A 57,671-nucleotide genomic window follows, 5' to 3' on the forward strand; every position below is an offset into this window, starting at 1 on the left:
AAAGATGTAATGCATTAGCGTGCGAAGATTTTCATGCAGTGTGAAGAAGCAAAACTGTTGAATTGTTGAATTGTTGATTTGTTGAATGGTTTGATGTTCCATCCCAGAGAATCGGGATTTCCACTTCGTTCCAACCGGCTGTAGCTGCCAGACAATTAATAAAATTTCCCACACCTGCTTTCCCCCTCTCCCAGATTTTTATTTTGGGACAGAGGGATCGAGGGGGTGAGGGCAATTATTGTTTAATTTAAAACATTCATTGTGCCCTTTGTGAGTCCTCTGTGCTCTCTGTGGTTGCTTAAATCCCTGCGAAAATGTTTTTAGTGGTGGCTGTATTGGCTTGGATTTACTGCTTTAAAAAAATTCGTATGATTTTATTTATGTTAATTTTTTCTAATGGAATGCGCACTTATGAACAATAAGAGGGCCCTGAAAAAATTTGAGTCTTTTCGGCTTGATCAATAAATTGAACAAAAAACGGAAGGAACATATTGTGGAGCAAAAATTTGAAAACATTGAACGGCCGCGCGTTGAGGCCATGGAAGAAATTTTAGGTCAGCCTTTTAAAGTACTGGACGATGGTTTTGTGCGCGTTGTGGATTACATGGGCAGCGACGCTTCGATTGTACAGGCTGCGCGCGTTTCTTACGGCAAAGGCACCAAAAAACGGCATCAGGATCGGGGACTCATCCGCTATTTAATGCGTCATCAGCACACCACGCCATTTGAGATGTGCGAAATAAAGCTGCATGTCCGGGTTCCTATGGATACCTGGCGTCAATGGATCCGACACAGAACGGCCAATGTCAATGAATATTCTACGCGCTACTCCATTGCCATTGACGCCGCTTACCAAACGGCCCCTGAAAATTGGCGCCTGCAGGCCATTGTTAATCGCCAGGGAAGCGAGGGCTTTCTGGATGCGGAAAGAGGAAAAGAATTAAGCCAAAAAGAGAGAGAACTGCACGAGCTGAGTCGTAAAATCTATGAAGAACGTTTGCAATTGGGCGTGGCCCGCGAGCAGGCCAGAAAAGATTTACCGCTTTGCACCTACACCGAAGCCTATTGGAAAATCGATTTACATAATTTACTGCACTTTTTACATTTACGCATGGATGAACACGCCCAATATGAAATCCGCCAATACGCCCGCACTATTGGCGAGCAAATTGTGCAACGCTGGGTCCCTTTAACCTGGGAAGCCTTTCTGGATTATGTGGTACAGGCCACCACGTTTTCAAATCTGGAAAAACAGATCTTAAAAGCCCTGTTCAACAACAACAAAGAAGAAGCGCTTTTTCTGGCTAAAGAATTTGGCTGGCTTGTTTACAAAAACGGCCAGCTGACCGGACACATAGAGCGACTGGAATTTGAAGAAAAACTTAAAGAACTGGGCGTTGTTCCTCCCTGGTCAGAAACGATTTAAATAGTAATAGGCACCCGTTTTGTGTGACCATCTGACACTGGTAGTCCTTTTTTAAATTTACAACTTAATTTACCATCTTTTTTGACGAACTTAGAGTTTGGTCAAATGTCTTGTTACATTAAAGTTAGAAGAAGCCATGAAAGATTTTTTTGATCACAAGGCAAAAATTATCTGTACCATTGGCCCGGCCAGTGAAGACGAAGAGATGCTGAAAAACCTGATTTTAGCGGGCATGGACATTGCCCGCCTGAATTTTTCACACGGCACGCACCGGGAACACGGGCAAAAGATTTCCCGCCTGCGTAAAATCTCGGCCCAATTAGGAAAACCCATCGCCATTCTACAGGACCTGCAGGGGCCCAAAATTCGCATCGGGCGCTTCAAAAAGGCGCCTGTTCACCTCAAGCCTGGCCAGGAGTTCATCATTACCACCAAACAAATCTTTGGCGACGAGCAGCAGGTGAGCACCACTTACAAACACTTGCCCAAGGATGTGCAGGTGGGCGATGTCATTCTGGTCAACGACGGTCTGATTAAGCTAAAAGTCAAGTCAAAAAATGAAAGCGATGTGCTTTGCGAGGTGGTAAATGGCGGAAGCCTCTATGATCGGCGGGGTATTAACCTACCCGGCGTCAAAATTTCCGAGCCGTCTTTAACCGAAAAAGACAAAAAGGATGTGTTGTTTGGTCTGGAACAGGGCGTTGATTACGTGGCTCTTTCCTTTGTGCGCGACGCCCAGAGTATTTACGACCTGCGGGCTTTTATGGCAGAAAAGGCCGTTCCCATCATTGCCAAATTGGAAAAGCCCGAGGCCCTGGACAACCTTGATGCCATCATTGAAGCCGCGGATGGCGTTATGGTCGCTCGTGGCGACCTTGGCGTGGAAATTTCATCCGAAAAAGTCCCATCGGTTCAAAAAACGATTATTGAAAAATGCCTGCTTAAAAACAAACCGGTCATTACCGCCACTCAAATGCTGGACTCCATGATGGTGCATCCCATCCCCACGCGTGCGGAAGCGACCGATGTGGCCAATGCTATCTTTGATGGCAGCGACGCGGTGATGCTCTCCGGAGAAACGGCTTTTGGAGATTACCCCCTTGAATCGGTACGCACCATGAAAGCTATTATTCAGGAAAGTGAAAAACACAAACAATTTTTCAGGATTAATCCTGATGAGCGCCTTGAAAACGTTCTACACGATTTTTCCACTTCAATCTGCCATTCAGCTTATCATAGCGCAAATGAGATTAATGCCAGATACATTGTTGTTCTAACACGCAGCGGCTACACCGCGTTAAAGATGTCCAATTTTCGACCCGATGCCCCCATTTTGGCCTTAACCAGCAATCAACACACCTTTCGCAAGATGAGTCTCTATTGGGGCGTTATCCCCGTTTTCGTCGAAAAAGAGATTTTTATGTCGGAAAACCTAAACGAACTCGAACAGGTGCTTAAAAAGGATCGTTGGATTGAACGCGGAGATAAATTGGTGATTGTAGCCGGGTCCAGTCGCCAGCAAGGCGGAACCAATCTGTTACGGCTGCACGAGACGCATTGAAACCCCATTCCGCAAGCAAGATCATCGTTCAATATTTCAGATTTAACAAAAAAATGGCCAGGCTTCCGCTGAGAAGAGCCAGGAGGCCGGCCGTATTTAATTTTTCGCGCCAGAGTAAATAGGAAGCCAGGGCTGTAAGCAGGATGATGCCAATGTTTACCGTAGGATAAACCACAACCGCCGGCAAGCTATTGAGCGCTCCTAACAAAAAGAAGGTGCTGAACATGTTGGGCAGGCCCAAAAATAAGCCCAGAGAAAAAGCGACTTTGTCAAAAGGCAGACCTCGCAACACAATGATCAACAAGGTGTAGAAAAATGCACTGGAGAAGATGGCCAGCAGAAAGAGCGGCTTTTCGCCCATTCCCCGCCAGGCCTGGAAAATTTTGAGACTGAAATCATTTAAACCAATACCCAGCCACAGGGCAAAAAGGTAAAGCAGATCCAGCCAGTGAATTTTTTGCTTTTTCCCGTTTTGAAGAGAAAAATAAAACAGACCAAGGGTTAAAAGGACAAAAACAAAACCAATGATTTGTAGCCGGCCTGGCGCTTCGTTAAATAGCACAACAGAAAGCACAACGGGAATTGCTACCGATAAGCGCGCGCTGACCGTGGCCAGGGCAGCCCCGGCCGCAGCTACCGCTTTTACAAAGGCAAAAAAGGCCAGAACAAACATCACTCCAAGTAGCAGGCCCATAAAAAGGGTCGGCCAACTAAACACAGGGGTAGCCTGCTGCTTCCAGAACAAAAATGAAATAAGCGCGGCCATCAGGTAGTTGCCCATCAATAAATAGAGTTCGGAAGCCTTTAACGTGTGGTTCCATTTTAAGATAAGGGCGATGCTGGTAGAACACAGAATGGTCATCACCAGATGAATCATTATCGATTAATCCAGCAAGCGGTTGTAGGTCTGCAACAAATCCATGGACCCAACGGTTGGTACGGACAACCAGATGAGCGCTTTTTGATGTACAAACACAAAGTGGGTTTGCCCCATGCCAAAACAACGGTACACCTGTTTGTCGCCCATCTGAAGCACACTTCCCTGCACAAAAACCGAATTTTTGGGTGAAATTTTTTGCACCATTCGCTGCCAGTCCTTAAGAGCGTCCGCATCTTGTTCATAAAAAGTCAGGTACAGAATGAGTTGTTGCTGCTGATTGCGGTAAAACGCAATGACATTGTTCTGAGGTGCAACCTTTTTGAAATGCAAACGATTAATGTACGTCCGGGCCTCTTCCCCTTGTAGCATTTTGACGCGCTTGAAATCGGCAATAGCATCGGGAACAAATCTGGTTTTCTCCTGCTGACAGGCCAACAGGAGAAAACCAACTAACAAAAACAGACCGATCTGTTTCATCTTCATCGTTGTTGCCCGATCAATTTTGATTTTCCGGGTACAAAACAGCTCTTAAATAGCGCTTTTTGTTAAATAATTTTTGAGCCATCTTTTGCACATCCTGCGCAGTAATGGAACGGTAAATGTCATCCATCTTCAACACATGATCCAGAGCAATTTGATGGAAGAGAGCGTACTCCAGTCTTGATTTCCAGAAGTTATTCTGTTTTAGGCCTTCTTCGTAATCTTTTAAGTACATTTCGCGAACTTTTTCCAGGTTTTTAGCTTGCGGCCCAAATTGTACCAGGCTGTCAATTTGCGTAAAAACGGCTTCAGTCAACTCGTCAACGCGTTGCGGGTCGCAGGTAAAACTGATTATTACTTCGTACCGTTGTCTGGGGATGTGATAGTACCGGCCACGGACGCCAATGCTGTAGGTACCGCTTTTTTGCTCACGGATATGCTCCCGCAATTTTATTTCAAGAATATCATTGACGAACTGGGCTACACGAACGTTTTCAAAAGACCAGTCAAAAGGACCGTTAAACACAATCGTGTTAATGCTTTTGGGATCAACTCCCCTGTGCAGGCTCTTTTCCACCACCTGTTGAGGCGGGCTGTAATCCTGGAATCCCCACTTCTCATGTTCTTCGTGTCCGGCCAGTCCGCCGATGTAGGTTTCGATCAGGGGCTTTATTTTTTGCGGCTCAAAAGAGCCCACCAGAATAAAGGTAAAGTCACCCGGATTAGCGAATCGTTGTCGGTAAAAACGCTGTGCTGAAGCCAGTTTGATCCTGGAGAGCATGGATTCTGTTAACGGTAAATACCGGGGATGATGTTGCGTTAGCCAGACTGTGAGCGAATCGTGGTAAATGTTTTCGGGATTTAAACGCACGGTTTTAAGCCAGCTTTTTTGGCGCGTCAAAAAGGATTGGTAGGCAACACTGTCAAAGCGGGGTTGTGTAAAATTCAAATAAACCATTTGCAACAGACTTTCAAAATCTTTGGTAGAAGCCAGGCCGCTCAATGCCTCGGTGTCTTTGGAAATGGCCGCCTGAAATCTAACCACTTTCCCCGACAGGTATTTCTTTAATTCGATCCGGTTAAATTTCCCCAATCCGGATTGGGCTCTGATCGAAGAGCTAAAGCGGGCCGAAAGGTAAATACTATCCGGAGACAGAGAATACCCACCAAAACTGATGGCGCTCAGCAGAATTTCATCGTTTTTAAAAGTTGTGGGCTTTAATAGAATTCTGGCTCCATTACTTAAACGCCATTCCTGCACGCCAATTTCAGGATATTCCCGGCTCGCAATCACCTTACCCGGTTGGATGGGGTGATCGATCAGCTTTTTTTGCACCAGTTGCTCTTCATAAGGTTTGACCGGCATGGAATCGACGGCCTTTAAAATCGCCCGCAGGGTGTCTTCTGTGGGGAAGTACAGTCCTTCTTTTAACGGACCGGAAACGGCAATGACGCGATCCGGATTTTGCAGCAGTTCCCTGGTCATTGAATTGACTTCGTTGAGCGTAATGCCGGGCAAAATGTGCTTAACGATTTTAAATTCATTTTCAATGCCCGGAACCGGTTCCTGGTACAAAACGTGGCGCGTGTACTCGCTGATCAACTTCGGCGACTCCTGTTTGTTGCGTTCGTGATACACTTTTTGCAGATAACTTAAAAGGCTTTTCTTCTGGCGTTCCAGTTCCGCAGAGATGAAGCCATGGAGCCGGGCCCGTTTGGTTTCGATCAGCAACGTTTTGTAACCGGCCAGAATATCTTCCGGTCGGGCGGCACAACTAATGGAGAATAATTGCCTGGTTTGAACCAACCGCCCCATGTAACTATTTGCAAAATTAAACGGCGGATTGGGTTTATTGGTGTATTCCTGCAATCGTTCGCCCAGCATGCGGGCAATAATGTTTTGAATGATCCCTTTACGATAATCGAGAACGATTTTCTCCGTATCCGGTTTACTCTTGTAGTCGATTTCCACCTGAGCTATGGGTAATTCAGGATCCTGAGCCAGGCTAAAAAAGGTCTGGTTCTGTTCCGGCACAGGGAAATATTTTCGCTCAGGTGCGTGCGGAGGGTTGGGAATGGAAGCAAAGTGGCGGATGGTCAATTCTTTTAAAACATTGGGATCATAATCTCCCACTACTACAACGGCCATTAACTGCGGGCGATACCATTTTTTGTAAAACTGAATGGGCACCTGGTAATCAAATGTTTCCAGAATTTCCTTTTTACCAATAGGCAAACGTTCAGCGTAACGTGAATCTTTAAAAATTACCGGCAAGATTTTGTCGCGCACACGTTGAAAAGCGCCCCGTCCCCGGCGCCATTCCTCGATTACCACGCCCCGTTCTTTGTCAATCTCCTGTGGATCGTAACTCACGTTATGGGCCCAATCTTCCAGAATCTGAAAGGCCTTCTCCACCAGCGGCAGCGAATCGGTAGGTACTTCCAGCATGTAGACCGTTTCATCAAAGCTGGTGTAGGCATTAAGATCAGCACCAAAGCGCATACCAATAGATTCCAGAAAATCGACAAGCTGTTGTTTCTCAAAGTGTTTGGTACCGTTAAAGGCCATGTGCTCGCAAAAATGAGCAATGCCCTGCTCGTCATCGTTTTCTACAACCGAGCCCACTTTTACGATCAAGCGTAAAAAAAGACGCTTTTCCGGTCTGGCGTTCTGTTTGATCAAATAGGTAAATCCATTAGCTAAGCGTCCTTTGATGATGGTGCTATCGAAGGGCAACGGACTTTGTAAAGAGATGCTTGGCTCAGCGCTTTCCCGGTTGTTGACCTGTTTTGTTTGCTTCATTGTGCTGCAACCAGCTAATACAAAAAACACCAATGCGCTTAAAAGAAAACGTTTTTTCATGATGAAACCCTTTAGTTTTTATGTTCTGAAATAGTTTACAAAACAATAAAAATTAAAGTCAAACCAAAATGGACATTTTATTTTTTATTAACCTTCTAAAATTAAACGGAAACGATTTACCACATTCTGTCTGGATCGACACGGGTTTTTCAGAGAAAATTGTTGCGACAGACAGGAAAATCTTCTAACTTGAAATCCGTAATTAAATGGAGGATTCCATGCCCAAAATTGTACCAATCATTTTATTTTTTATGGCAGCTGCCCTGGCCCAAAAAGCGCCTTTTAGTATCGAGGCCCTGTACAAAATAAAAAGCGTTTCACAACCGCAAATTTCACCGGATGGTCAAAAAATTGTCTTTGTTGTAACTTCCTACAAACTTAAAAAAGGCCAGTCCAATTCAGAGCTTTATCTGATGGATGCCGACGGCCGTAATCAGAAACGACTGACCTTTAACCCTGCTGCAGATTACAGCCCACACTGGTCGGATGACGGCAAGGAAATTCTCTTCATCTCAACGCGGCAACATGGGCCTCAGGCCTGGGTTCTATCTGTGGATGGCGGAGAACCCCGCCGGTTGACCAATTTTGCCATGGGCGTGCAACAGGTGCAATGGCTGAACAAAAAGGCCATCTTATTCAGCAGCAGCGTCTTCCCGGAATGTGGCGCCGATTCCCAATGCAATAAACGCATTGCTGACAACTTAAAAAACGGGCCCCTGCAGGCCCACATGGCCGATGCCCTGCTTTATCGCCACTGGACGTTTTACAAGGATGGCAAACGAAATCATCTGATCGTTTTTAATCTTAAAACGCATCAATACAAAGACATTACTCCGTTTGATCATGATTATCCGCCTTTGTGGGGTACTTTTGATGTTTCCGCAGATGGGCGTTTTGTTTGTGTGGAAAGTAAACTGGTTAATGATGAGGCCAGTTCCACCAACCATGATTTAATTTTAATCGATTTGCAGCATCCAGAACGACCTAAAAATTTGACCAAAAATAATCCGGCCTATGACGGGCAGCCGGTATTTTCGTCGGATGGACGTTACATTGCTTTCCAGATGCAAAAGGTTCCTGGTTACGAATCCGATTTGAAACGTTTGGCGCTCTACGATCTAAAAACCAATTCCATTACGGTTTTAAGCCAGGGGATTGATAACTGGACCGATACCTATCGCTGGTCTTCCGATGGCAGGTACGTCTATTTTCGTGTGCATGAACAGGGCCACTTTCCGCTTTACCGGGTTAGCCTCTCTTCTGGAACGACGCAAAAGATCGCCGATTTGAAAACCATTAACAGTTACGTCATCGATCCGCGGGGCCAATGGATCGTTGCCAGCCGTTCAGGCATTACCAGTCCATCGGAGTTGGTACGCGTTAAAATCAAAGGCCGGGCGCAGCGAAAAAAAGAAGAGCGACTCACCTTTTTAAACAAAACCATTGAGGATTCGGTAGATATCCGTCCGGCCATGGAGCTCTGGATTCCGAGCCCAACGGGCAAAAAAATTCACACATTTGTCATTACGCCCCATGACTTTGATCCAAATAAACGCTATCCCTTAATTTTAAATGTGCATGGCGGTCCGCAATACCAGTGGGCAGATGCCTTTCGCGGCGATTGGCAGGTGTACCCCGGCTCCGGTTACATTGTGGCTTTTCCCAATCCCCATGGTTCAACCGGATATGGCCAGGCCTTTACCGAGGCCATTTCGCGTGATTGGGAAGGCAAGGTTTACACCGACATCATGGCCGTTACCGACTCTCTGGCTCATCTATCTTTTGTCGATTCAACGCGTATGGGCGCCATGGGCTGGTCCTGGGGCGGCTACATGATGATGTGGCTGGAAGGACACACCACACGTTTCAAGGCTCTGGCTGCCATGATGGGCGTTTATGATCTGCCGGCCATGTACGGAGCAACCGAAGAGCTGTGGTTTCCTGAATGGGATCTGGGAGGAACGCCCTGGAGCAATCCGCAATATTACTACAAGGCGTCGCCACACAACTACGTTAAGCACTTTAAAACGCCCTGTCTGGTGATTACCGGAGAAAAAGACTACCGCGTTCCCTACACGCAAAGTCTGGAATTTTTTACCGCTTTGCAAAAGATGAAGGTGCCTTCCAGATTGATCGTATTTAAGAATGACGGGCACTGGCCTAACTATGTTAAGTCCATGCCTTTTTACTACAATGCCCATCTGGACTGGTTTCATAAGTTTTTGGGAGGGGAACCTGCGCCTTACGACATGGTTAAAATGTTGCGCAATGAAGCCTTTTCGCAAGAAAAACAATAATTTTTCTGGAGCAAGCGCTCAATCTGAACAAAATTTTCGAACAGCTTTTTCTTTTAAAAAGGATGTTGAAAAGCTGATTGACCCAAATGTGAAGATTAATTAAGTTCAAAAAAACTTAAAGACAAAATAAAGAAAACAAGATGAAGTACAGTCAATTTAACCGTAATGTGCTGGCCAGCGCGTTTAATTTTTACGCCCGGGCCTTAACTTACCCGTACGACGAAATGACTCACGAGCTGCAACATTTGTTCCGCATCATGGAAAACAACATCGAAAACCCATTTGACAATACGGTAGCCTCTCGGGTTCTGGACATCATCAACCACTACCAGGGCGAGGAGATGAAGGCCCTGCAAGCGGAGTACACGCGTCTTTTTACGCCGCGTAAAGAACAAGCGCCGCTCATCTCTTTACAACTGGAAAACTGGACGGATGAACACGATTTAAGCGAACTGGAAGAACGGTTGTTTGACGCGGGCGTTTCTCAATACAGCGGCGAACATCCGGATTTTGTAACGCACGTGCTGGAATATTTTGCCTCTATTCTGGACTACGAAGAAGAGGAATGGATTCTGGATTTCTACCAGAAGTTCCTGAAAAGGCCCATTCCTCAACTGTGTGCGACCATTTACAGGACTTCCACGCTCAATTTTTATAAAGAGATTGCCAAGGGCCTGCACGACCTGATTCAGCTGATGGACGAAGCGCTTCAGGCGCCGGATATTGATTCCATTGATTTAGAATAACATGGCTATTCGCGTAGAACATAACGACATCTTTCTGGCCGTTCGGGATCTGGTTCATGTTCCGCCAGATCAAACCATCATCTCTTCTTTTCCACTCCCTCAACGGGGCGCGCTGGGGCAAAAAGCGCACAAACGCGTTCAACAAACCAAACAAAAACATTTTGGGCTGTTTCACCGCGAATTTTCGGTTAATCGCACTTACACTTACCGCGACTTCAACTTTCACATTCAGGGACGCATTGACGGCGTTTACCGTTTACCTGAACGCATGGAAGTTGAAGAGATTAAATCGGTCATTTTGCGCCCGGCGGAATTTAAGCGCTTAAAGATCGAACAATATCCCCATTTTAGCGAACAACTGCTTTTTTACGCCTATCTCCTGCAGGATGAATTTGAAGGCATCGAGGTTCGTACCTTTCTGATTCTGGTTAATCTGATAAACGATCAGCAGCGCACCTTTCCTGTTGCCTACAATCGATTGTCCGTTGAGCGTCTTTTACTACAACGTCTGGAAGCCATCTATCAGCGCATACTGGAAGAGCGGCAACAATTGGCCCAACGGCAGGCGATCATTCAAACGATTGGTTTTGACCTGCCGGAAAAGCGAGCCCAGCAGCAGCAAATGATGGAACAGGTCAGAGATGCCCTGGAAACCGGGCAACATCTGATGGTTTCGGCGCCGACCGGTACGGGAAAAACCGCCGCCGCCCTTTACCCGGCCATCCGCTTTGCCTACCTGAACAACAAAAAGGTTTTTTTTACAACCTCAAAAACCACCCAGCAACGCATTGCCGTGGAAACCATTTTGCCTTTGATTGCCCAGGGTCTGCCTCTCAAAGCCATGGTCATCAGCGCTTCAGAAAAAATGTGCCTAAACGACGTCCATTTTTGTCACGAGGCCTTTTGCCCCTACATTAAAGATTACCAGAAACGCTTATTAAACAGCAACCTGCTGCCCCATCTGTTGCAAAACGATTTCATTGATCCGGCCTTAATTTCAGCCGAGGCCGCTACCCAGCAGCTTTGCCCCTTTGAAGTCAGCATGGACCTGCTACCGCACATTGACTTATTGATCGGAGATTACAATTACGTGTTCGATCCGGCGGCCCAATTGCGTCGTCTTTTTCTAAACAAAGATTTTGCCGATTGGATTCTGATTGTTGATGAAGCCCACAATCTGTACGACCGCGGGATCAACTACCTGTCGCCGCAAATTGAACGTCGCAAAATAGCGGAACTGCTCTCTTTTACGCAGCAGCAGAAAACCAAAGTTTTCCGGCAGTTGAGTGAAGCGCTTAAGGCCATTCAGAACCTGTTGGATCGGCTGCACGAGGAAGGTCAACTGAACCATGAACACCAGCAATATTTTTTGACCCAATTAAATCTGGAACAATGGAACGACGCCTTTCATCAGTTCGAAACCGCTTTCATTCGCTATCTGATTTACAAAATCCGCACCAAAAAAATCATTATTGATGATCCTCTGGAACTGTTTTACTACCAGTTGCGTCGCTTTGTACGCATCGCGCGCATTGAAGATCGAGCCTTTGTAACCTATTTTGACGCGCAGGAGCAGGGGATTTTGCACATCCAATGTTGCGATCCGGCCCATTACCTGGGCGAAATCATCGAGCGTTTTCACAGCGTTATTGCCATGTCTGCCACTCTTGACCCTATGGAGTTTTTTCGCACCCTGTTAGGCTTTTCTGCAGAGCGTACGCGTTTTCTACAATTAGATTCGCCCTTTCCCCTGGAAAACCGAAAACTGATTGTGATTCCCGGGATTTCCACGCGGTACAAAGATCGGGCGGCCAATGCTCCCAAAATCGCTGACATCATCCAGAGAGCGATCTCTGTTAAGCCAGGAAATTACCTGGTCTTTTTCCCCAGTTTCGACTTTTTGCAATTGGTGAACGTTTTTCTAAACAATGTGTCCGGAGAAAAAATTCTCCAGAAACCGGGCATGAACAGCGTTGAACGCGAAGCTGTTCTGAAAAAATTAAAAGAGGAAGCAACGCCCCATTTGCTTTTGGGAGTGATGGGCGGTATTTTTAGCGAAGGCGTGGATTTTAGCGGGCAAATGGCCATCGGTGTAATTGTGATCAGCCCGGCTTTGCCCCAGATTAGCTTTGAACGGGAACTGTTACGTCGTTACTACGAAGAAACTTACCACATGGGTGAGGAGTACGCTTACATTTATCCGGGCATGAACAAGGTTATTCAGGCCGTGGGGCGGCTGATTCGCTCGGCAAGCGACCGTGGGGTGGTGCTGTTGATCGGCGACCGTTTTGCGGACGAACGATTTAATGTGCTGCTGCCCGAATACTGGTTCCAGAAAAACGACGATATTGAAATAACAAGCGACTTTGAGCAGGCGTTAAGAAGGTTCTGGCAAAAAATCGAAGGTAAGAAATAGAGTGGGGGCTGGGAACCAATTCAGTTTGAAAAAATTTAATGATTTGGTACTCGAGAAATCTCTTGCATTTTTGAGTAAATTAATTAAAATAGGTGTAATCAAAAGGAGGACTGTCAAAAATAATCCGAACAGATCAGCAGCCTGAACGCTGTGTATTGGTAGGCATGGTTCAGCGGGGAGAGCCCCGCTGGGAAGTAGAAGATCATCTGGCCGAGCTGGCCGCCCTGGCGCAAACCTCCGGGGCCCAAATTGTTCAAACCTTCATTCAGGAACGTCCTGCTCCTGATCCCGCCTTTTTTATTGGCAAGGGTAAAATCGAAGAAATTGCGGAGTTTATTTTTCTAAACGATATCGATTTATTGATTTTTGACGATGAACTGACGCCCGCCCAGGTGCGCAATATTGAGAACATCACCAAAGTAAAAGTGATTGACCGCACGGCATTGATTTTAGACATTTTTGCTTTGCATGCCCGGACCAACATAGCCAAGGTGCAGGTGGAGCTGGCCCAGTTAAACTACTACCTGCCCCGCCTGACGCGCCAATGGCAGCACCTTTCACGGCAGGTGGGCGGCATTGGCACCAAAGGGCCTGGCGAAACGCAGCTGGAAACAGACCGTCGCTTAGTGCGTCAGCGCATTTCGCATTTAAAAGAGCGGTTGGAAAAAATTGCCCATCAAAACAAAGTGCAACGGCAGCAGCGCCAGGAGATGTTCCGCGCCGCTCTGATCGGTTACACCAATGCCGGCAAATCGACGCTCATGAATGCCCTGACCGATGCCCATGTGCTCATTGAAGATCAGCTTTTTGCCACTCTTGATACTACGGTCAGGCGCTGGAAGCTGAACCCCAACACCACCATTCTCCTGAGCGACACGGTGGGATTTATTCGCAAACTTCCGCACCACTTAGTAGCCAGTTTTCACACCACCCTGTCCGAGGCCGTTGAAGCGGATTTGCTGCTGCATGTGGTTGATGTAACTCATCCCCATTTTGAAACACATGTTCAAACCGTAAATCAAATTCTGGATGAATTAGACCTGGCTCACAAAAGGCGCTTGCTGATCTTCAATAAAGTCGATCGCCTGAAAAACCACAACCTTCTGGATCAATTGCGTTTGTTGCATCCGGAGGCCTTGTTCATTTCTGCGGCCCGACACATTGGTCTGCAGCGCCTGCGACAACGTCTTTTGCAATGCATTGAAGAACAATACGAGGTACAACGCATTCGACTCAATTATCAGCGGGGGGCAGCCGAGCATCTCATCTACCCTCTGGCTAAAATTCTGGAAAAATCGTCGGACGATCAATATCTGTACCTGACTATTAAATATGACAAAGCCAATAAGGCCAAGATTAATCAAATCGCAGCAAAGTATCGGTGAAAACATGAAAACAGTGATTCTCATTTTCTTTTATCTGCTGGCGCTGGGAGCCGTCTCTGAAGCGCAGGTCGTGCAAACCATGTATTTCGATCGCTTTACGCATTACGATATTGATGACTGGATTACCTATGGACCGGGAACAGATATTACGGCCGTTGAGATTGGTGAAGATTATGTGTACTTTGGCACGCGTTTCGGTGGCATTTTACGCTATCATCTCTATGAGGACTACTGGGACTACCCTTTCACCACCAGTTCCGGATTGCGAAGCAACGCTATCCTAAAACTGAGCTACGACGAAAACAATCGTAAACTCTACGCTCAAACGCCGCGGGGTATTGATGTTTTTGACTTCGGTTTCAATTACTGGCAACCCTATGAAGGGAAGATGCCGCCCCACAGACAACCATTAAATGTGGAAGTCACGGAATTTAAAAAGAACCGCAAATCGTATCTGTTTCCGCCTTATTACCGGCCTTCGTTCCGCGAACTACCTGATTTTTTTTCAGGCAGAAGATATCTGTTCCGCCCACCGGATGAAATCATCGATCCCTTCAATCGTATTTTTCACATCAAATCTCAGATGGTAGCCGATAAATTCAATCGGCTGTGGATCGCCACTGATGGCCTGGGTCCGGCAATGGCCAACCTGACAGACAACACTCTGCAGATCATTCCGCAATCGCTGCCCAATATTTACGCCCATGATCTGTTTTTTGATGGCCCAGACATCTGGATCGGCGGGGAAAGCAATGGCTATCAACCTTCCGGCATTTGCCTGTGGAAGGGGGATCCAGAATCCTGGGAATATTTTGAAGCGGGCTTGGTGCCCGGTATTTACGACGATGACGTTCACGCGCTCACCGGTAAAGGACGTTACATCTTTTTTGGCTCGCAGCAGGGCCTGGTGCGTTATGATAAAAAGAAGAAACGCTGGGAAACCTTTACACGGCGTAACCGTTTGCTTTCTGAAAAGATCAATGATTTGCTCATTTTTAAAAACACGCTATTTATTGCCAGCGACCGCGGCTTCAACTGGATGGATGTAGGTTACGACGTCATTAATCGCACCAAAAACAGAAAGCTGAACAACATCCGCGTGAACCGCCTGGCCGCCACGGATTCTTCGCTGTTATTAGCCACGCCTTACGGCATTTACCAGTATTTTCCGGATCTGGACTCGCTTACCCTTTTAAAAACGGGTTCTTCTGTGATGGACGTGCAGATTGGGGCCATCGGGGTTTATCATGACTCCCTATGGTTTGCCGGTCAAAACGGCGTAGCCTTTTTCGATCCTCTTACAAAGCAGTGGCATTCTTTTACGCAAATTCGTTTTAAATTTTACGATATTGCTTTTACCAGGGGGCATGTCTGGTTTGCCACGTCTGAAGGCCTGTTGAAATACGTCATTGATCAAAACTACTGGTATTTGTACACCACACGCGATGGGCTGGCCCACAATACCGTTTTCCGCATTGACGTAGATGACGTGGATTTGTGGCTTAGCACGCCGGCAGGCATCACCATTTTTCGCTGGTATAGCCCGGGACGTATTGAATAAATTCTTGATTTTAACGAAATCGTATGTAAGGCCGCAGAGCCGCAACCAAAACATTTCCGCGGGGATTTAATAACCACAGAGAGCCCCCGTCTGGCAAGCGCAGCCGGACAGGCCCGTCTGGCAAGGCGCAGCCTGACAGGTCTGGCCACCGGTTGGAGCGAAGCGGAAATCCCGATCTTCGGGGACAAGCAGAGAAGTCACGAAGGGCCCATAGATTTTTAGTTCACGCAGATGGCGCAGATTATCGCAGGTTAAAATTACAAATGAATATTTGAGGCTTACGCTTTTTCTGGCCGCTGATTAACACGAATTGAACACGGAAAAGTGTAAACCGTAGAAACGGTTTCCTATTTCGTCCTTACAGGACGATCCATGTTTTTTGTGCTTTTGCTTTACCCACCGCTGACGCGGTGGGCTATGATTATTTCGTCCCTACGGGACGTTTTAATGGTTTAGCCTAAATGCTTTAGCGGCGCATACCTTTTGCGCGAGAAGTTTAGAAAGAATATTTTTAAGAAACTTTTTTGAACCGATAACAAAGCGCAAATACCGGTCTTCTGACCACGCAAGTGTCTCCTCTTGAAGTAATTCAAAAAATAAAGAGTCTCGCTACAAATTCTCCTTAGCGACCTGTTGGGATTTGTTGTGGTCTATTAATGGTAGCCTCTCCGCTTCCCTATTAATAACCTCAAAAATGGGAACTAAAAAATTGTTCTTCATTTGTGATTGATTTTAAATCCAGACTTTATTTTGTTAAAACTTTGGTGCTTACATTTGAATTCATGAATGTAAAAATCAGACCTAAAAGTGAATTTTTTGTTAAGAAAATGCTAAAAAAAATTTTCATTTCTGGAAATTAGTAACTATATTCTGTATTACTAATTTGTACCAGGTAATTTGGAATGGATGGATGACCGGAGTTCCACAGGCCAAGCATTGGTTTTTGCTCTTAGCAATCTTGTTTGTCGCCGGCTGTAAAGTCAACTATTCTACTATAGAAGAGCCGCAACCTTCCTGGATTGCTGATGCCGTTTTCTACCAGGTCTTCCCCGAACGATTTCGCAATGGCGATCCCTATAACGATCCTGACAAAAAATCGCTTTTTGGTAGTTATCCGCACGACACCACCTCGGAATGGCATTTAAGTCCCTGGACAGCAGATTGGTACAAATTACAGCCCTGGGAAGCTAAAAATAGTCGGGGCCTGGCTTACAACTTACAACGCAGACGCTACGGAGGAGATATTCAGGGAATTATTGAAAAACTGGATTATTTAAAAGACCTGGGCATCAATGCCATCTATTTGAATCCTATCTTTGAGTCGCCTTCTTTGCACAAATATGATGCCGCCACTTATCTTCACATTGACGACAATTTTGGTCCTGATCCCGCCCGGGATCGACAGATCATCCAGAAAGAAAATCCTTCAGACCCACTTACCTGGCAATGGACCACAGCCGACAGCCTGTTTCTCAAGCTGATTAAAGACGCCCATCAGAGGCAAATGAAAATTATTATTGACGGGGTATTTAATCATGTCGGGCAAACCTTCTGGGCTTTTGAAGATGTAAAAAAGAATGGCCCACAATCCCCGTTTAAAGACTGGTTTTATGTTTTACAATGGGACGATCCTTCTACTCCGGAAAATGAGTTTCGTTACAAAGGGTGGAATGGCGTACCCGAGTTACCAGAGTTGAAAGAGGATGACCACGGCCTCATTGATCCCATCCGAACACACATCCTGGCTGTTGTTGAACGCTGGATGGACCCCAACAACGATGGGGACCCTTCAGATGGCATTGATGGCTGGCGGCTGGATGTGGCCGAAATGGTAGATCACGATTTCTGGAAAATATTCCGACTGAAAGTTAAATCCATCAATCCGGAGGCCTACATTACTGGCGAAATTTTCTGGGAAGATTGGCAAAACGATCGGTTGATGAATCCATCGCCATGGTTACAGGGCGATGAATTTGATGGGGTGATGAATTATCAATGGGCAGCCCTGGTCACACAATACTTCATTGACCGGCAAAAAAAGATTACAGCCACGCAATTTGCCAAACGTCTGGAAGAACTGGACGAACGTTACAGCCCGCGTTTTCGATTTCAATTATTAAATTTAATGGATAGCCATGACACCGACCGGCTGGCTTCAAACATTGTTAATCCTGATCTGTTTTACGACAAAAACGTTTCTCCATACGACAACCCGCAGTACCAGATCAGAAAGCCCAATGCGGATGAGCGTAAAGTACAGCGTTTGATCGCTCTGTTTCAATTCACCTACCCCGGGCCGCCCATGATTTATTATGGAACGGAAAGCGGCATGTGGGGCGGAGACGATCCGGATTGCCGCAAGCCCATGGTCTGGAGCGATATGGTTTACGATCCGGAAACGGTTACGGTGGATCAACAGCCAAGGCCGGCCGACTCGGTCTATTTTGATTACGATCTGTTTCATTACTACAAAGCTTTAATCCACATAAGAAAAAAGGAAATTGCCCTGCGCAGAGGCGAAATGAAAATGGTTTATGTTGATGACCACAAGGATGTGTTAGCCTTTTCCAGAAGTTTAGGTGAGGATCGGCTATTAATCGTCATCAACAACCACAATCGGCCTCAAATGGTGACGCTTAAGTCAATAGGCGGGCAGAAATGGCGCGATGTGTTAAGCGGAGAAAAAATTCCCGTGCAGGACCACCGTCTTGAGCTTCGTTTAGCGGGCAAACAGGGTACTATTTTAAAAAGAATGTAAATATCAAGATATGAAGAACGCTCTAAAAGCATGGATTTTAGCGGTTGTTATTCTCAGTTTTGGGTTAACGGGTTGTAAAAAAACGGTAAAGCTCGACGGCCAGACCGTGGCCATTGTCGGCGAGTACGCCATCCCTTTAGAACAGTACAAAAACAGGTACCAGGAATATCTGGAGGTAACCTATCAAAAAGACAATCTGTTTTTGCGTCTCGGGGTGTTGCGCAACATGATTAATGAAATTTTGCTAAAGCATTATGATGATAACCGCGCCATCCTCAACAGCGAGGAATTTCAAAACGATATGGCCTGGGTAAAGAATGAGATGTTGCTGGCCTATTTAAAAGAAGATGACATTTATTCTAAGATTCGGGTAACGGACAAGGAGGCCAGACAGGCTTTTGTGCGTTTAAATGAAAAAATTGCGGCTCGTCACCTGTACGCTCCCACCGAAGAGGAGGCCAATCGTTTGTACGAGTTATTGATGAAGGGGGCATCGTTCGATTCGCTGGCCAGAGAGGTGTTTACGGATTCGACCCTGAGGAGCAACGGAGGCTACCTTGGCTACTTTACCTGGGGCGACATGGATCCGGCCTTTGAAGACGCCGCTTACCAGATGAAGGTCGGTGAAATTTCGAAACCCGTTAAAACGGCTCAGGGCTACAGCATCATTAAAATAGAAGATCGGAAACGCGTGCCCATTTTAACGGAAACGGAGTACGTCAAGAAAAAGGGCCAGATTATCCGCTTTTTAAAAATTTCGAAAAGAAAGCAGGCAGAAAAAGAGTATTTGCAAAAGGTGGTCGATTTTAAAGCCTTTCAATTCGATGATCAGGCGGTGGACGCTCTGTTCAGGGCGCTCGAGGGGCAGTTACAACAAAAGAACAAAGAAAAACCGCTGGATCTGGGGCAGACCGTCGTTCGCTATCAGGTGGAGGCGTGGACCGCAAATGCACTGCTGTCATCCATTAAGAAAATTCCGGAATACCACCGCAAGCGGATCGATTCCAGAGAAAAGCTGAAAGCAGCCATTAAGGGGCTCATTGTCAATCAAAAGCTATTGAAGATTGCGGAACAGAAGGGATATGCCCGTTTACCGGAAGTGAAACATGCCTTAGACAATGCCAGGAACAATCTTTACCTGAAGTACAAACGTAAGTATGTTTTGCAAAACACCACGGTACCGGATTCCGTTCTGCGAAAATACTATCGCAAAAATATCTGGAAGTTTAAAGAACCCCGCAAAATCAATGTTCGGGAGATTCTGGTCGCCGATTTACAAACGGCATTGAAGATTAAAAAACAGCTTTTAGACGGCGCCGACTTTGCACAGCTGGCCCGAACCTATTCTTTAAGAGGCTGGACGGCAAAACAGGACGGAGAAACCGGATACGCCGAGCTGGATCGTTTTGGCAAATTAAAAGAAAAGTTCTGGCAGACCCCGGTGGGCAAAATCATTGGTCCGCTGAAAATTGAAAATGTGTACGGCCTGTTTCGCGTGGAAGGAAAGATCGACGCGCAACCGCAGCCTTTTGAGCAAATTAAAAAGCATGTGGAAGAAGAGTACAAGGGCGAAAATCAAACGGAAATCATGCGCGCCTACCTGCAAAAATTGAGAAAAAATGTAACGATTAAACGCAATTTAGATTTAGTCAAATCTTTTGTGCTTGAAAATAAAGAATGAGGTGTTTTATGAAGAACAGGTTGTTAACGATTCTAAGCGCAATATTACTGTTAACCGCTTCCCTTTTTGCCGGCACAACAGGCAAGATTGCCGGCAGGGTGGTCGATAAGGATTCCGGAGAGCCTTTACCAGGGGCCAATGTCTTTTTAGAAGGAACTTCGTTTGGTTCTACTACAGACCTCAACGGAAATTACTTCATTTTAAATGTACCTCCTGGCAGTTACACCATTGTGGCTCAGTACATTGGCTACCAGGAAGTGAAGATGACCGGCATAAAAGTTTCCATTGACTTAACCACGCGAATCGATTTTGAGTTGTCCGAAACAACCCTGGAATCGACTGAAGAAATTGTGGTGGTTGGCAAGCGGAAACTCATCCAGAAGGACATCACTTCCAGTCAGGCCAGCGTTTCGGCCGAAGAGATCGACGTATTACCGGTTACCGAGATGACCGATGTGTTGCAATTGCAGGCCGGTATTACCCGCGATGCTGGCGGCGGCTTTCACATTCGCGGCGGCCGTTCCAACGAAATTTCCTATTGGGTGAACGGCGTTTCCGTAACCGATGCTTTTGACAACAGCATGGGCATCGAAGTGGACAACAACAGTATCCAGGAATTGCAGGTCATTAGCGGAACTTTTAACGCCGAGTATGGTAACGCCATGTCGGGTATTATTAATCTGGTCACCAAAGAAGGCGGGCGAAACTACTCGGGCAATGTCAAAGTTTACGCCGGTGACAATGTAAGCAATTTCACCGATTACTTTTACTACATCGATCATTTTAATCCCCTGGCAGAATACAATGTGCAGTCCAGTTTGAGCGGGCCAGTTCCTTTTACCGGTAAAAAACTGACCTTTTTTGCCAATTTACGTTACAACAAAAACGACGGCTATCTTTACGGCCAGCGGCGCTACAATCCGGACGGCAGCTGGGCCAGCGCCGACACGCTTTTGCCGGTAAGCGCCAAAGACGATCCGCAAGCGCGCTATGTGGAAAAGAACGGCAAAATTTACAAGGTTGTGCCGCCCATGAGCGGCGAACCGGTTCCCATGAACTGGAGTAAAAAATACAACGCCCAGGCTAAAATCACTTACTACGCATTGCCCACTTTAAAATTCAACGCCGAAATTCTCTATTCCAGCCGTAATTTTCAGGATTACGACCACAGTTACAAATGGGAGCCGGACGGCAATGTGAAAAAGTTTTCCGATAGTTACAACACCTGGCTTTCCATGACGCACACGTTGAGCTCCAACACCTTTTACACCCTGTACGGCTCATTTTTCCAGAATGAATTTAAAGAGTATTTGTACAAAGACCCCTACGATCCGCGCTATGTTTACAGCGACACCCTGCAGCCCATTGCCTATGCCTTCCGCACAGCAGGCACCAACAACCATCGCTTTGACCGCATGACGAGGACGTACGGTTTGAAAATGGATTTTACCAGTCAGGTGAACAATCGGCATTTGATTAAGTTCGGCCTGGAAGGTAAATGGCATGTTTTAAACTTTGATGATTACTGGCTGCAGGCGGCGCGCGACGCCAGCGGTCAGATCATTTCTCCTTACCGGCCCATGGTTCCTGCTGATACCAGCCACATCCGGACAAAGTACACACGCAGACCCATGGAATTTGCCGCCTACATTCAGGACAAGATCGAATATGAAGACATGATCATTAACGTCGGTTTACGTTTTGATTACTTCAATTCGCGGGGTAAAGTTCTGGTGGATCCCAAAGACCCCAACATCTATTTCCCCTTGCGTGAAGGTTTGGACCAGTTAACTCTGGCCCAGCGTGAAAAGTATTTTTACAAAGACGCCACTCCCAAAATGCAGTTGAGTCCGCGTCTGGGTATTGCTTACCCGATCAGCGCCGATGGCGTTATTCATTTTTCCTACGGCCATTTTCTGCAAATCCCTTCCTTTGTTTATCTGTTTAACAACGGTTACTACCGTGTGGGCGAAACCGGTCAGTTTTACGGGCCTTATGGTAATCCGGATCTGGATGCCCAGCGTACAGTGATGTACGAAATCGGCTTGCAGCAGGGGCTGTTTGGCGATTTTAAGATTGATGTGACCGGTTTTTATCGTGATGTGCGTAACTGGATTTCCACCAGTCCGCTGTACATCACCTACAACCGGGTTACCTATTCGTTGTACATCAACAAAGACTACGCCAATGTAAAGGGCGTAACGGTCAACCTGAAGAAGCGCTACAGCGACCATTATTCATTTGACATCAGCTACACCTTTCAGGTGGCCGAAGGCAGTAATTCAACTCCGGAAGAAGAGTTTAATGCTGCCCGTTCCAATTTAGAACCCACTCTTATTTTGTTGCCACTGGACTGGGATCAACGGCATTTGTTCAATAGCACCTTTTACGTGGGCGGCGAGACCTGGGGCAGTAGCTTAATTGCCCGATTTGGTACCGGCCTGCCCTACACCCCACAAATCACGCAATACACTTCAGATCGTGGCATTCGCTGGGGATTACAGAAAAACAGTCGGCGTCGTCCCAATCAGTTTAGCATGGATTTACGCCTGCACAAGAACTTTACCGTGCAGGGCCTGCATTTTACGGCTTTTATGAACATTTACAATTTGCTGGACAGCAAGATTCCTGTGAATGTGTTTACCGATACCGGAAAACCGGACTACACCACGGTCCAGGTTCCGGAAGACCCGGTGAAGCGACCGAACACGGTGGCTGAATATCGCAGATTTCCGTGGCATTACGCGGAACCGCGTCGAGTTCAATTTGGCATTGATTTCAATTTTTAAATAGAGAGGTGATTCATGAAACAGGTGATCAAAATCTTTTCACTGATCTGGATTCTCATTTTTGCAACAAGCCTGTTTGCTCAGAACAATCAGAATCATCACGTTCCTTCAAAAGAGCGGGGTGATCCCAAATATCGCAGAAAAGCGCAATTGGAAGGCAATAACATTCGTACCACGATTTTCAATTTTGGGCACACCGGACGTACAGGCGCCGTACCCATTTATGAAGAAACGCCCTACGAATGGCCCAAAAACACAGGCAAGGTTTACCTGGCCCAGACAACCATCTGGTGGGGAGCCGAAGTGCTGGATGAAAACGGCGAAAAGCAGCGCATCGTTATTGTGGACAATGGCCGGACATCCGATGAAGGTAAAAGCTGGAATATTGAGCCCTGTCCGGGCTATTTCAACCCCAATTCAAACAGCATTGCCAATAGCGTCGATCCCAGCACCTGGCCGGCTTTCTGGCCCGACAAGATGAACATTGATCCAGAAAGCGGTTCTGAACCTGGCTGGCCCGGTAGCTGGAACGGTTATTTTGGGCAGGACAAATTTAACGCCGATCAGGAACTGTTCTACCGTGCTTCGGATGACCGCTACGACAACTATCTGTATTTTCCGGATTCTACCGATAAAACGCGCCACGGGCTGGGCATTTTAATGGATGTGCGGGCCATGGCCTGGTCGCAGATTCTGGTCAGCGATGTGGTTTATCTGCTGCACTTTTTGAAAAACGACGGCACCAAAGACATCGAAAAATTTGCCGTTACCTTTGGCGTGGCCGATTTTGTCGGCGGCGACGGCGATTCGCAGGATGACATCTCGGAATTTGACCTGCTGGAAGACATCATGTGGAGCCGGGACGCAGACAACAAAGCACCTACCTTTGGCAAAGACCCGGTGGGTATTGTAGGCGTAGCCCTGCTGGAAACGCCTGGCAATGCCCATGACCGCATCGATAATGATGGCGACGGCGAGGAGGGCGGCCCCAAGGTTACAGAAGAGATGTTGCAGGGCGAAGGCACGGAGGAAATTCTGGACAATCCGGGCGATCCCCGCAATTCCAATGGCATTGACGACAACCACAACGGCTTAATCGATGAAACCATTGCCCACATTCCTTTCGGCGATCAGGTGGGCGTGACCTATGCCGATGGCATTGACGCCAATGGCAATGCCGAAGAAAATAGCCCGCTGGTAACCGCTGAAATGGTGGATCAGGCCAAAACCGATCAGGTAACGGTGGACGGCGAAACCTACTATTGGAATCGCTGGCCGGCCAATGTGGAAAGCGATCCCATTCAAAAAGGACAAATCCATCTAATTATGGTAGATGAAACCGACATTGGCAAAGCCTTTAAGGATTACATCGATAATAACGACAACGGCGAAGACAACAGTCCGGTAGTGACTCAGGAAATGATTGATCAGGCCGCTCAGGACGCTCCCTACTACCGCTACCGGGTACCCAACAGCAACATTATTCTCTACGATCTGAAAGCCGAAGACCTGGGTAAAAAGTACGCCGACGGCATCGACAACGATGGCGATGGAGCTGTGGATGAAGATATTGATGAAGGCATTGACGAGATGATCGACGAGCGACGCGATGATTTTATCGATAATGACGGCGACTGGAACCCCATTTTAGATGACGTTGGAATCGACGGCATTGCCGGAACCAACGACCTGGGCGAAGGCGACGGCAAACCAACGTCCGGCGCAGCGACAGACGATCCTGGCGAACCGAACATTGATGACACCGACATCTCGGAAACCGATCAGATCGGTATCTCCGCCTCGGCTCGAACGCCGGCCGGCGGACTGAATTTGAACAGCGATGCTACTCTGTGGTTCGATTTCATGATCCCGGGCAAGTTCTACGATCCGCGTACCGTAGTGGCAGGCGAATACGATTTATGGGTTACTTCCGGTTATTTCCCCATCAAAGCCGGACAAACCGAGCCCATTTCTGTGGCCGTCATTCTGGCCAATGCCAATCAAAACGATCCCGATGGCCAGTTGCGCAAACAGGCCGTACTTAAAAAACGGATTCGCGCTCAGGAAACCTACAACAACGACTACCAGTTTGCCAATGCGCCTGTGACGCCCAAATTGACAGCCGTGCCCGGTGACAACAAAGTGACCCTTTACTGGGACGATTTAGCCGAAAAATCTTTTGACAATTACATTTACAAAATCGGTGGCAATCCTAACGATTTTGAAGGCTACCGCATCTACCGCGCTACCGATCCAGCTTTCCAGGACCCGCTGGAAATTACCGATGCCTTTGGCACCTTACGCTTCAGAAATCCCATTGCCCAATTCGACTTGATCGACGGAATTACCGGATTGGATTCCGTAGGCATTGACGGAGCGAACTTTTACCTGGGCAATGACAGCGGCTTGCGTCATACCTTTGTGGATTCTTCGGTTAAAAACGGCTTTACCTACTATTACGCCATAACCTCCTACGATTTTGGCTATCCGGCAGGGGGCATTTTGCCAACCGAAAGTCCCATTCGCGTAAATCTCCAACCGGACGGTTCGGTTATTTTGGGTCCCAATGTAGTGCGCGTTACGCCGGAAGCGCCGGCTGCCGGATATGTGCCGGCCACTCTGGGCACCATTGAGCACGAAGAAGGTTCCTCCACCGGCAAAATTTCTTATGAGATCATCGATCCCAATAAGATCAAAGATGGACATGTGTACTATGTGACCTTTGAAGATACCTTAAAACCAGGCAAAGCTGGCAAGCCCGATACATTAACCACTAAAAATTACACCCTGGTTGATTCCACGGCTGATTCCGTGCTGGTCTGGAAAAGTACGCATCTGGAAACAGAGTATGAGCAACCTTTAATAGACGGATTCCGCTTGCACTTTATTAATGAAGACCAGGTAGGTATTAATGCCCGTCTTTCCGGATGGCGTCCAAAGGATGTCAATATTCCCTCTTTTACCTTCCAGAAGTTAACGCAGAGCGTCGGGCCGGAGGGTGAATTTCGCGTTAACGATTATTTGATCATCTTTGGTGAAAAAGGGCTGGCAACCTCTACGCCGGGCACCTACGAAGGTAATTTTTATGACGCACAGGAGGTGAATTTTAAAATCATTAATCTCTCTTCCAATGAACCCGTGCATTTTGTGTTTGCAGAAAATGACACCATTGGTTCACCGCCGGGCTATTTTTCTTCCAACTACCGCGTGATTAAACTGGGCAATACAGAAATTAAAATTCCGTACAAAGACGTGATTGCCTTTCTGGAACCCAAGACCGTGGGGAATCGGGATACCCTGGTTTACACCTGGCAATTTTTCCTGAGCTCGATTCCCGATTCTACGCAGAGAATACCGGCGGCCGGCGATACAGCCAAAATCATATTGAAGAAGCCCTTCCTTTCACAGGATGTTTACCGCTTTGTGGCCAGAAGCAGCTATGTGAACAAACGCATGGCCAAAAGCGATCTGGACAAAATAAAAGTTGTGCCTAATCCTTATGTGGCCACGGCCGAGTGGGAACCGCGCAATCCGTACAATTCCGGTCGCGGTCCGCGTTCCATTCATTTTACCCATTTACCGGCCAAATGTACCATTCGCATCTTTACTGTAAACGGCGAATTGGTGCGCAAAATCGAAGTGGACAATCCGGAAGACAACGGGACGGCTTACTGGGATTTACTGACCAAAGACCATCTGTCGGTTTCTTACGGTGTTTACATTTACCATGTAGAAGCGCCGGGAATCGGAGAAAAAGTCGGCAAATTTGCCATTATTAAATAGAGCGCTTTTAACGAACTGAGAAAGTGAAGGAGAAAAAAGTGCGCAAAATAAAGATGATTTTTAAGAGTTTGTTGATGATCATAGTGATCAGCGCTCTGGCGCAGGCGCAGGGCGTAACTAAAACCGGTACAACAGCCGGGAAGTTTTTGAGTGTGGGCATCGGGCCGAGGGCCATTGCCATGGGCGGCGCCTTTACTTCCAGCGCCAACGATGCCACAGCCATGTACTGGAATCCAGCGGGAATCGATCAGGTTCCCACCAATCAATTTGTCTTTACACAAACCAACTGGTTTGTGGACATTAAGGTCAATTACCTGGGAGCGATTTTCAAAGCCGGCCCCTTGGGTACCGTTGGCCTTAATATGACGGCGATGACCATGGGCGACATGGAGGTAACTACACCAAAGAATCCGGAAGGCACCGGGGACTATTTCTCCGCAGGCATGTACGCTTTTGGCTTTTCCATAGCCCGTCATTTGACGCAGAAATTTATCATCGGCGCAAATTTCAAGTACATCCGCGAAACCATTTCTCAATCTTCGGCTCATGGTCTGGCCCTGGACATTGGCACCATGTTTGTCACGCCCTTCTACGGCATCCGTCTGGCTGCCAATATCAGTAATTTCGGCACCAAGATGCGCATGTCCGGCGAGGATTTGTTAATTCAGCACGATCCCAATCCCAATATCGCAGGGGACAATTCCAATCTGAACGCCTATTACGAAACGGAAAGTTTTGAGCTGCCACTGCGGGTACAAATTGGGCTGGCACGCGATTTTTATCCCCTTGCTGACCAGCGTTTGACCCTGGCTGTGGAAGCGGCACATCCCAATGATAACTCGGAATACATGAATCTGGGCGGCGAGATGGCTCTGTTTAAAGAACGTGTCTTTATCCGTGGCGGTTTTAAATCGCTGTTCATGAAAGATCGGGAAGAGGGTCTCACATTGGGCGTCGGTTATCGGACGCCACGTCTGGGGCGATTCTATTTAAATATTGATTATTCGTTCCAGGATTTTGTACATTTAGGCGATGTACACACATTTGGTTTTATTTTAACCTTTTAAAGGAAAGAAAGGGGGTGAAATCCAGAGAAGGGTAGTTAATTTTTTAAAACAACGTAACGATCCATTAACCAATTTAAGGAGGTAAGTATGAAGAAATTCGGCTTACTTATGTTCGCGCTCGTGTTTATGGCCTTTGCCAGCGCACAGGCAGTCAATGTGACCTTCAACTTAAGCATGAAGGTTAAAGTGCAGATGGGTGAATTTGATCCCATGACCCAACATGTAAGGATTACCGGTAACCTGGTTGATCCGCAATGGAGTCCGGCAGACGCGCCGATCCTGGACATGGTTGATTCAGTTAATTACATCTACAGCACTACGTTGGATATCGCCCCAGGAAATTACGAGTACAAGTACCTGATCGGCGATGCCTGGGGTAATGATGAGTTGCCAGGGCAAAACCGTTCGTTGACCGTGGGCGATACCGATATGAATCTGGATCTGGTTTACTACAACGATGTAATGAGCGTACCATTTAATCCTGCTCCGGAAGGCAAAGTAAATGTGATGCTCAGTGTTAACATGACGCGCTGGATTCAGAAGGGCGCATTTGATCCGGAGAACGATGTGGTTCGTGTAACCGGTACTATTACAGATCCGGATTGGAATCCGGCAGAAGCTCCAATTATGGAAGACGCGGACGGTAATTTTGTTTATACCACAACGATCCAGGTGGACATGGACAGTACTTATGAGTACAAATATTTGATCGGAGATGCCTGGGGGCGCGATGAGCTTCAGGGAAAACCAAATCGTTCTCTAACAGTGACGGATAAGGATACTGCTCTTTTCCCCGTTTATTTCGATAATGAACCGTATGTGGTCAATCCCCCGGCCAGTACCGATTCCGTTATGTTGACCTTGAACGTGAACATGCGCGTTCAGGTACTGGAAGGCAATTTTGATATTAATACTGATGTCGTGCGCTGTGCTGGTTCTTTTCAGGGGTGGTCTCCGGAAACAGCGCCGGATATGGACGATTCGGATGGAGATTCGATCTACACAGTCACCTATAAAGTACCCAGTAATGCCAGATACGAATATAAATTTCTCATTGGTACTACCTGGGGCCACGATGAGTTTAATAACCGTTCCGTTGTTGTCGATTCTACCGATAAGGTGCTTCCACCAGTATATTTTAATGATGACAGCATAGTAACTATTAAGAAAAATGGGAATGTGAAATTTTCTGTAAATACCGATGTGTTGATCGAAGTCGGACTCTTCGACCCGGCCGTTGATTCGGTTCACGTGCGTGGTAGTTTCAATGGCTGGAACTCCGACGACGCCGCCCGTTCGCACATGAATCAGAATCTGACCAATCCTCTGAACTGGTTCTTGAATGTTCCATTTGAAGATTTTGGCGTTGGCGATCCGCTTTTCTACAAATTCTGGATTATGAAAAAAGACAACATGGTGAACGGTGTGGCCTGGAACGACACCTGGGAACGTCCCACGCACACAGGCGGAGGCAACCGCACAGCGTATTTTGAAGGAACAGACAATCAGGAAGTTGATCCCGATTATTACGATCATATTCAACCGGATTGGGTTGTGCCGGAAGGAACGGGCCTGAAGGTAACCTTTAATGTGGATATGAGCCCGGCTGCGGATCCCGATTTGCAACCGATTCCTTTTACGGCAGGCGAAGATACCGTCTGGTGGATTTGTGAAGAGCCGGCTTTCTGTGTTACCCAGGGCTGGGAAGACACCGATGAAATGAGAGTACTGCCTTTAACCGATCCGGATGGCGATATGATCTACTCCGGAACACTGGAAGTGGCTGAACCGGCCTGGAATGGTTTTGTGTACCGCTATGCTTTTATTTCTGAAAGCGATGGCAAAACCTGGCAGTTTGAACCCGCCGGTTTCTCAAATTTTGCTTATCGTGCGCGTTTCGTCGGACAGGATGCCGCACGTAGTTTCCCCTTTAAAGAATGGAATATGCCGGTGGATACCTGGACCAATGCGGAATTGAAAACTGAGGATCAGGAAACCGATCCGTACAGCTCTTTAACGGCCATTGGCGACAAACCACAAACGCCAAAAGAGTTCGCCTTGAATCAGAACTACCCGAACCCCTTCAACCCAACCACGACCATCAGCTTTACGTTACCGGAAGCTTCTCGTGTGACATTGTCTATCTACAATGTATTGGGCCAAAAAGTCCGTACATTGATGGACAATCAGCTGGCCACAGCCGGTACACACGCCAGACAATGGGACGGCCGGGATGAAGCAGGTCACAAAGTAGCTTCTGGAATCTATTTCTACAAATTAGAAGCTGGCGACTTTTCTTCGATTAAAAAGATGGTTCTGATGAAATAATCTTTGAAATCCATAACCGATCTCTGGCTAAGGCCGGGGATCGGTTTTTTTTAATTTTTCAATTCCGGGGAGAATTACATGGCCTTAATTGATTATTTGATTGTCGTTGTGTATTTAACGAGCATGGTGTTGGTGGGGCTTTACTTTAGTAAAAAGGCCTCGCAGGGAATTAACTCTTACTTTCTGGGAGAACGCGGCATGCCGTGGTGGGCGCTTGGCGCTTCGGGCATGGCTTCTAACCTGGATATTTCCGGTACAATGATTAATACCGCCTTTGTGTTTGCCCTTGGCTTAAGCGGTTTTTTTATCGAAATCCGTGGCGGTGTAACTCTGATCATGGCCTTTTTAATGATCTTTCAAGGAAAGTGGAATCGGCGTGCGTTGGTGATGACCCTGGCCGAGTGGATGCATTTCCGTTTTGGTAAGGATCGGCAGGGGGATGTGGCGCGCTTGATTGCTGCCATTTCCGTGATCATAGTTACGATTGCCATGATTACCTATTTTGCCATTGGCGCTGGCAAATTTGTCGGCGAATTCCTGGGCATTCCTTCTTTCTGGGGATTGTCTTCGGAATTCTGGGCGGCTACGCTGATGATTGTCCTGGCCATGATTTACACCGTGGCCAGCGGTTTGTACGGCGTGGTCTGGACCGATGTGTTTCAGGGTGTGTTGATTTTCTTTACCATTATTTACATCTGTGTTCTGGCCATTACACAATTTCATCTGCCGGAAGTGTTCAATGTGTCTGTCCCTTTAAAAAATGGCGGATTTCTGATGCTGCCCACCAACAGAGAGGCCTGGACCAGCGTGATTCCACACTGGAAACTGAATTTGCCGGCTGAGTCGACTTATTCCATTTATAATTTGTTCGGCATTGCTATTTTGTTTTACCTGTTAAAGGTTACTCTGGAAGGCAGCGGCGGCACCAGTCAGTACATGATTCAGCGCTTTTTTGCTTCGCGCAGCGATCGCGAATCGGGTTTGCTCTCCTTATTCTGGACCTTCCTGCTCGGTTTTCGCTGGCCCTTTATCGCGGCCATTGCCATGATGGGCGTTGTGTTCGGCACGCAGCAGGGCGTTATTGCCGATCCGGAAAAGGTGTTGCCAGTAGTTGTAAATCAATTGGTGCCGATTGGTTTAAAAGGGGTTATTGTGGCTGGTTTAATGGCAGCAGCCATGTCCACCTTTGATTCTACGGTCAATGCCGGAGCGGCCTATTGGGTTAAAGATATTTACCAGGCCTACATCAATCCCCGGGCCTCAGAGAAAAAGTTGTTGTTGCACAGCCGTCTTTCATCGATTGCCATTGTGCTGCTGGGGCTGGGCTTTATGTTGTTGATCAACAATATTAACGAAATCTGGGGCTGGATAACCTCCAGCCTGGGCGCCGGAATGCTCATTCCCACTCTGGCCCGCTGGTACTGGTGGCGCATGAACGGCTATGGTTTTGCCCTGGGTACGGTAAGCGGTATGGTGGCAGCCGTGATTCAGAAAGCCCTGCTTCCCGGAGTGCCGGAATACGTGGCTTTCACCATTGCCACCCTGGCCTCTCTGGTCGGCCTGATCGTGGGAACGTACGCCGGGCCGCCTGCCAAAGATGAAGTGTTGTTCGAGTTTTACAAACGAACCCGTCCATTTGGATTCTGGGGACCGGTGCGCAAAAAATTAGGCCCGGAAGTACTGGCTCAAATCGATAAAGAAAATCGCAGAGACATCATTTCCACCTTTTTTGCCATCCCCTGGCAGGTCGTTTTGTTCCTGACCGGTATGACCGTTATAGTGCGCCGCTGGGATGAATTCTGGTGGTTGTCGTTGATTTTAATCATCCTTTCTGTGGCTCTGTATTTCAACTGGTTCAGGCATTTATCCACAGAGGTTAAAGTCGATTAAAATAAGAGTTTGAATAAAAAAATTGTTGTAAAAAAGTGAGTTTTCCACATTCAAAAGCCAATAAAATGAACGGATCCGATAAAAGCCAAATTGTAAAAAAATGGGTAACAATCATACACCTTATTGCCCTAACAATAATAATTACAATGGGTTGTGAACCTGTAAAGCAAAAAATTGTGGTCTGGTCTTCCATGAGGCCTCTGGAGCGGCAGCTTCTGGATTCACTTTTGCACGAGTTTTCCACAAGTTATCCACAATACCGGTTTGTGCAGTTATTCTATGCCCCGGAAGAAGCCCGAACCAACTTTATCATCAGTTCATTGGCAGGTAAGGGACCGGCTCTAATCCATGGTGCCAATGATAATATTGGGCCGTTTGTGGAGCTTGGGGTCATCCAGCCCATGGAGGCCTATTTTAGTCAAAGCGAGCTGGACGAATTTTTAAACGATCCCTTCCCGGCCAATACCTTTTTTAAGGGGCACCTGTACCAGATTGCCGATCGGGTGGGAAACCATCTTTGTCTGGTGTACAATAAGAGATTGGTGAAGAACCCCCCGCGCACCATGCGGGAATTGATCGAAATGGGAAAACAGTTGACCGTTGACGAAAACGGCGACGGAAAGCCTGAGCGCTATGCCATTGCCTGGAATTACACAGAGCCTTTTTTCTTTGTGCCTTTTATTACCGGCTATGGCGGCTGGTTGTTTGATGATCAATACCGTCCCACATTAAACACCGAAGCCACCAGAAAGGCGGCGCAGTTAATTTACGATCTGGTGAACAAATATAAAATCATGCCCAGGGAGGCCGATTACGAAATTGCCAACGCCCTGTTTAAAGATGGCCTGGCCGCCATGATTATTAACGGCCCCTGGTCGTGGAGTACCTATTTGAAGAACCATATTCCCATTGGTATTGCGCGGATCCCAAAGATTGATGAAACGGGGTTGTGGCCTGCTCCGCTGGTTTCGCCTATGGGTTATTCATTAAATAAAAATGTAAAAGGCCAGAAGTTAAAAGTGGTCATAAAGCTTTTGAAGTTTTTAACCAGCGACTCTGTCCAGCTGCGTTTTACAAAATTGAGTGGTACCATTCCTTCGCGCAAAACGGCTTTTGAAGACAGCCTGGTTCAGTACAATGAAATCATTCGTGCGGCATTGGACCAGTTACTGGTGGGCAGGCCCATGCCGGTGGTAACCGAAATGCGCTGGATCTTTGACGCCATGCGCCCGGCCTATCAGGGCATTTTTACCGGCCAGGTTACGCCGCAACAGGCGGTGGAACAAATGCAAAAACTGGCAGAAAAATTGATCAGGGAGAATCGTGAATAGCACCATTTTCAGTCGCAATAATCGCCTGGTTTACCTGTATGTGATGCCTGCGCTCATTGTGATGAGTTTGATTGTGTTGTGGCCCTTTTTGTACAATGTGGTCATCTCCTTTTCTAACATGAACCTGACCCATTTTAAAGACTGGCGGATTGTGGGCCTGAACAATTACTGGTCCGTCTTAAGCGATGGCACATTCTGGTACTTCTTTTTCAAAACCATTTTGTGGACGGTATTAAACCTGATTTTTCATGTGGGCATCGGTGTTATGCTGGCTTTAATCATCAATGAAGATATCAAAGCCAAATCGTTTTTCAGGACGTTGCTCATCTTACCCTGGGCTGTTCCGCAATACATCACAGCCCTAACCTGGCGAGGCATGTTCAATAGCGAGTACGGAGCGATTAACATTCTGCTGGGCCGATTATTTGGTATTGAATTTCCCTGGCTTTCCACGGAGTGGGGCGCCTTTGCCGCCTGTCTGATCACCAATATCTGGCTGGGCTTTCCTTTTATGATGATTGTGGCTCTGGGCGGCCTGCAAAGCATTCCGCGCAGCTTGTACGAAGCGGCCGAAATTGACGGCGCTTCTCGCTGGCAGCAGTTTAAAAACATTACGGTGCCGTTAATCAAACCCGTAATGGTGCCGGCCATCACGCTGGGCGTAATATGGACGTTTAATAATTTTAATGTGGTCTGGCTGGTCAGCAACGGCGGCGAACCTTCGGACAAAACGCATATTCTTGTTTCCTGGGTGTACAAAGCTGGTTTCACCTATTTCAGGATGGGCTATGCCGCGGCTTTTTCCATGGTCATCTTTTTCATCCTGTTGATTTTTAGCTGGCGTTTTATCATGAAAACCAAAGCAACCGAAAATGTGTATTCGTAAGGCGCAATCATGAAGAGAAATGTAAGAAGACTTTCGTTACCAGGAAAAATCGCAGCCTATGCTATTTTAATTTTTTTTTCCCTGTTTTCGCTCTACCCCATTCTGGTGGTTTTTTCCATTTCGCTACGACCCGGGGATCGATTGCTGAGCAAATCGCTGTCCATTATTCCGGAAAATTTTACCTTTCAGACCTATGTGGACCTGTTTGTCAACCAGCCCTTTTTACGCTGGATGTTCAACAGCCTGATTGTCTCTATCTCTGTGACCATATTTGCGGTTGGGCTGGCGGCCACAGCCGGTTACGCTTTTTCGCGCTTCAAATTTAAGGGGCGCGACGCTTCCATGCTCGGTTTAATCACCACGCAAATGTTTCCTGTAACCATGCTGCTTTTGCCCCTGTTTATCATTATGATTCGTCTGGGTTTTTACGATAGCTATTGGGGATTGATTATCGCTTATTCTGCCACGGCCTTACCGTTTACCGTGTGGCAGATGAAGGGCTACTACGATACCATCCCCTATAGTCTGGAGGAGGCAGCCACCATTGACGGAGCCAGTCAGTTTACTACTTTTTACAAGATTATTCTGCCGCTGGCCCTGCCCGCCCTGGCCATCACTTCTCTTTTTTCGTTCATGACGGCCTGGTCGGAATATCTGGTGGCTGCGGTCTTGATTCAGGACAAAGATTTTTTTACACTTCCTCTGGGATTAAAAATGTTTTCTTCGAACATGGAAGTGGCCTGGGGGTTGTACTCGGCCGGGGCCATTGTGGTTAGCATTCCGGTCGTCATTCTTTTCTTAAGTCTGAGTCGCTGGCTCATTTCCGGGTTGACTTTGGGGAGTGTAAAAGCATGAACAGACGATCCGTTGGTCTTTTGTTTTGTGCGCTGCTTTTGCTGGTACAATGTTCCGACCAGCCCAAAACGTTCAGCGAGCTATTACAAAAAATAGAAACGTTGCCGGATGGACAAAAAGAGGAACAATTAAAAATATTTGCTGCGCAAAACGACTTCCCTTTTGTGGAGGATTCCACGGCCTACTTTTTAATGGAAGACACAACGGGTCAGCCCGTCTTTTTAGCCGGAGATGTGACGGGCTGGAAGCCGGATTCGCTGCCTTTAAAACCGATTGCCGGAACGAATTTTTGGTACAGAGCGTTAACGTTGCCCCCTGAGGCGCGCATTGAGTACAAGTTTGTCTGTGGCAAACAATGGTTACTCGATCCCTTTAATCCTTTAAAAGATGAAGGTGGTTTTGGCAGTAATTCCGTACTGGTTATGCCGGAATATCGCTTTCCTCAAGAAATATTGTTTAAAGCAGAGCTGCGCAAAAGTATTCTGGACACACTCTCCTTCAGGAGCAGGATGTTAAACAACCGCCGGCGCGTCTATTTTTACAAACATGCCAGAGCAGGAAGCAATTCGCCTCTTATTGTTTTTCAGGATGGCGGCGATTACCTTAATTTTGGCAAGGCCAGAATCATCCTGGACAATCTGATTGAGCAGAAAGAGCTGGAACCGGTACTGGCTGCTTTTGTTGAACCGCGTAAACGCAGACAGGAGTACTGGTTTAATGATCTGTACCTTAACATGTTGTTTAAGGAACTCCTTCCCTTTTTAAAGGAAAAATACGGACTGAAAAACAACCGTCTGGCTCTGGGCGGTGTTTCGTTGGGTGGATTGATTTCTGTGTACGCCTTAAAAAATTACAGCCGGCAAATTGATTATGTGTTTTCTCAGTCCGGTGCCTTCTGGATTGAAAACGAACGGATTATTCGGGAAGTTCAGAACTTTCCGCCCCTCAAGACGTTTCTGTTTTTGAGTTATGGGCGGTTTGAAAACATGGCCCACAGCCATCTTGAATTAAAAAAAGTATTGGAAAGCAAAGCGATTAATTTCGAAATGAAAACATATTATGAAGGACACAATTGGGGCAACTGGCGCGCACATTTAAAAGATGCGCTATTACCCTTTGCCGGAGGTAAAATGCAATGAATGAAACAAGATTAATGGAACGTTTACGAGCGCTGGGATTTACAACCTATGAATCCAAAGCGTACATCACTTTGTTGAAAAACAATCCCAGCACACGATATGAATTAAGCAAAAATTCAGGGGTGCCGCGTTCGGCCATTTACGATGTCATTAAAAAGCTGGAAAACATGGGAGCGGTCAACGCACTTTACACCAGCCCGGAAAAATACGTGCCGCTGCCTCCAGAACAATTGCTGGAGCTTTTGGGACGCCAGTTCAAAGAAAAACTGGAAGAAGCCCGTAAAGCGCTGGAACATTTCGATACCGAGATAGAGCCCGGGCACCTGTGGAATATTGTCGGCTATCAAAATATGTTGCACAAAGCCCGTGAAATGATCTCCAACGCCCAGGAATCTATTTTCCTCTCGGTTTGGGATCGGGAATGCAAGCGCCTGAAAGAAGACCTGGATGCGGCCCGAAAACGCGGAATCCGGATCATTGTTTTTTCTTTTACGCCTCTGGATTTAAAGGTTGACGAAATCTATTCCTACAATATTCCGGAAAAAGAATTGCTCAATATCTGGGAAAGAAAAATCATTCTGGTAGTGGACCAATCGCAGTTACTGATGGGCGAGGCAGACGATCGTTACACCAAAAAAACCGCCTGGACCGATAATAGAGCGATTGTGGATATTGCTACCAATCATATTATTCTGGATATTACGCTCTACGGCATCCGGATGAAAGAAGATGTCAGCCAATCGGTTATTGCCATGCAAAAGGGAGGCTTTGAAAATCTGGACAAGTTAATTGAAAAATACAAGAACAAACAAGTGGCGCCCATCTTTTAATCAGGAATTGTTCATGGATAGAGATTATCAGCGTGTATTTAAAAAGGTAAAAAGCCGGGTTCAGGAATTAGGCTTTGAGCGAAAATTTTTAAATCTTGGCAGCGAGCCGGGGCCGCCCATACCGCAGTGGATTCAAAACAGCACAATCTACGAAATTTACGTGCGGGCTTTTTCCGATGAAGGTACCTTTAAAGCCGTGGAAAAGGCTTTGCCCGACTTAAAGAATTACGGCTTTACGGCGCTCTGGTTAATGCCTATTTTCCCCATCGGCTTTAAGAAACGCAAAGGGTCCCTGGGATCGCCTTATGCTATTCGGGATTATTTCACGGTCAATCCGGAATATGGCACAGAACAAGATTTTAAAAATCTGGTGAATCGGGCTCATCAATTAGACATGAAGGTCATCATAGACATGGTCCCAAACCATGTTGCCCACGATTACAACGCCCTGCAACAACAACCCTATCTGGTCAAACGTACGGCCGATGGTCTGCCCATGCGCAAAATTGCGGATTGGAGCGACGTGATCGATCTCGATTATGCTCAGCCCCAAACGCGAGAACACGTGGCTGAGGTGATGAAGTTCTGGATCAAAAACTTTGACGTGGATGGTTATCGCTGTGACGTGGCCGGCATGGTTCCTCTTGATTTTTGGGAATGGATTGCCCCTCAATTGCGCGAAATCAAAGAGGATTTCTTTCTGCTGGCCGAATGGGAGAGCCCGGCTTTGCACAAAATGGCCTTTAACAGTACCTATGACTGGAGCACGTTTGAACTGCTGTTAAAGGTTGTGCAGGATGCCCGGGAGCTGCCCCTCCTGGCGGAATGGCTGACGACAAAAACAGCGCTTTACCCCAAACAGGCCCTGCCTTTGCATTTTATTGAGAACCATGACCTACCCCGGGCCGCTTCCAGATGGAAAACCACGCAATTGAAAATGGCTCTCCTTTTCATCTTTAGTTTGCACGGGATTCCTCTTATTTACAATGGTCAGGAAATCGGCGCCGAGCAAAGCCCTTCTCTGTTTGACAAAACGCCGATTAACTGGCAGGTGGTCAATCATGAGGTGAACTTTTTCCTGCAAAAATTGATTGCATTAAGAAGCCAGGAAGCGGGCTTGAGCAGTAATCAATATCTGGTGCGTGAGGCGTATTTGAAGGATAGAATCTTATTCCTGGACAAAGAGAACCTCCATGTACTGATCAATTTTACTGACAAACCCAAACTCATAGATACTCCCGAAGGTAAGGAGATTTTAAACACCCATGAGCAGCTAATCTTTAAAAGCAGCGGATTGGAACTGCAGCCTTACCAGGGATTAGTGTTAAAAAATCCACTCTATTTTTAAATTGGAAAGGAACTGACTTGAGAAAACATATGTTTTTGTCGCTATGGCTTGTACTGGGTTTAGTGTTTACACAACTTTCGGCTCAGGTTGTCACCACCGAGCCACCTTATGCAACGGCTTACGATTCCATTGTGGTCTATTTTCATGCCGATCAGGGCGACCAGGGGTTGATGAATTATTCCGGAACAGATGTTTACGCCCATACCGGGGTGATTACCAATTTAAGTTCCGGGCCCAGCGACTGGAAATATGTTATTGCCGACTGGAATCAAAATCTACCCAAGGCCAAACTTAGCAAAGTGGAGCAGAATTTGTGGAAGCTGGTCATCGGGCATCCGTATAATTATTACGGGGTTCCCCAAAGCGAGCAAATTTTAAAGCTGGCTTTTGTCTTTCGTAATTCCGATGGCTCCAAAACCGGCCGCGATGTGGGTGGGGCCGATATCTTTTACGAACTGTATGAACCGGGCATTAATCTGGTCATCCTTGAGCCGCAGGTTACGGTGCCTTACGGCCTTGCCGAGCGCTCACCGGTTTTTGTCAGGGCCGGCGACTCTTTACACATTGCCTTAAGTGCAGCGGCCATTGGAACGCGACACCAGCAATTTAGTCTGCGCATTAATGGCATGTTGGTGGCCCAGACCACGGCAGATACCCTGCACTACACTTACCATGCAGCGCCGGATGACCATGGCAAAAAGACGGTTTATGCCTCCGTCACGGACACCAGCGGTAATGAGGTTTCGGAAACCTTTGTCATGATGGTGACTCCCTTTCAGCCGGATGAAGACCGGCCCTCGGGCATTGTTGAAGGCGAGAATTACGAAGATGAACAGAGCGTGACCCTCTGCCTGTTTGCGCCGTACAAAAAATTTGTTTATGTCATTGGCGATTTTAACGATTGGAAGGTGGATGAAGCGTACCTGATGAAAAAAGATTCGGTTGATCAGGACAGTACCTATTTCTGGTTGTCCATTTCAGGCCTCAATCCGGGGCAGGAGTACGCCTACCAGTACCTGGTGGATGGCGAGATTCGTGTGGCCGATCCTTACACACAAAAAATTCTCGATCCCTGGAACGACCAATACATCTCCAATCAAACCTACCCTAATCTAAAACCATATCCGAATGGCAAAACCGATTTCCCTGTTTCTGTGCTGCAAACCGCCCAGCCTGTTTATCAGTGGAGCATAACGGATTTTAAGCGGCCCAGTCCCGAAAAGCTGGTCATCTACGAATTGTTACTACGTGATTTTTTGCAAAACCACGATTTCAAAACTTTGATCGATACGCTCAACTATTTGCAGAATTTAGGGGTCAACGTGATTGAGCTGATGCCGGTGAACGAGTTTGAAGGCAATGAAAGCTGGGGCTACAATCCTTCTTTTTATTTTGCGCCGGATAAGTATTACGGCCCTGCGGAAGATTTAAAGCGCTTTGTAGATTCCTGCCATGTTCGGGGCATGGCGGTGGTGCTGGACATGGTACTCAATCATGCCACCTCGCAGTGTCCGCTGGTTCGCCTGTACAACGAGGGCGATTACGGGCGTCCTACGCCGGAAAATCCCTGGTTTAATGTGGAATCGCCCAATCCAACCTACAGCTGGTTTAATGATTTCAATCATGAAAGTCCGGCGACGCAAAAATTTGTGGATCGCGTCAATCGCTTCTGGTTAACCGAGTACAATGTGGATGGGTTTCGTTTTGACTTTACCAAGGGCTTTACCAACACGCCGGGCGACGGCTGGGCCTTTGACGGCAGTCGCATTGCTATTTTGAAACGGATGGCTGACCAAATCTGGAAGGTCAAAAACGATGCCTATGTCATTCTGGAGCATTTTACAGATAACAGCGAAGAAAAGATTCTGTCTGATTACGGCATGCTGCTGTGGGGCAACATGAACTACAATTACAGCGAAGCGACCATGGGTTACCATGACAACAATAAATCTGACCTGAGCTGGGGCTATTACAAAACGCGGGATTGGAGTAAAGCCCATCTGGTCACTTACATGGAAAGCCACGACGAAGAGCGTTTGATGTACAAAAATTTGACTTACGGACGTTCCTATGGCGCTTACAACATTAAGGAGCTTTCTACGGCGCTGGAACGCATGAAGCTGGCCGGCGCCTTTTTCTTTTTGTTGCCCGGTCCTAAAATGATCTGGCAATTTGGTGAATTGGGTTACGATTACACCATCGATTACAATGGACGCGTGGGTAACAAGCCCATCCGCTGGGATTATTTTCAACAACAGGAGCGTCGCAAGCTGTACAAAGCCTGGGCGGCCATGATCAGACTGCGTAACGAGAATCCCGTTTTTTACAGCGCTTCTGCTTCGGCCGATCTCTTTGTGGCCGGCGCGGTGAAACGTATCAATCTGTACCATGGCCTGATGAACGCCAGCATTGTGGGGAACTTTGGCGTTACCACGGCCAGCATCCAGCCGCGCTTTAATCATGGCGGCTGGTGGTACGATTTTTTTTCCGGCGATTCGTTGTACATCAGCGATCAGGACACAACCATCAGCCTGTTGGCCGGAGAATTTCATATTTTCACGGATCGCAAAACGTTTGTCCCGGAAAAGGGATTGATCTTAACCGACCTTCCGGAGAAGCCGGCTGAGCTGCCTCAGGGATTTACTCTAAAACAGAACTACCCCAATCCGTTTAATCCTCAAACGACCCTTGAATTTTACCTGCCAGAAAGAGGGTTGGTCACTTTACAGATCTTTAATTCACAGGGCTTGCTGGTAAGGGGTCTGGTCAGAGGCAAACTGCAGAGAGGCTGGCACCGAATCATCTGGGATGGTACCAACCATGCGCAGCAAAAGGTAGCCTCCGGTGTTTATCTTTATCGTTTGCAAAGCGGCGGCCAATCGGTAATGAAAAAGATGATTTTGCTTAGGTAAAGCATTGAAATGAGGTTGGATTGCTTTAACCTGGAGGTAAGGTTCTAAACGTTTACCTTGTTGTGCTTTAATTTTAATTACGGTTCAGCTGTCATTTTTTGTTTAAATCCATACCGCCTGTGAAAAGGCTTCCAGATGAAGAGGAACAGGGCGTTACCTAACTCCGAAAGACCTAACGAACGCTAAGCGGCAAAAACTGGAGCCCAGAAGCGTCGAGTTCTGCTGCGATCTGGTCAGGCGCAGAGAAGGCAATCCGCCCTGAGCAAGCAATAAGAAATGGAAGAGTGCGGATGCAAGGGAAGTTTCTGTTAGCGGTGGTTTTTGTTGTTATGATTCTGGTGGTCAATGCGCTGGCGCAACGTAAGCGCCCTATAAAGGTGGCCATGGTGAGCGCGCTGGTGGACGAACCGGCAAAAGCCTTTCACAATTACCCCGAGTTGCTGGTTTTTAAAAAGGCGCAGTTTAAGCAGGAAAAATACATCGTCGAGGTGAGATCTCCACTCGATACCAGTGGCATGACTATTTTGCTGGAACCAGGCACGCTTTTGAGGATCGAGACGGTCATCAACTTCAAGAAAACCCTGTACGAGATAGGGCTGCCGGTGATCACCTCCAGCACAATCGAAGAGATAGCAAAACTAAATATGCGGTAGGCCATGGAAATATTGGAAGATGGAGATGCGGCTCTTTTACAAGACGTGCGATCCATGCAGGAACTTTTAAAAGATGCACACAAGGTAGCGAGCTAGCTGGCGGCCAGGCGCTAGGAATTTGATGACTTACCTGAGAGCTGAGGGATTAACAAACCCGATTAACCTGGCTCTACTGGCTGTAGAGCCACGCCTGTCCAAAACATTCTTGCGAATCATAAGTGGAGCAAAGACACACCATAACGGCAGGCAAAGAATTGATTTTTGCTCTTTGCAAAAAAACGGATTTATTTTGATTCCTCTAACCTTCGAAGTATATTTAAGAAAGTGCCCATTAGCTATTAGCCAGTAACGTAGGGCCATTCTTCTAAAAGGATTTTTCATACGTGATTTGCTGGAGTTGGTCCATTGTCTGGGCTGCAAATGCGCTTTTCTCCGAGCGGACAAGGGTAAAGATTCTGGCATTAGGCCAGTGAGCTCAACAGATTGTTAACCCTAATATCCGATCAAGTCAGGTTTATGGTTATGGTTTTTTTAAATATGATTTTTGAGATCCGAGTTTTTAAGCCAAGCCGGGCCTAAAAAAAGGAGGGCCTGAAATGAGCACCTACATCCTGATGAAGCTACTGGAATCAAGTCCACAGCGCTACGACAGGGGAATACAGATCCTTACCCTAGGACAATTGGAGAAAGCCTATGACCGGTTGGTCTCACACATAAAAAAAGGAGATAGGGTGCTGGATATTGGATGTGGTACTGGAGCGTTAACCATAAGGGCCGCACAAAAAAAAGCCCTGGTTAAGGCAATAGATATTAATCCTCAGATGTTAGAGATCGCCCGGCGACGCTTAAAAGAGGCTGGCCTCATGAAAAATGTGGTACTGTGTGAAATGGGTGTTGCTGAACTGGGAAAGGAAAAGTCAGCAAGTTATGATGTGGTAACGAGCGGCCTCTGTTTTTCTGAATTATCAGAGGATGAATTGGGCTTTGCCCTGAAAGAGATAAAAAGGGTGTTGAAGCCCAGGGGGGTATTGCTGATTGCAGATGAGGTTAGCCCGCACAATCTTCTGAAGAGGCTTTTGTACATATTGATTAGGTTTCCGCTGCTTTGCCTTACGTACCTGGTTGCTCAGTCCACCACCCATGCTTTAAAACAGTTACCCGAACGCCTTAAAACGGCGGGTTTTACCCTCGAATCCCTAAAATTAAATTACCTGGAAAGCTTTATTGAAGTAATCGCAAGAAAAGCAGGTGGATAAACAAAATGAAAAAGCTCCATTACATCGCAGTAAATATTTTCGAAACTCTGCTACGCATTATTCCTTTTTCCTGTAAGACAGGTCTGATCAAACTGGGCTCACCAGATGAATCAGCACCTGTTTTTCTCACCTGTAATTACCATCTGACTGTGGAAAGAGTTAAATGGGCATTAAAAGGAATGGATTGTTATCTGCTTGTTGCCAATAGCAGAGGACACAATGTCTGGTGTGCCTCAACGGGTGGGCATCTTACCAATCATAGCGTGATCTCCGTTTTAAAAACCAGTGGAATACAAGAATTGGTGAACCATAGAAATTTGGTTTTACCACAACTGGCAGCTACTGGCATTGAGTCACGCGTTATTAAAAAGAAAACGGGGTGGAATGTTATCTGGGGACCCGTTTACGCCCGGGACATTCCGCATTTTGTTCAGAACAAAATGAATAAAACGCCTGAAATGCGTAAAGTCCGTTTTCCTCTTTTACAGCGTATTGAGATGGGCCTCATGTGGGCTTTTCCCTTTTCGGTCATCGCTTCTGCGGTACTGTATTTTCTGTGGCCCCACATACTTATGCCATTCAATGCTCTGATTTGGGGCCTGTCGCTGGCCATTTTTACAGCTTTTCCTCTTTATTCAAAATGGCTTAATCCAAAGAAAGAAGGCGTACGCTTTAGCCGATACACGGTGGTCTTCGATTTTAGCCGTGTGCCAATAATACTGTGGATGACCTTCCTGCTGGGCCTCCTCTTCTGGAGCATCTTCACACAGAGTTTAAGCCTCAATTTTTTCTTGCGCTGGAGCCTTATTTCTTTTACTATTCTATTATTGGTAAGTAGTGACTTAATGGGTAGTACGCCTGTTTACAAAAGCGGTTTGCACGAAGACCGTTTTCTTAAAATTATTCTCGATGAAGATAAGTGTAAGGGCGCTGGTTTTTGTGAACAGGTGTGTCCACGAAATTGTTATCAGGTAGATAGCAAGCGTCATAAGGCGATTATTGTCCGGCCTGATTTGTGTGTGCAATGCGGGGCTTGCATTGTCCAGTGTCCTTTTGATGCGCTCTATTTTCGCAATTCACATGGCGAAGTAATTTCACCTGAAGCCATCAGAACCTTTAAACTAAATCTCATTGGGAAACGTCTTAAAAGAGCGTAATAATAGACTGGCGGCGTTGGCCAGGTCTTCATTAACCCTCTCTTGTGGGGCTGCCTGAGCCACTGAACGGCGGCGCTGGAGAATTCGCGCCTGCTGCCGGTGTTTGAAACGGAAACAGTAACAGAATAAGTCAATTTCTGCCAGAAGGAAGAAGCGAGCCAGCTAAACGCGACAGTTTAAAAAGGAGATCATCGTAGATGGGAAAAAATCAATAAAACCGTAATAGATAAACGTTTTTTGTATTAAGCTTGTGTTTTGGGACTGCCTTTGGCGCTGCCCTGGGCGCAATTGTGGACAGCGTCGGCATCCCGTTTGGCGTTTCCATGGGCGTTATTGCCGGGGTATTAGTAGCTCTGGTTTTGGGAAAGCGTGTTGGCCGTACGGTGAAAGACTATTCCCGAACGAAAAACAAATAATCCGATGGTTCTCAAAAATTGGTCACCGGGTCGTAGCAGCTATTTCTAACATCTAAAAATTGAAAAAAATCATTTTTTGTATTATAATGATCTCACAGTCATTAAGACGTTAAGGCAAGTAAGAGTGATTGCCAGGATTTTTTTAAACGTGTACGTAAAGATTTTTCTGGTAAACTGTAATCTATTCTTTCACTCCTGGTAAGGAAATAAGCAATTCACGAAGGTTTGAACATGTGTCACCCTAACCAAAAGAGGACGAAATGAAGCAAATAATTGAAGATTTCATTCAGAAAGAATCGTCCAGCGGCATCCTGTTAATAGTAGCCACCTTATTAGCTCTCCTGTTGAACAATACGTTTGTGTCAGGACTGTATGACACCTTTTTACACATTCCCGTGCAGATACGGATCGGGGCTTTAGAACTCGACAAATCGCTGTATCATTGGGTGAATGACGGCCTGATGGTCGTATTTTTCTTGTTAATAGGGCTTGAAGTAAAGAGAGAAATTCTGGAAGGGCACCTGTCCTCATTACGTCAGGCGGCTTTGCCGGGCATTGCTGCTCTTGGTGGAATGCTGGTTCCGGCTTTAATCTATTTGTACTTTAACATCAACGATCCTGTCGCAGTCAATGGTTGGGCCATTCCTGCCGCCACGGATATTGCTTTCGCCTTAGGCGTTCTCTCTCTGTTAGGCAATCGGGTGCCGGTCTCTCTGAAGATATTTTTGTTGGCTCTGGCCATTATTGATGACTTAGGGGCGATTGTCATTATTGCCATCTTTTACACTTCCAAGTTGTCGATTGTATCATTAATCGTAGCGGGTCTGGCTTTAATCATCTTAATTTTGTTTAATGTGCTGGGCATTACAAGGCGAGCCGCTTACATCCTGGTCGGGGCCATCCTGTGGGTGGCCGTTCTGAAATCGGGTGTTCATGCAACCCTGGCAGGTGTGGCCTTGGCCTTTACCATCCCCCTTTACGGGAAAGATGAAAACGGTCAGTCGATTTCGCCCTTAAAAGACCTGGAACATGGCCTGCACTTTTGGGTGGCCTTTTTAATCCTCCCGCTCTTTGCCTTTGTCAATGCTGGCGTAAATATGGCCGGATTGTCATTCAGGCAGATGCTTAACGCAGTACCGCTCGGAATCATGTTAGGATTGTTTTTGGGCAAACAAATCGGCGTGTTTGGTTTTAGCTGGCTGGCCGTTAAACTGAAAATCGCCAGATTGCCGGAACAAAGCAGCTGGCTACAATTGTATGGTGTTTCTGTGTTAACCGGTATTGGTTTTACCATGAGTTTGTTTATCCTCTCTCTTGCCTTTGAGGACGACACGCTCTTCCAGTACACCGATAAACTGGCCATTTTGTTGGGTTCGTTAATGTCCGGGGTGATTGGCTATTTAATCCTAAAATGGTTAAAACCCGGCAAAGATTAAACAAAAAGCGCGGACAGATGGGGCAGTTCAATGCAGTGAAAAATTTTTATCTTGCCGGAGGGTTAAAAAGATATTATCTTCCTGAGATGTAATTTTTGGAAGGGTGCGCTGATGTTTTTGCTTATTGGGGCACGAAAACAATTTTTAAAATCTGCTTTGCTCCTGCTTGTTCTGTTGTTGAGTGAACAGGGGATTTGCCAGAGGGCCTCTCTGCCGGCCGATATTCAGTATCTGTTTCGTGAAGGCGGCGGAAAGGATGTCTATTACACGGGAGATCGGTACGGCCTGGAAATACAGGTGTTATTTTCAGGAATTTACAAAAAGTACACGATTTACTACAAGAGCGAATCGATTTTAGAACACACCGGTTATCTGAGCAAAGAACAATCGGATTCATTAAAATACTATTTTCAAAAGATGGATTTTCTCTATTTACCGGATGTTTTGCCGCGCACAAATAAAATAAGATGGCCCTCTCGCACATTTACCATTGGCTACAGGAACAGTCAAGGGGATTCCATGAAGGTGGTTTCAGTCCTCCTGGGTGGGGAAGCAAAAGACTATCCGGAAGGACTTGTGCCATTCATTTCAAAAATTAAAAAAATATTGCTCGCCGGGCAGAAAGAGCAGAAACAGTAAGAATTTTTCTCTCAATAGATTTGTCCTCCACGAGGGGATGAGAAGATTTTTATGCTGTGTGAGGAAGTAAATCCGTTGATTTGTTGAACGGTCTGTCCCCGAGAATCGGGATTTGGAATGACGCTGGGGACGAAGCCTCACTGATTGTCATTTCGACCGATGCGCTGAGCGAAAGCGACGTGCAGAGTGGAAAAATCTTTCTCAGGCGTAAAGGCGAAGCATTTTCCTGAAGGTTGTTCCAATTAGCGCAACCTCTTTGTGTACAAGTTAAAATCGCTCTTGAGAAAGACTTTGCAAAAAATGGTTCGCCCTTACAACGTCTCGAGCTGAAGCTCGAGTTACATTGCGCCTGTGAATTCTCTGTAGGTGTAAGGGATTCTTCCTCCCCCGATAAATCGGGGGATCAGAATGACATGCTGGCACGGGCCCTCTTTGCGGTTTTTTAAGGGTTGCGGCTGAGCTGCATTAGAGAAAGACATTTCTTTATATTTAAAAATTATTATTTGATCATTTAATTTACAAATACTAAATTTTGATCAATAGTCAATCCTTGAGGGTAAAACAATGAAACATATCATTTTCGTTCTGTTTTTTACTCTCAGCCTTTTTGCCTCAGATTGGCAATGGATTTCTCCATATCCACAGGGCAATGATTTGATTTCAGCGGCTGCTCGGAATGGATTAGCCTGGTTTGTTGGCGAAGCAAATACTTTGCTCATGACTCCGGATGCCGGAGATACCTGGTACAATTTTACTCCATATGCTATTCCAATATACTATGGAGCTTTTACAACGCATTCCTGGCAGCTTATTAGTGTAGCAAAAAACAACCGTTTGTTCCTTAGTCTTTTACGTTTTTATCAAAGCAATGATACAGCCAAAACATGGCAAACGATTAATATGCCTCATGGTGAAATAGTTTTTACTTCTGACGTAATTGGCTTTAATGGTTGTGATCCACCTTACCGAACAGATGATGGAGGGGATACATGGAAACAATTCCTGCCGCCATATTCATCAATGGACGGGGGAATAGATTTTATTTGCGGAGAAGACTCATTAGTATGGTTGATTGGCTTTGGAAACAGGATCTGTCATAGTAAGGATGGCGGAAAAACCTGGTTAAAGCTGGGGCGACCTCTTAAAATTTACTCTGATTCATCCTACACATTATTTCATATGATGATCAATAAACAGGGAGTTGGTTTTTTGTCCGGTTGGGCAAGGCATAAAACCAATTATAAGCGCCAGGCCTTCATATTAAAAACCAGAGACTATGGGTACACCTGGAAACGTCAAAACACAAAGTATCTTTACCGTACCATTTTAAATATTGCCCCTAAAACCTGGTTATTGATCGGAAATAATCTATGGGGTTATTATGGCCTGGACTACGAACCTTCCTTTTTAAAATCAACAGATGATGGTGAAACCTGGTACGAAACCTATCTATTCAGTCCACACAACTTTGGGCCAACTGTGGCTGTTTGGCTACCGGAATTTCAAACCGTCTTGGTCGGGGGATACCATGGCGTACTTTACCGTTCTAAAGATCTTGGTGAAAGCTGGGAATTATTGTCGAAAAAAAACTATCCTACCTTACATGACATTAATTTTATTTATGATCCAGGACTAAACAAGACCATTGGCTATGCAGTAGGTGACTTTGGCACGGTTTTAAGAACCATGGATCGCGGCCAAACCTGGGAAAAGCAAGAAATTGCATTGGATTATAATTTTTATCTGACCAAAGTGAAAGCCTTTAAAAACCATGTCTGGGTTGCTGGAAGTCGAACAACGTTATTGCATTCCTCTGATTATGGCAAAACCTGGAAGCGCATTTCATCCCCGTTTGACCGGCCTATTGATGGTCACTATGTTAATAACTATGTTTTTAATTCATTAGATGTTTATGATCAAGACCATATTGCAGCTACGGTTACTTTACCCAATTATTACGCGATTAAGACCTATTGCATCTACACAAAAAATGGCGGAAATAGCTGGAAATTGTTCTCTCTTCCCAGAGGCAAGATGCTTAATGCTGTTAAAATTGTAAAACCCGATCATCTGATATTAGGAGGAAGTAACTGGCTTATTTTTACGGATGTCACAGGCTTTTTATGGACAACCACCGATGGTGGAATAACCTGGGATAGTTTGAAAACGGTCTATGAAATTACTGATATTGCAATGTCTTCATGCCTTAAAGGGGCCGCCCTTGGGTTCAGCCATTTTTATCTTACTGAAGATGGTGGAATAACCTGGCATCATAAAAAAGTCAAAGGTACTTTCAGAAATCTAAAAAATATGGTGGAAAATCCTAATGTGCTGGTCTGTAATTCGGCTCACGGAATTTATGCCTCTTATTCAAATGGGCTCTATTGGAAAACCTTGGTTGGCAGTATTCCAATTATGATGGACATGGAATCCTTTTCGTTGCTGGATGAAGAAGGAAGTGTATTTATCACCACAGAAAAGAACGGTTTATTAAAAAATATTAGAAAATGGAATGTCAAGTATATTGCTATGGATTCCTGTTCTAATGATACTTCTTCTCCCACTCTTTCTGATCCCTATGTCGACCAATTTGTGCTGTTTAAAAACTTTCCCAATCCCTTTAATCAATCCACAACGATTAGATATCATTTACCGATAGAATGTAAAGTGACTATTTCTATTTACAACAGTAGGGCTCAACAAATTCGTAAAGTAAACTTAGGAGTTCAAAATTCAGGATTCCACTTGTTTACCTGGGACGGCACCAATGATTCCCGAAAGTTCGTTAGTTCAGGAATCTATTTCTACATAATCGAGGCGCCTCCCTTTAAAGAAAAAGATAAAATGTTGCTCATTCGTTAAAATTAAGTTTTATTTAACCACGATTTCATCCACAAACAACCAGGCTTTTCCACCGGCCCCCATGTGCCAAGAAGGACATTTTTCAATGTTTTGAGCGTAAATCTTAACAAACCGCGCTTTCTGCTTTGGGAAGTCGACAGAAAATGCCTTTCTTACCTGTTCAGCATGGTCATCGGGCAGTTCATTGACAATCGTTTGTACAGTACGGAAAGCGCCTTCTTTTTCTGCCAGAGAAAAGACAACCTGTCTGGGTAAAAAAATCCACGAGCCGATGTGGTTTAGAAAGCCGACTTCAATGTGTTGTACCTCCTGGATTTTACCCAAATCAACAACAGCTTCTAAATCAACGCCTTCAAAGCCCAACCATTGCCCATCATTGTAGTTCAATGAGCCGTATAAACTGTTGGTTAAAGTGAGGGGACCGTTACCAGAATATTTGGGAGAATAGGGATAGGTAAAAGTAACTGGTTTAGCCGTAGCCTTGTGTAAGGTCAGTGTTTTTCTGGTTATTTTACTCACGCGCTGCCCGTTTAAAAACGAGGCGGCCGTGAGCTCAGCGCTGTTGTTCAACTCAAAAGGCTCTGTGTACAACCTGGCCCTTTGGTCTGGTTCCTGGCCATCGAGCCGATAATAAATCTGGACGAAAGGTAATTCGCTCTGCAATGTGACTCTGAATTTTTTGGCTTTTAAATCCACTTCTGAATTGGCTCTTACATTGAAAGCGCTTTTGGCGTAATGGATGTTTAAGGCTTCCAGTCGCCTGAAATACGTTTGTAAGCGCCAGGTAAAATTCGCCCAGTTTTTGTTTTCAGGAAACGTCCACAAAGCTTCAGCCATGGCCGCCAGGCGGGGAAACAGCATGTATTGGGCATGTTCCGGAGTTAGAACAAATTCGGTCCACAAATTGGCCTGCCCACCCAGCACATGCTTGGCCTCAGTGGCCGTAAGAGAGTCAGGCAATGGATCGAACTGGTAAACTTTGCTTAGCGGCAGGTAGCCGCCAATGGCCTCGGGTTCCATGTCCGGTTCGCCCTGATAATAATCAAAGTAACAGAACTCTGTTGGCGTCATGATGACATCGTGACCACTGCGGGCCGCCTCAATGCCCCCATGATAACCCCGCCAGGACATAACGGTAGCGCGGGGCGCAAGCCCGCCTTCCAGGATTTCATCCCAACCGATCAGCTTTTTACCCCGGGAATGGATAAAGGCTTCCATTCGTTTGATAAAATACGACTGCAATTCCTCAACCGAATCCAGGCCTTGTTCAACCAGCCTCCGCTGACAGTCCGCACAGGATTTCCAGTTTGTCTTGTCCGCTTCATCCCCTCCAATGTGAATGTACTCGCCAGGAAACAGATCCATGACCTCTTTCAGGATGTCTTGCAGGAATAAAAAGGTGCTATCTTTACCCGCGCAATAGATATCGCGAATGGGCCAATATCCGCCGGGTAAAACCGTGAAAGGCCCACCGGTACAGGAAAATTGCGGGTAAGCCGCCAGGGCAGCGCGCGTGTGTCCGGGCATTTCTATTTCCGGTACGATTGTCACGAAGTGTTCTTTAGCATATTGCACAATTTCCCGGATGTCGTCCTGAGTGTAAAAACCGCCATACGTGGCTTTCTCGCCCGGTTTTTGTTCCTCACGGGCTCGCCAGGGGTGATCTTCGCGGTCCACGCGCCAGGCCCCGATTTCTGTTAATTTAGGATACTTTTTGATTTCAATACGCCAACCCTGATCATCGCAAAGATGCCAGTGAAAGCGATTCATCTTGTGCAGGGCCAGATAATCAATACATTGCTTAATAAATTCTTTAGGGAAAAAATGGCGCGAAACATCCAGCATCATTCCTCGCCATACAAAGTGTGGCTCATCTTTAATAACCAGGGCCGGAATCTGGATGGTTGGCTCAGAGAAACGTCCGGCTTCAAAGTCGGCTGGCAGTAATTGGCGCAAGGTCTGAAATGCATAAAACAGGCCAGGCGCACCGACGGCAGTGATCACTATCTTGTCAGGCCGAACGGTTAATTTATAAGCTTCTCTTCCAGCCAGTTCCATTTCTTTTTTCAAATGGATAACAATCGCCTTACCCTCGTTTTCTGAAACCTGTTTAACCGGCTGTTGTTGCCCCCACCCTTTTTGAATGAGCCGTCGCCAGAAGAGAATGGCGTATTGCAATGAATCGCTATCGGGGGCTTCCTGAACAATGATGGGCGTGGATGCTGTTAAAGTAAAGTAGCCGTTCTTTAGTTCCATGAAATGGGGGGCCGGAATGATGGAAACCACTTTTCTAAACTCCTTTTGTTTTTCTTTCATAAATATAGCACAGGCACTAAGAATCACCAGACAAAGCGTAAAACAGGACATTTTGAACAATCGCATGCCTCTTCTTACTCCTATTTGATTTTCACCATTTTACCCGTCTGCATCTGACTTCCCTTGATTAGTCTGTAGAGGTAAACACCGGAAGGTTCTCCCTGGCTCTTCCATTGAGTTTCCTGAAGCCCAGAACGGACCAGATTTAACGTCCGGCTTTCAATCAACTGTCCCAGCGGATTGTAAATCTCTAACTGGTAAATGCCAGGTGTATTCGCCAGAAATCGAATGCGGGTTTGGGGATTGAATGGATTGGGGTAATTCCCAAGCAAAGTGAACGAGTCCGGTTGGCGTGCATCATTTTGACTGAGGGAAGTAACCGTTGAGTAATTGGTTTGGGCCAGATGGTAAAGGTACAGATGGCCTAAAGCAACGTACCACACATCTTTACGATTCGAGATATAAGCCAGATGATCGGTGGTGTAAGATTTGTCCCATTCCACCACATTGGGATGAAACATGACATGATAAACGGTTTGATTATCGTAGGCATAATCGAAGGCCCCGTTGAGCTCGTTGATGTCGTTGGTACCAATGCCCCAGCCTAATTGCGATTTGGGCGGGTCCATAGCCTTGCTTACGCCGATTCTGCCAAAGGAATGATGGGGTTTATCCCATTCGGCAAAACCGTAATAATCCGCATAGTACATGCGGTTGACCAGATATTTGCCAACGCCTACCAAGGAGTCAATCACTGTATCGCTGTAACCATGCGGGGAAATGTAGGAATAGACGTACTCGTGCTGTCCATTGCTGAACAAAGTAGGCAAATTCAGGTTGTCGATAATCATCTGCCTGGAATCCAGAATTTCATACTCGTAATCGGAATAGGGTTTGGGATCTGGATGGGTATTGGTATGGGAGCCTACTTCAATCAGACCGCTGCCCACCTGACTCTGTAGAAAGTTCCATGTAGAACTACTGCAGGCCGCAGGATTGGTAGCCAGAGTAAGCCAGAGATTGTAACTCCGCGTGTAACCGATCGAGGTCTCAAATTTACTCTTACTCCATGAGGCCATGTCATCGGCGCTCAGGGTGACGGCCATCCGTCGGTTATCATAAAATTGAGTGATTTGCGTGGCGCTGGCCTGGACAACCCTGCCCTGTTCGTCCAGCAAATGCAGGTAGATGGAATCACTAACTGCATTAAAACCAACCGAAATGTAAGCTCGGTTGGTTTCATACTCGAAACGGGCCGCCCATTTGGCATTAAAAAAATCATCACTGGTGCGGGGAAAAACCATTTGCCAGTTTCTGGATTTTGTAAATCGTACTTCGGCTTTAAGATTCTGGCTTTGTGGGGGTATGATTAATTCAAAGGTCAAGGGATAGGAAAAACCATAATCCGCATGCATGGTAGAATCGATGATTACGATGATTTCACCGGTATTGCTGTTGTGGATAAAGATGAACGGTTGGGCATTTAAAAAGGCGCCGAGCAAAAGAGAAAGCAAAAACGAAACCAAGGTTTTCATGAGGTTTTCTCCATTTTTAACAAGTTTATTTTTTCTGAGAATAAACTAATTTTGCATTGAATGCAAGAAAATTTACAAGAAATGGGATATGATATTGACGACATGAAACGCTTTACTAATAAGCAGTGATCAATCCCATAGATCATAAGATTGTCACGAATGAACGGATGATATTTTTAGAATATTTACTTTAAAAGATCTATAGCAGCAACCCCCCAGCCCAAAAACTTCATTAAAAAATGACAGGCCGGCGCCTCGGAACCCATTAACTCTTATACTCATTTACTCTTAACTTTACTCTTCTAACAGCATAAGTCATTTCACGAATTAGCCCTCACCCCCTCGATCCCCCTCTCCCAGAATAAAAATCTGGGAGAGGGGGAAGGATTACCACCTGTGTTGAAAATTTTCTTTCATGGCCTCATTCACGATCAGTATGAATTCGGAATATCAGCCAGATGCTCATTCAACCATTCAACAAATCAACAATTCAACAATTCAACAGTTTCACTCCACCACACGGCACAAAAATTTTCGCACGCTATTGCATTACATCTTCTGAAGGAAGTATTCTAAGGCAGCATATCCGCAACCAAAAGTGAGAGAAACTGTTTTAATCACAATTATATTTCGCGCAGATTTAGCAGATATTCGCAGAAATAATTTAAACCAATTCTTCAACACGTCCTCCCTAAAACAGCATAAAAATTTTCTCACGCTATTGCATTACATCTTCTGAAGGAAGTATTCTAATCAGCCACTACCTCAGCCTGCTCTTCAAGCGATTGATGCGACTCTTTTAACGATCTGCTGTACAATTTAAAGCTGAGCAGCATGGCCATCAGAATAAACAGGCCGGCGCTGACAAAGGGAATGGCAGGACCAAACTTATCGAAAAAATAGCCGGCCCACAGAGGCCCAACCACGCGGCCCAGGGAGGAAAACGACTGATTTAATCCTAAAATACCTCCCTGTTCATCGCGGGCGGCATTTTTGGAAACAAGCGCGGTAACCGATGGGTTGTGCATGCCAAATCCAAAAGCAATGGCGGCTACAACGAGCAGAAAAAACCCCAGGACGCGCACAAAAGGAAAGGCCAGAAAAGCCAGACCTAAAATTAGGGTGGCCGCGGTAATTAAGCGTTTTTCACCAAATCGTTTGGCCAGCTTTCCAATCAATACGCCCTGTGTGGTGGCGCTGATCACCCCAATCATGGCAAAAAAATAGCCGGCGTGTTGCGAATCATAACCAAAGGCGCGCTCCAGATAAAGAGCAAAAATAGTTTCAAAATTAGCAAACGAAGTGGTTACGATGAAAAAGATCAGAAATAAAATCCCTAAATTGGGATGATGCAAAGCGCGATATAGATTTTTCAGATTAAAGCGTCTGTAATCCCGCACCACAGGATTGCTGGTATCCACTGTTTCAGGGAGCTTTAAAAAAGCAAAGGTTAAGGCGGTTAAAGAGAGACCGGCAGCCATCATTAGAGGCACGCGGTAACCGGCAAATCCACTGACAATGCCTCCCAGGGCCGGGCCCAGAATAAAACCCAGACCAAAAGCCGCGCCAACAATGCCCATTCCACGGGCCCGCTCTTCCGGCGGGGTAATATCGGAAATGTAGGCCATAGCCGTAGGAACCGTAGCAGCAAAAATGCCGGTAAAAACACGGGCAATAAAAAGCACGGTCAGGTTGCCACCCAGGGCAAAGATAACGTGTGTAACCGCCGACCCGGCCAGACTCATCAACAGAATGGGCCGGCGCCCAATGCGATCGGAAAGCCGTCCCCAGATGGGAGAAAATATGAATTGCATTAAGGAATAGACCGTAATCATGCTGGCAATGACTTTGCCAATCTGATCCGGACTGGTTACAAACTCTTCCAGATAATAGGGAATAATGGGAATGATCACCCCAAAACCAAGTAAATCGATGAAAATCACCAGGAATATGATGGTCAGTTCTTTTTTGTAATCTTTCATTGCTCCATTCTTTTTTTTTACATTTACAAATCATTTTTAATGATTTAATATTCCCACAAGTTACACAAATTTTCATGTTTGTTGCAATTTTTGAAAACGGCAGGGACAGGTCGTTTTAGAGCGAAGTATTTTAACAGAGGTTGTGACATGGACAATTTTAATTCATAAACAAATTACTACTCAATAATGGAAAGCAACTTGATAAATATACTTACCTCTATGCCTGGTTTAAACTTTTTATCCGGGCAGAAATACCAGAAGGTTCTGTGCTCCAATGCATGCCAGCTTAAAGCCTGCGGGAAGGGAAAAGCCCTGCTGCGAGCCCAGACGGAGAGGCTAGATATCTCCTATCTAAAGAACCAGGAGGTAGAATCCTGTGGTTTAATTTCTGAAAACTTCGCGGTACTTGGAGATATTCAGTCTTTGATTGTAAAACAGGTCTTCCAGAACCAAAGCCACTGCGCCGATGATCGCTGCATTTTCTCTCAGTTTTGCCTTTTTAACCTTGACAATCCGACTTGGAGTGCGCAAAATGTCCTGCTTAATCTGCTCTTTAATAATTTTTAACAAGAGTGGATCATAAGCAATGGGTTGTCCGCCAATGACCACCAGTTCCGGATTGAGCGTATTGATTAGATTAATACAAATGACACCGACTAAAAAGCCGTATTCTTTGATGAGCTCCAGAGAGAGCGGATTATTATTGTGCGCTTCTTCCAGAATGTATTCAACACTTAATTTTTTTTCATCTAACTGACCGTTGTAATCGCCGTTTAATCCTCGCCTGGCGCCCTCCAGAAGTACCTTTTCCGAAAGGATGTCCCCAAAATTTTTGTGCCCATCGTACAAAAGCTGGCAATACCCCTTCTCTTTGATCAGAAAGCCGACGTCGTAATAGCCCACTTCCCCGGCAGAAGCAGACACACCGCGTAACAATTCACCATGAATCATAATGCCAGCGCCGACGCCATCCCCTACCCACAAATAGACCATATCATTTACACTCTTCCCCGATCCAAAATGGAATTCGCCAAGGCTGATGGCTTTGACGTCATTTTCAATAATCGTTTCAATATTAAAGCGCTTTTCAAACGATTTTTTAAGCGGAAAGCCCACCCAATTTTTAAGAGTGTCCGACTCCTGGATTTTACCATTCTGATAATTCACCAACCCGGGAATGGCAATACCAATGCCAATGGGTCTTGCTTTTTTAACCCAACCTATTTTTAAAAATTTTTCGATGTAGAAAAAGGTCTGTTCCACAATTCCTTTCAGCGGAGCCCCCGGTTTAAAGGAGAAATAATCAATATTGTAAATTTTAGCATTCAAATCACTCAGAGCCACGCGTGCATGGTCGCGTTTTATTTCCACTCCAATGGCAAAGCCCGATTTGGGATTAAACTCCAGCAAAATGGGTTTACGTCCCCCAAGCCTGGTGGAATTGCCCATCCCAATTTCATGAATGTAGCCCAATTCGAGTAGATTGCTGATGATTTCAGAAACAGCAGCCTTAGACAACTTGTAACGCTTTGCCAGTTCTGCCCGTGAAATCGGTCCGTCATTCTTGATAAAGCGCAATATGTTTAATTCATTGAACTCCCTGACCAATTTAGGCCCATACCCTGCTTCACGAATCATTCCATTCCTTTTCTTTGTTCGTTTTCTTAACAATCAATGTAAAGATAATATAAAAATTATCTGAATAAAAGTATTTCTCTTAATAAATAGTAGATTTTTATGCTATTTTGTATTATTATTTAAAAAAGGCGCAGTTTAAATTGAAGAATCAGCGCCTTTATCTAATAGCGTATGGTTGGTTAATTTGCTAAACAGACACACTTCAATAGAAAGGGGAAAAGACATGGAAGATCCTTATTTTTTCCGAAATCAACTGATCGATCCGGGACGCTTTCGCCCTCTTAAAGCGGATGAGATTGAAGTTTTAAAAAGCCATAACAATTCGGCTGAAGACTGGGCTAAGGTGCTGGTCACCGATCAATTTGATCCCAACCTGGTTAAAAATTGTGAATTCTGGGGATTGGTGCGCATTGGCGATTTAAAATCTTCATTTATTGAAGCCGATTCGCTGCGCCTGCCGGTGGGCTTGTACAACAGCACCATTGATTCATGCGATTTTGGGGACCAGGTTGTTGTGCGCAATGTCGGTTACCTGTCTCATTACGTGGTAGAGGATCGGTGCCTGCTTT

At 46.1% G+C, this 57,671-nt stretch carries 36 protein-coding genes (1 of these 36 running past the window's edge); 29 read left to right on the plus strand and 7 right to left on the minus strand.

Annotated features, from left to right (window positions below; genetic code table 11):
- Positions 1 to 490: 490 nt before the first annotated feature.
- Both thyX and pyk read left to right on the plus strand, forming a co-directional pair.
- Positions 491 to 1,426, plus strand: a complete 936-nt coding sequence (gene thyX, locus ACWB0I_RS00060) for an FAD-dependent thymidylate synthase (protein ID WP_479386019.1) — start codon at positions 491 to 493, stop codon at positions 1,424 to 1,426.
- A gap of 136 nt (positions 1,427 to 1,562) precedes the next feature.
- A complete protein-coding gene (gene pyk / locus ACWB0I_RS00065; protein ID WP_479385978.1) occupies positions 1,563 to 2,987 on the plus strand; it encodes a pyruvate kinase in 1,425 nt (474 codons plus the stop codon).
- Positions 2,988 to 3,015: 28 nt separating this feature from the next.
- On the opposite strand, the gene ACWB0I_RS00070 is transcribed toward pyk, so the two are convergent.
- The 3 genes from ACWB0I_RS00070 to ACWB0I_RS00080 are packed head-to-tail and all read right to left on the minus strand — an operon-like array spanning position 3,016 to position 7,210.
- Positions 3,016 to 3,864 (minus strand): hypothetical protein, encoded by an 849-nt coding sequence (locus tag ACWB0I_RS00070; protein WP_479385979.1) that lies wholly within the window; start codon positions 3,862 to 3,864, stop codon positions 3,016 to 3,018.
- Positions 3,865 to 3,870: 6 nt separating this feature from the next.
- On the minus strand, positions 3,871 to 4,350 hold the full coding sequence (locus tag ACWB0I_RS00075; protein WP_479385980.1) for a hypothetical protein: 480 nt from the start codon (positions 4,348 to 4,350) through the stop codon (positions 3,871 to 3,873).
- 13 nt (positions 4,351 to 4,363) lie between these two features.
- Positions 4,364 to 7,210, minus strand: a complete 2,847-nt coding sequence (locus ACWB0I_RS00080) for a M16 family metallopeptidase (protein ID WP_479385981.1) — start codon at positions 7,208 to 7,210, stop codon at positions 4,364 to 4,366.
- A gap of 218 nt (positions 7,211 to 7,428) precedes the next feature.
- On the opposite strand from ACWB0I_RS00080, the gene ACWB0I_RS00085 reads away from it, so the two are divergent.
- From ACWB0I_RS00085 to ACWB0I_RS00210, 26 genes are all read left to right on the plus strand, one after another.
- Complete coding sequence (locus ACWB0I_RS00085; RefSeq protein WP_479385982.1) at positions 7,429 to 9,507, plus strand: S9 family peptidase; 2,079 nt, start codon at positions 7,429 to 7,431, stop codon at positions 9,505 to 9,507.
- 140 nt (positions 9,508 to 9,647) lie between these two features.
- A complete protein-coding gene (locus ACWB0I_RS00090; RefSeq protein WP_479385983.1) occupies positions 9,648 to 10,253 on the plus strand; it encodes a hypothetical protein in 606 nt (201 codons plus the stop codon).
- A 1-nt stretch (position 10,254) separates the two neighbouring features.
- Entirely contained in the window at positions 10,255 to 12,669 is a 2,415-nt protein-coding gene (locus tag ACWB0I_RS00095) for a helicase C-terminal domain-containing protein (protein ID WP_479385984.1), read from the plus strand.
- Positions 12,670 to 12,791: 122 nt separating this feature from the next.
- On the plus strand, positions 12,792 to 14,054 hold the full coding sequence (hflX, locus tag ACWB0I_RS00100; protein WP_479386020.1) for a GTPase HflX: 1,263 nt from the start codon (positions 12,792 to 12,794) through the stop codon (positions 14,052 to 14,054).
- Positions 14,055 to 14,058: 4 nt separating this feature from the next.
- On the plus strand, positions 14,059 to 15,615 hold the full coding sequence (locus tag ACWB0I_RS00105) for a ligand-binding sensor domain-containing protein (protein WP_479385985.1): 1,557 nt from the start codon (positions 14,059 to 14,061) through the stop codon (positions 15,613 to 15,615).
- A gap of 910 nt (positions 15,616 to 16,525) precedes the next feature.
- Positions 16,526 to 18,373, plus strand: a complete 1,848-nt coding sequence (locus ACWB0I_RS00110) for a glycoside hydrolase family 13 protein (protein ID WP_479385986.1) — start codon at positions 16,526 to 16,528, stop codon at positions 18,371 to 18,373.
- A gap of 10 nt (positions 18,374 to 18,383) precedes the next feature.
- The gene (locus ACWB0I_RS00115) at positions 18,384 to 20,054 is read left to right on the plus strand and encodes a peptidylprolyl isomerase (RefSeq protein WP_479385987.1); all 1,671 of its coding nucleotides are present in this window, start codon (positions 18,384 to 18,386) and stop codon (positions 20,052 to 20,054) included.
- 8 nt (positions 20,055 to 20,062) lie between these two features.
- Positions 20,063 to 22,843 (plus strand): TonB-dependent receptor, encoded by a 2,781-nt coding sequence (locus ACWB0I_RS00120; protein WP_479385988.1) that lies wholly within the window; start codon positions 20,063 to 20,065, stop codon positions 22,841 to 22,843.
- A gap of 15 nt (positions 22,844 to 22,858) precedes the next feature.
- Entirely contained in the window at positions 22,859 to 26,626 is a 3,768-nt protein-coding gene (locus ACWB0I_RS00125; protein WP_479385989.1) for a hypothetical protein, read from the plus strand.
- A 38-nt stretch (positions 26,627 to 26,664) separates the two neighbouring features.
- A complete protein-coding gene (locus tag ACWB0I_RS00130; RefSeq protein ID WP_479385990.1) occupies positions 26,665 to 27,693 on the plus strand; it encodes a PorV/PorQ family protein in 1,029 nt (342 codons plus the stop codon).
- A gap of 87 nt (positions 27,694 to 27,780) precedes the next feature.
- The gene (locus tag ACWB0I_RS00135; protein WP_479385991.1) at positions 27,781 to 30,021 is read left to right on the plus strand and encodes a carbohydrate-binding module family 20 domain-containing protein; all 2,241 of its coding nucleotides are present in this window, start codon (positions 27,781 to 27,783) and stop codon (positions 30,019 to 30,021) included.
- Positions 30,022 to 30,099: 78 nt separating this feature from the next.
- On the plus strand, positions 30,100 to 31,911 hold the full coding sequence (locus tag ACWB0I_RS00140; RefSeq protein WP_479385992.1) for a sodium:solute symporter family transporter: 1,812 nt from the start codon (positions 30,100 to 30,102) through the stop codon (positions 31,909 to 31,911).
- 146 nt (positions 31,912 to 32,057) lie between these two features.
- Positions 32,058 to 33,242, plus strand: a complete 1,185-nt coding sequence (locus ACWB0I_RS00145) for an extracellular solute-binding protein (RefSeq protein WP_479385993.1) — start codon at positions 32,058 to 32,060, stop codon at positions 33,240 to 33,242.
- Complete coding sequence (locus ACWB0I_RS00150) at positions 33,235 to 34,128, plus strand: carbohydrate ABC transporter permease (protein WP_479385994.1); 894 nt, start codon at positions 33,235 to 33,237, stop codon at positions 34,126 to 34,128. The genes ACWB0I_RS00145 and ACWB0I_RS00150 overlap by 8 nt, the downstream gene beginning before the upstream one ends.
- A gap of 9 nt (positions 34,129 to 34,137) precedes the next feature.
- Entirely contained in the window at positions 34,138 to 34,983 is an 846-nt protein-coding gene (locus tag ACWB0I_RS00155) for a sugar ABC transporter permease (RefSeq protein WP_479385995.1), read from the plus strand.
- Positions 34,980 to 36,122: an alpha/beta hydrolase-fold protein gene (locus tag ACWB0I_RS00160; RefSeq protein ID WP_479385996.1), complete on the plus strand. Its 1,143-nt coding sequence runs from the start codon at positions 34,980 to 34,982 to the stop codon at positions 36,120 to 36,122. Before ACWB0I_RS00155 ends, ACWB0I_RS00160 begins: the two co-directional genes overlap by 4 nt.
- Positions 36,119 to 36,952, plus strand: a complete 834-nt coding sequence (locus ACWB0I_RS00165) for a TrmB family transcriptional regulator (RefSeq protein WP_479385997.1) — start codon at positions 36,119 to 36,121, stop codon at positions 36,950 to 36,952. Before ACWB0I_RS00160 ends, ACWB0I_RS00165 begins: the two co-directional genes overlap by 4 nt.
- A gap of 13 nt (positions 36,953 to 36,965) precedes the next feature.
- Positions 36,966 to 38,300, plus strand: coding sequence for an alpha-amylase family glycosyl hydrolase (locus tag ACWB0I_RS00170; protein WP_479385998.1), 1,335 nt, complete (start codon positions 36,966 to 36,968; stop codon positions 38,298 to 38,300).
- Positions 38,301 to 38,317: 17 nt separating this feature from the next.
- Positions 38,318 to 41,212 (plus strand): alpha-amylase family glycosyl hydrolase, encoded by a 2,895-nt coding sequence (locus tag ACWB0I_RS00175; protein ID WP_479385999.1) that lies wholly within the window; start codon positions 38,318 to 38,320, stop codon positions 41,210 to 41,212.
- Positions 41,213 to 41,502: 290 nt separating this feature from the next.
- Positions 41,503 to 41,865 (plus strand): hypothetical protein, encoded by a 363-nt coding sequence (locus ACWB0I_RS00180; RefSeq protein WP_479386000.1) that lies wholly within the window; start codon positions 41,503 to 41,505, stop codon positions 41,863 to 41,865.
- A gap of 596 nt (positions 41,866 to 42,461) precedes the next feature.
- The gene (cpaM, locus tag ACWB0I_RS00185) at positions 42,462 to 43,121 is read left to right on the plus strand and encodes a corrinoid protein-associated methyltransferase CpaM (protein WP_479386001.1); all 660 of its coding nucleotides are present in this window, start codon (positions 42,462 to 42,464) and stop codon (positions 43,119 to 43,121) included.
- 5 nt (positions 43,122 to 43,126) lie between these two features.
- Positions 43,127 to 44,278 (plus strand): HgcAB-like fusion protein, encoded by a 1,152-nt coding sequence (locus tag ACWB0I_RS00190; protein ID WP_479386002.1) that lies wholly within the window; start codon positions 43,127 to 43,129, stop codon positions 44,276 to 44,278.
- Positions 44,279 to 44,568: 290 nt separating this feature from the next.
- Positions 44,569 to 44,694, plus strand: coding sequence for a hypothetical protein (locus ACWB0I_RS00195; RefSeq protein ID WP_479386003.1), 126 nt, complete (start codon positions 44,569 to 44,571; stop codon positions 44,692 to 44,694).
- 260 nt (positions 44,695 to 44,954) lie between these two features.
- Positions 44,955 to 46,130 carry a Na+/H+ antiporter NhaA gene (gene nhaA / locus ACWB0I_RS00200; RefSeq protein ID WP_479386004.1) on the plus strand — a complete coding sequence of 392 codons (1,176 nt, stop codon included), beginning with the start codon at positions 44,955 to 44,957 and terminating at the stop codon, positions 46,128 to 46,130.
- A gap of 111 nt (positions 46,131 to 46,241) precedes the next feature.
- Positions 46,242 to 46,769: a hypothetical protein gene (locus tag ACWB0I_RS00205; RefSeq protein WP_479386005.1), complete on the plus strand. Its 528-nt coding sequence runs from the start codon at positions 46,242 to 46,244 to the stop codon at positions 46,767 to 46,769.
- 564 nt (positions 46,770 to 47,333) lie between these two features.
- A complete protein-coding gene (locus ACWB0I_RS00210; protein WP_479386006.1) occupies positions 47,334 to 49,631 on the plus strand; it encodes a YCF48-related protein in 2,298 nt (765 codons plus the stop codon).
- Between the two features lie 9 nt (positions 49,632 to 49,640).
- On the opposite strand, the gene ACWB0I_RS00215 is transcribed toward ACWB0I_RS00210, so the two are convergent.
- The 4 genes from ACWB0I_RS00215 to ACWB0I_RS00230 all read right to left on the minus strand — a co-directional run bounded on the left by ACWB0I_RS00215 (position 49,641) and on the right by ACWB0I_RS00230 (position 57,102).
- Positions 49,641 to 52,013, minus strand: a complete 2,373-nt coding sequence (locus ACWB0I_RS00215; RefSeq protein WP_479386007.1) for a beta-N-acetylhexosaminidase — start codon at positions 52,011 to 52,013, stop codon at positions 49,641 to 49,643.
- 14 nt (positions 52,014 to 52,027) lie between these two features.
- Positions 52,028 to 53,482, minus strand: coding sequence for a T9SS type A sorting domain-containing protein (locus tag ACWB0I_RS00220; protein WP_479386008.1), 1,455 nt, complete (start codon positions 53,480 to 53,482; stop codon positions 52,028 to 52,030).
- A gap of 749 nt (positions 53,483 to 54,231) precedes the next feature.
- A complete protein-coding gene (locus tag ACWB0I_RS00225; RefSeq protein WP_479386009.1) occupies positions 54,232 to 55,464 on the minus strand; it encodes an MFS transporter in 1,233 nt (410 codons plus the stop codon).
- Positions 55,465 to 55,845: 381 nt separating this feature from the next.
- On the minus strand, positions 55,846 to 57,102 hold the full coding sequence (locus tag ACWB0I_RS00230) for an ROK family transcriptional regulator (RefSeq protein WP_479386010.1): 1,257 nt from the start codon (positions 57,100 to 57,102) through the stop codon (positions 55,846 to 55,848).
- A gap of 223 nt (positions 57,103 to 57,325) precedes the next feature.
- Between ACWB0I_RS00230 and ACWB0I_RS00235 the strand changes: the two genes are divergently transcribed.
- Positions 57,326 to 57,671 carry the 5' portion of a DUF4954 family protein gene (locus ACWB0I_RS00235; protein ID WP_479386011.1) on the plus strand. 1,757 nt of this gene lie beyond the right edge of the window, so 346 of the gene's 2,103 nt are visible here — the first part of the coding sequence; the start codon lies at positions 57,326 to 57,328; its stop codon lies off the right edge, out of view.

The sequence above is a fragment of the Caldithrix sp. genome, from assembly GCF_056497305.1.

Coding starts and splice junctions, on each gene's coding strand:
- ACWB0I_RS00180 (WP_479386000.1), top strand. CDS start 41,503: ATGCAAGGGAAGTTTCTGTTAGCGGTGGTTTTTGTTGTTATGATTCTG.
- ACWB0I_RS00190 (WP_479386002.1), top strand. CDS start 43,127: ATGAAAAAGCTCCATTACATCGCAGTAAATATTTTCGAAACTCTGCTA.
- ACWB0I_RS00135 (WP_479385991.1), top strand. CDS start 27,781: ATGAAGAAATTCGGCTTACTTATGTTCGCGCTCGTGTTTATGGCCTTT.
- ACWB0I_RS00075 (WP_479385980.1), bottom strand. CDS start 4,350: ATGAAGATGAAACAGATCGGTCTGTTTTTGTTAGTTGGTTTTCTCCTG.
- ACWB0I_RS00215 (WP_479386007.1), bottom strand. CDS start 52,013: ATGCGATTGTTCAAAATGTCCTGTTTTACGCTTTGTCTGGTGATTCTT.
- nhaA (WP_479386004.1), top strand. CDS start 44,955: ATGAAGCAAATAATTGAAGATTTCATTCAGAAAGAATCGTCCAGCGGC.
- ACWB0I_RS00155 (WP_479385995.1), top strand. CDS start 34,138: ATGAAGAGAAATGTAAGAAGACTTTCGTTACCAGGAAAAATCGCAGCC.
- ACWB0I_RS00090 (WP_479385983.1), top strand. CDS start 9,648: ATGAAGTACAGTCAATTTAACCGTAATGTGCTGGCCAGCGCGTTTAAT.
- ACWB0I_RS00225 (WP_479386009.1), bottom strand. CDS start 55,464: ATGAAAGATTACAAAAAAGAACTGACCATCATATTCCTGGTGATTTTC.
- ACWB0I_RS00145 (WP_479385993.1), top strand. CDS start 32,058: ATGGGTTGTGAACCTGTAAAGCAAAAAATTGTGGTCTGGTCTTCCATG.
- ACWB0I_RS00160 (WP_479385996.1), top strand. CDS start 34,980: ATGAACAGACGATCCGTTGGTCTTTTGTTTTGTGCGCTGCTTTTGCTG.
- ACWB0I_RS00080 (WP_479385981.1), bottom strand. CDS start 7,210: ATGAAAAAACGTTTTCTTTTAAGCGCATTGGTGTTTTTTGTATTAGCT.
- ACWB0I_RS00220 (WP_479386008.1), bottom strand. CDS start 53,482: ATGAAAACCTTGGTTTCGTTTTTGCTTTCTCTTTTGCTCGGCGCCTTT.
- ACWB0I_RS00095 (WP_479385984.1), top strand. CDS start 10,255: ATGGCTATTCGCGTAGAACATAACGACATCTTTCTGGCCGTTCGGGAT.
- ACWB0I_RS00085 (WP_479385982.1), top strand. CDS start 7,429: ATGCCCAAAATTGTACCAATCATTTTATTTTTTATGGCAGCTGCCCTG.
- pyk (WP_479385978.1), top strand. CDS start 1,563: ATGAAAGATTTTTTTGATCACAAGGCAAAAATTATCTGTACCATTGGC.
- ACWB0I_RS00165 (WP_479385997.1), top strand. CDS start 36,119: ATGAATGAAACAAGATTAATGGAACGTTTACGAGCGCTGGGATTTACA.
- ACWB0I_RS00105 (WP_479385985.1), top strand. CDS start 14,059: ATGAAAACAGTGATTCTCATTTTCTTTTATCTGCTGGCGCTGGGAGCC.
- ACWB0I_RS00205 (WP_479386005.1), top strand. CDS start 46,242: ATGTTTTTGCTTATTGGGGCACGAAAACAATTTTTAAAATCTGCTTTG.
- ACWB0I_RS00210 (WP_479386006.1), top strand. CDS start 47,334: ATGAAACATATCATTTTCGTTCTGTTTTTTACTCTCAGCCTTTTTGCC.
- ACWB0I_RS00070 (WP_479385979.1), bottom strand. CDS start 3,864: ATGATTCATCTGGTGATGACCATTCTGTGTTCTACCAGCATCGCCCTT.
- ACWB0I_RS00115 (WP_479385987.1), top strand. CDS start 18,384: ATGAAGAACGCTCTAAAAGCATGGATTTTAGCGGTTGTTATTCTCAGT.
- ACWB0I_RS00125 (WP_479385989.1), top strand. CDS start 22,859: ATGAAACAGGTGATCAAAATCTTTTCACTGATCTGGATTCTCATTTTT.
- ACWB0I_RS00120 (WP_479385988.1), top strand. CDS start 20,063: ATGAAGAACAGGTTGTTAACGATTCTAAGCGCAATATTACTGTTAACC.
- ACWB0I_RS00170 (WP_479385998.1), top strand. CDS start 36,966: ATGGATAGAGATTATCAGCGTGTATTTAAAAAGGTAAAAAGCCGGGTT.
- cpaM (WP_479386001.1), top strand. CDS start 42,462: ATGAGCACCTACATCCTGATGAAGCTACTGGAATCAAGTCCACAGCGC.
- ACWB0I_RS00140 (WP_479385992.1), top strand. CDS start 30,100: ATGGCCTTAATTGATTATTTGATTGTCGTTGTGTATTTAACGAGCATG.
- ACWB0I_RS00230 (WP_479386010.1), bottom strand. CDS start 57,102: ATGATTCGTGAAGCAGGGTATGGGCCTAAATTGGTCAGGGAGTTCAAT.
- ACWB0I_RS00110 (WP_479385986.1), top strand. CDS start 16,526: ATGACCGGAGTTCCACAGGCCAAGCATTGGTTTTTGCTCTTAGCAATC.